We start from the raw sequence: 57,383 nt of genomic DNA, 5'->3' as shown, positions 1-57,383 counted from the left end.
TTTCGTATTCTCATTGTATGGGACAAAAACTAAAATTATAACTTCCTATCCTTTATTCGTTTCAATATTTCGAATTACAAAGTGACAAACTTGACACGTATAAATTACATTTTGATTAGATTGAGCCGTTAATACATGAATAATCTCAGCAGAACTTTGACAATTAGGACAAATCACAACTGGTAAACGTTCCATACGATAACCTCCTAGTTATATTTCTCCCGCTATTTGCAGAACCCAGCAATTGTGAGAAGTTTAGCTTCACATATTCACCCGGTTGACGGGACTACTTATCCACATGGATAAGCAAACTTGCACGGATTAAATTTTCATTTTAATACCATTGTAGGAAAAATAAAAAACTTCTATACATTACGCTGGAAAGTAATAGAACTAAAAAAGGTACTGCCATATGGCAGTACCTTTTTTATATGTATCAAGAAATGATATCGTAAATCTCAATTGCAACCATGTCGATATTATCGAATTGGTACACTTGAGGTTTTTCACCTTGTTGATACACTTCTAACTCATACATTTCACTTTTATCGAAAAATTTCACGCTACATTTGCGCTCACCGTTCACTTCAAAATAGCGTTGTGCTACTTCACCGCTTTCAGCTTGTTCTTGTAGACTAACAAGTCGAGTTAAAATTCCTTGGAGTAGAGACATGAAATCTCTCCTTTCTCTGATCTTCCTACCAATAGGTTTTACAGCTATACTCATTCTATCCGTCATAACAGAAAAAATGTTCCACACTCTAGGATAAAGGTTATTAGCCAGAAACTCAACTAAAATTTGTCGAAATGCGAAGGAAAAAACAGAAAGAACATATTTCCCCTTCTTTATTGCGGTTTTTATACTGGAAGAATATAATAAAAAACAGAAAAAGGGAGGAATTACAATGAAAAAAATTGAGGTTTATACACAACCTGATTGTCCGCCATGTGTTATTGTGAAAGAATTTTTGAAGCATAATAACGTTGCATATGAAGAATTTGACGTAAAAAAAGACGCTGCTGCTCGCAACCGTCTTTTAAACGACTATGATTCCTATTCAACTCCAACAGTCGTAATTGATGGCGAAGTAGTTGCAGGTTTTCAAATTGAAAAGTTACAACAACTACTCAATATAGAATAGGAATAGGTAAATACCTATTCCTATTCTTATCCCGCTGTTTGTAGGTAGTAAAACTCCCACTAATTAAAAGTTTCACTTTATAATTGTTGCAACCTTTTTATTTCAGTTAAAAGTTCCTGACTTTCATGATATCCTGCTAACTTCCATTTATCTTGATCCCTTTTCAATGTTACAATTTGATATTGTCCACTTTTTGTCCGCTCATATACATATAAATTTTTATGCTCTTGATCATACGACATTTTCGTTTCTGAATTAAAAGAAAACGGCGCTTCTTTTGCCGGAAGTAAATATTCACCACTTTGTTTATCACTTCTGCTATTTTCATCTGTAAATACTTGAAGGAAATTATCTGTAAAATACGGTGATAACGTCTCTATCATCTTATTCATCGGCAAATGCTTCCCACGAATTGAAAACTGGGTTTCATAGCCTTTTTGTATCGTTGTAAATACTTCTTTCCGATCCACTTCCACTTCCTCTTTCCCTAAAACAGTCGTAACACTATAACCAACTAGAAAGGCAACACATACAAATAGAACAAGCCATATTCCATATTTCCTCATTTTTTCACCTTCCTTTTAAAAGAACTTGTCTTTGTAGTATTCATTGTAACAATGATTATGCAAAGAAAGGACAGATTTCGTTCGTAAAATCTTTACAACGATAGACAGCATTTTCATCACCATTTTCACTATTACCAATTTATGATAAAAACAAACAAAAAATGCACGAATCTCTTCGTGCATTAAAATAAAACATCTTCTTCATATAAATATTCATATGATAAATCTATAAATAAAAAGTTGTCATCATCTATTGGGAAAGAAAATGTTCGTACCATTTCGCCCGTTTCGATATCTGCATATAAATCTGAAAGCCTTGCCTTATTCTCAAAACGCATTTTCATGATATTCTCGAGAAAATACGGGCGCCAACTCCAGTTCTTCATATAATAATCCGGCATCACAATCCATTCTCCATCTTTTTTCATAACATTTCCTGATTGTTGGAAACCATCTTCATTACAAATAAATATGCGAAAACTATACTGTGATACACTTTGACTAAATTGTAATAACCAATCATTGATATCTTCATTCTTTTTTTGTTTTGATAAAACATCGCCAATGCGATCGCGTAACATCTCTGTTAAATTATAAATTTTTTGTAACTTCTTCTTTTCATGTTGAATAAACTGATGACATTCATTACCAAGTCGCTCTTTCAAAACATTCGTTTCAATAAAATCAGGTAAACATTCTTTCAAATAATTACCTTGATAATATCTTCCGCCGTTCTTCCAAGCATATTGCAGTTGATAAAAAGCATCTATTTCTTCATATAACAAAGTTGCACCAATTCTTCTAGCAAGTAATGATAAAGAATATAAAATATCTTGATAAGATTGTAAAAGTGCTGTTTGCCTTAAGTTCGTTAAATCTACTTTTAAAATATCAGGTGCTAACACGCTAATACGCTCTAAATTACTTGTGCCCGTTCCGACCTTATTAATCGAAATTTGAATACCATATGTACGATAATACATAAGCAAATGATTAAATTGCTCTATATCTTCTTTACATTCATGCTCTGTAATCTCTAAAACAATTTGTTTTAAATTTAAACCTTGTTCTTCATACCTCAATAAAAGTTGAAGCAAGCTTTCTTCATCATCATTCATTAATACATTAGCATTCCGATGTATAAATAATAATAATTTTTGATCGCTTTCTAAATAACGATTTAAAGCTTTTTCTACTATAATATTATCCGCTTCCAGTTGAAATTCACTTGGAATCGAATCATCGTGAAAGAAAGAAGCTAAACTTTGTATGCCCTCTTCTGTTTGAATACGTCCTACTACTTCATATCCAATTACAGTATGCTCATCAGCACTAAAAATAGCTTGATAATAAGGAAGGACTTTATCCAAGTTACTCATTACATCTAATGCATCTATCAACGTGCTTCCCTCCCTTTACTTTTCAAAAATTATAACATGATATTTACGGAAAAATAATAAAAAATCCCTTCAGTTTTCCTGAAGGGATTAGAGGGGTAAAATGCTAAGGGGAATTAGCAATTCTACTATGAAGAAAAAAGAGGTCTTAAATATAACGTATATATGACCTCTTGTAAACACTTTTCTTTCATATGTCACAATTCCGTCACATTTAACCATAAAAAATGAATCAAACATTCATTTTTTATCCCTTTTAAAATGGATATTGATGTAAATGTTGTCCTCCATCCATTGTCATGCAAGTTCCATTTATGTACGCCGCTTCATCTGAGCATAAATAATAAGCTAGACCAGCGATTTCTTCTGGCGTACCCAGCCTTCCAAGCGGAACACTTTGTATCGTACGCTTAGCCATTTCTTCTGAAATCCATAATTTATCAGCACCGCCCGTACGTTCAATTGGTCCTGGCGCGATAGCGTTAACTCGTATTCCATATTTACGCCCCCACTCAACAGCGAGCGTCTTCGTCATCGCTAATACCCCTGCCTTCGCTGCAGCCGAATGAATCACTCCTGGACCTGCATCCCATGCATACGTTGCTACCATGTTAATGATATTCCCTTTTATACCTTTTTCAATCCAATATTTTCCGACAGCATGACTACAGTAAAACGTACCGTTTAACACAATATTAATGACTGAATTCCAGCCATTCACGGATAAATCTTCTGCTGGACAAATAAAGTTTCCAGCTGCATTATTTATTAAAACATCAATTCGACCAAACTTCTCATCAATCTGTTCAATCATTTTCTGAATGTCATCCGTATTTCTTACATCCATTTGTACAGGTAATACTTGCCCTGGAAATTGTTCAATTTCCAACTTTGTTTCCTCTAGTTTTTCTTTTGTACGTCCTGTAATAACAACTCGTGCCCCTTCTTTTGCAAAGCGAGTCGCCATTCCTTTTCCCATTCCACTCGATCCACCTGTTATAATAACTACCTTTTCTTTCACATACATCCCCTCCAAAAAATGAATACACATTCATTTTATCACTTTATTTAATAGAAATCTTTATATTTTTAAACTTTTCTGATATTTTAACGTAAAGAACTTTCTTTTTATTCATTTTTTTTCGTAATCTATACTACTTTTTTATTATGTAAAGTATATTTTAAATAAACTGAAAGGAGATTTGAGTAGCCTATAAATGGAATAAAAACATTGAGGTATACTCATATTTTTATGAAGCACATTACAAGAAGAAATTTTTTAAAAATTGGTATGCGTACTTGTCTCTATTCATTTATAACCAGTAGCATCGGATACTACTATGCTAAATATATAGAGCCCCATTTCATTTCTTTTACACAGCACACATTAAAATCACAACTCATCCCAAAAAGTTTTCATGGTATAAAAATTCTTCAATTCAGCGATTTACATCTCGGATACTATTTCTCGCTTCAACATTTATCTAAAGTTGTTTCTAAAATTAATGCTGTAAATCCAGATATTGTCCTTTTTACCGGAGATCTCATTGATAATTATCAAACGTATACTGACACTCCTTTCGTTGCATCCATTTTAAAAAATATACAAGCCCCCTTCGGTAAATTCGCTATTTATGGTAACCATGATCACGGTGGATATGGAACTGAATACTATGAGCACATCATGCGTGAATCTGGATTTGAACTATTGCTAAATAGTGAAAAAAGAATTCGTTTAATGGATAATAGTGAAATTTCTATTTTCGGTCTCGATGATATACTACTAGGCAGACCAAAAATAGAGAAAACATTAGAGCATGCACGGCAAAGTACTTATAACATTGTTCTTGTTCACGAACCAGATATCGCGCCCAAAGTTTCTAAATATCCAATCAACTTGCAACTTTCTGGTCATAGTCACGGCGGACAAGTACAAATTCCTTTTTTAGGACCTATTATTACACCAGCACTCGCCCAAGACTATATTGAAGGCTTCTATACAATTCAGGATTTAACTCTCTATGTCAATCGAGGCCTCGGAAGAACACGTGTCCCATTCCGTTTTATGTCAAAACCTGAAATTACACTTTTTATACTTCAACATTCGTAATAATTCGCCTATTTTCTTGCATATCCTTTCTTGTACGCGCTCATCCATGTTTCATTTACCATATGATGAAAGTGAGTCCAATAAAGGAGGTATGTTCATGTATCCATATTATCAACCAATCCCAGTCCGTTCAGCACCTATTGGTCCAGTAGGCGACTCACGCTTCTTTCCGTTTTTTGGCGTTCCCTTTCTAGCTGGAATTGCTGGTGGATTGCTCGGCGGAGCATTAGCTTTCGGCCCTCGACCGTTTTATCCACCTTATCCACCACCTTTCCCGCCGCCAGCACCTTATCCTTGTTACGGTGGACCCTGTCAACAACCATACTATTACTAAGTTAAAATAACGATTCTTTCAAATGTTATTCTCTCAACGAACCACCTTATTACACGCTTATAATAAAACTATTGTTTCTACTCATCCTTCCATTTTGGGAGCATATGAGTAGAAAAAAGTAAAAACCTCTTATGGACATAAGAGGTTTTTACTTTTTTCATTATTCAGCGTCTGTATTTTGATATGCCATCTTAAACAACTTCACTTGGCTATCAATTTCTTCTGTACTACCATTAATAACATAATAGTAATCACCATCTTTATTTTGTTCACGTGTTTTCACATTATCAGCTAATGTAAGCTGTAAAATCGCCTTAATTCGTGCCTTCATTTCAATATCTAATATCGGGAAAGATATTTCCACTCGCTTCTCCATATTTCGCGTCATCCAATCAGCTGAAGATAAATATATTTTCTCCTCCCCATTATGATGGAAATAATAAATACGGCTATGTTCTAAATATCTTCCAACAACACTAACTACACGAATATTTTCACTTACATTTGGAATACCAGGTCGTAGGCAACATGTTCCTCGAACAATGAGCTCTACCTTTACTCCAGCTTGTGATGCTTCGTACATTTTTTTAATTAATGGTTTATCTGTTAATGAATTCATCTTAGCGATAATATATCCATTTCCGTATTGCCTATGATAACGGATTTCTTCATCTATTAAATCCATAAATTGCTCTCTTATATCAAATGGAGCAACCGATAAATGATGAAAATGTGGCTTTGTTGTATAACCACTTAAATAATTAAAGAAATTGGTTGCATCAACCCCAAAGTCTTTTCTTGATGTAATATATCCAAAATCAGTATATAACTTCGCTGTTGCATCATTATAGTTTCCAGTTCCAAGATGTACGAACCTTTCAATTTTTCCGTTTTTTCTTCTTACAACTAACGTAATTTTACTATGTGTTTTCAAGTGACTTACACCGTAAATAACATGACAGCCTGCCTGTTCTAATTCTTTAGCCCAATGAACATTGTTTTCTTCATCAAACCTTGCCTTTAATTCAACCAATACCGTCACTTGTTTTCCCTTTTCAGCCGCTATCTTTAACGCCTGAATAATCGGTGAATCACCACTTACACGATATAACGTTTGTTTAATCGCAAGTACATTCGGATCGTCTGCCGCATCACGAACAAAATCAACTACCGGCTGAAAGGATTCAAAAGGATGATGTAATAAAATATCATGCTCAATTGCTTTTTCAAATACATCTTCTTCATCACCTAAATCTTGAGGCGGTTGTGGAATAAGAGCTGGATATACAAGATGTTCATATAAAGGAGCTAGTTTTTTATATAAAGAAAACAAACATGTTAAATCTAATGGACCATCCATTATATATACATCTTCATCTTTTACTTCTAGAACCTCATATAATAACGCTAATACTCTTTCATCAATGTGTTCTTTCCCAACCTCTAAACGAACAGCAGCCCCCCACTTACGCTTTTTTAATTCTTTTTCAATTACCTTTAATAAATCTCTCGCACCTTCTTCATGAATCGTTAAATCTGCATTGCGTGTAATACGGAAACGAGTAACAGATGATACTGTATATCCCGTAAATAATTTATGAGTAAAGCTACTAATTACGTCTTCTAATAAAATAAATTTATGCTTTTGCCCTTCGCTCGGTAAAATTATGAAGCGCTCAAGTAATGAAGGAACTTGCACAATTCCTAATTTCGTCCTGTTTTCTTCTTCCGCTTGCTTCTCATCATATAAAAGAGTAGCCAAATTCAAACTTTTGTTTAATAACATTGGAAATGGGCGATATGCATCAATAGCTACAGGAGTTAACACCGGAAAAATTTGCTCATCAAAATACTCTTCTATAAATTCTCGCTGCTCTTTCGTCAAATCATTGAATGTTAAACGTTCAATTCCCTCTAACTCAAGCGCTGGTAATACATAATTTTTAAATGTATCATATTGTACTGTCATTAGTGCATGGGCTTTTATCGCAATTTTATTTAATTGCTTTTTTGGTGTTAAGCCAGCTTTATTTTCTGGTTGATTAAATCCAGCACTCACTTGATCCTTTAATCCCGCTACACGCACCATAAAAAATTCATCTAAATTCGAACTAAAAATACTAATAAATTTCAATCTTTCCAAAAGTGGATTATTTGCATCTTGCGCTTCTTGTAAGACACGTTCATTAAATGCTAACCAACTTAACTCTCGATTATTGTAATAAGCTGTATCATTTAAATTTACTGCATTCCCCTTCAATAATTCCATTCTCTTCACACTTCCCCTTGAAACTTTTTTACTATAATTTAGTTACTTTTATTTTAGCAAATTACAATATTATAAAGTGTAAATTTTTTGTAAAGACATCCGTACAACCTAATGTTTTAGTTCAAATAACAAGTTAATATTCGTTTTTAATACTCTTTCTAACTGTTTTTTTTGTTTTTCAGCTTGCACTTTTTCCGCTAATGCTGATTGTTCGCATAAAACTTTAAACGTTAACCCTTCTTCGTTTTCTGTTATAGATATGGTATCAACAAGCGATCGTTGCCTTACATTTAAAGTAGCTGAAAATTGTAAAACAGCTCCTAACAGGCGGATTTTTTTTTGTTCGCTTTTATCAAACCAACCTTCAAATGGTGATAAATGTTGTTTAAATAACATTTTTGATTTATACGATGCAATAAGTGCTAGCCTTACTCGATCTTTATGCATCATGCCATCAATTGTCTTATTCGCTAATAAATAAAACGTATGTAAACGGCTCGCTTCTTCGTCTATATATTTGCCTATATTAAATACTTTCGCTGCTTGATGGAACACTTCCCAGTCTTTTACTGACATAGAAATAAGCCCTATTTCCTCAAGTTGTTTGCAAATTAGTCTTCCATGTTTAATAAGTTGAATAACAAATTCCATATCCATTTCGTATTCATGTGATAGTAAATGCAAACTTTCTTCAACTACGTTCGGATAATATGAAATCCCCAAATCTTTTGTCAACTCTTCATAGAAAACACCTTCTCTTAACCCTTTTCTACTTAATACAAATGCCGGTGCCTCTATAACATGAACAAGTGTATGAAATACTTCAACCGCTGGAATAATCGTATCCGCTCGATCTTTTGCCAATCCTTCCAATTTCTGAAGTTCTATGAACGACAATTTTTCTAATTCATCTTTTACATTTTCAATATCTTCTTCTTTCATCTTGTATAAATGTAATCCTGCTATAGGATAACATATTAAATTTTGATGGATTTTTACTAAGTTCCTCGCACTACCACCAATTGCAATAAGAGGCAATTTCTTATTGCTTAACCATGGTAACGTTCGAAATTGAAACTCTAAATACCGTTGCATTCCTTCTAACTCATCTTTAGTAGGAATATCACCTTTAATAAATTGTTGCTTTAAAGAAAGTGCCCCAAAAGGAAAACTATGGTACTCTAAAATCTCTCTATTTCTAAAGTATGTAACTTCCGTACTTCCCCCACCAATATCTACCGTTATTCCTTCTGAAAACGATGTAGAATTCATAACCGCCAAGTATCCGTAACGCGCTTCCTCATACTCTGATAATACTCTAAGAGTAAAGTCCGTTTGTCCTTCAATAAGCTTTTTAATTTCCTCTTGATTCTCAGACTGTCTAATTGTTGCTGTTGCAACACAAAGTACATGATGCAACTGATGGAACCTTGTACTTTCTTGAAATTGAAATAATGTCTGTAATAATACTTCTATTCCCTCTTCATTCAACACACCATCAATTAAGTAATTTCTTAACCTAGCAACCACTTTCGTATTTTCAATCTCTTTATAAAAACCTCCATTTTGCTTTTCATAAATAACTAAACGCATTGTATTAGATCCAATATCTATAATGGCATACTGTTGTTTTAATATTTCTTTCAAACTTCTCACTCTTTCATTATCAAATTTCAAAAGCATATTCTATTACTATTATACAAAATAGTTGTTTTTTGTAACAATATTGCTTTAATATTGAAAATATATACAATCACTTTTTGCATATAATAAAAACCTCTTTATTTATGGTATAATAATGAAAAATTGAAAGGAGATTCAATATGAAACCTTCACAACCACAATCTCAATTACAAAACCAACATTCTATTAATCGACTAGCTCAATCTATTTTCGTTGTGAATCGTCATGCTAAAGCAGCTACTAATCCTAAATATTTATACTGGTTAAAAAAGACAGCTTTAGAACGTTTGATTGCTGAAAAAAAAGCAATTAAAGAAGGATTACATTTTTCTAGAAACCCACGTTTTAGCCAACAACAATCTGATGTCCTTATACGTTTAGGCGATTATTTTTTCCACATCCCTCCTACGAAAGAAGATTTTCGAATTCTACCGCATCTTGGTCATCTTGAATCCTCCTATCGAAATCCGAAAACAACCTTATCTTTAACAGTAGCAAAAAAAACACTTCAAGATTATATTGGTCCTGAAGCATTGAAACAAGAAAAAAAATTAAGTGAACCTGTTCCATGGTATAGTCGTACTTATACAAAAAAATAAAACAGTTTGGCCAAGTGTAGGCCAAACTGTTTTATTTTTTCTCTTCTTTAATTTTAATATTTGCTTGTTTATAAAAAGCTACTTTTTCTGTATTATAAGACTTTGTGAATTCATTAAATTTATCTTTTTCTGACTCAATATCCTTATAAGATTGATTTACTACTTTTACTTTTTCACTAATATCTTTTAATTTAGTACCTTTATCTTGTAACATTGTGTATAACTCTTTTTCTTGTTTTAAAGATTTATTATAGCTGTCATACATTTTATTAAATGAATCGTGTCGTTTCTCATAGGTGCTTTTCACTTTATCAGCTTGATTTTTCAACTTATTATCTTCAATTTTCTTCACATACTTATCAGCTGACTTCACTTCTTCTTGCGCTTTATTTAAAGCCTCTTTTTCTTTTGTAAGTACTTTTTCTCGTTCAGTTGTATTCTTTGCTGCTTGATTCAATTTTTCTTTAACAGTTTGATTATTATCTTTTCCTTCTTGCACAATCTGGTTATATAATTCTTGTCCTTCTTTCTCTAAAGCCTCAAGTTTTTTTGCATCTTCAAACATTGTTTTTTCTTGTTTAGCAGCGTTTTCAAACGCTACATATAATTCTTCTTCTGGTTTCGGTCCAAAACAACCGGCTAATAAAGTCATTGATAATGCAGTTATAATTGCTAATTTACTATATTTCAACATCTCTTCCTCCTATTTATAAACGACCATCGTGTAATATAAAAAAGTTATAAAATATGTAATTGTTCTATACACTCGCATCTTTTTTACGAAGATCATTAATATTGTTTGTACGAATTATTACTTAATATTACATTATTCTTTTTGAAGTATTTAGCAGTTCCATATCCATCTTTAAGTATAGTTCTTCGTGTTTTTTAAAACCTGTTCACACTATGTATTACCTTAATGGCCACAGAATTTCACCTCAGTCTTAATAAGACTATAATAGTTCACCTGATAAAAGGTGATCGTTCCGCTCTCACGTCTATCATTCCCTTTCCAGCTTTCTATCAAATAATCTCTTTGTTCATTTTACACAGTACAATCGATATCTCGCAACAACTTACAAATATTCTTTTCATTTCCTAAAAAGGAAAAGTGTAGAGCTTGCTTTCCTCTACACTTTTAAAATAAAACACATTGTGCAAATTGCATTGGCACTACCATCATAATTATATGCTTATTTCATATATTTTTAAAGACTTTTATTACAAACGCAACGTTTTTTGTAATAAAAGTCAAAAAAATGTTACAAATAAAACTTCTTCCTATCATATATCTTCAAATCGAAGCTTCACTCATTTTCTTGCAAATTTCTATACTGATACAATTGATTTTGCGACTTTCTCAACAGTTCTTCAAACGTTTTTCCTTCTACTGGATAGCTAGCTGCTCCAAATAAAAGAGTGACACTGAGTAAATCACCTTCTATTTCCCTTTCAATATTTTTCATTAATCTGTTTGTTATTGTTGATGTTTCATGACCATTATCAATTGCTACAATAACATACTTATTTTCATCCCACTTTGTAACAACATCTCCCTTCCGAATTGTCTTTACAATGGTACTCTCTAATTTTTGTACTAACACTCCCAATTTTTTTTCTTGCAACGTGTCTTTTAATCCTTCCCATTCTTTTACAGAAAGAATGTAAACTGTAATATTACGGGAATCTCTTTCAGATAAAGCGGCTACTTTCCCAAAAAAATCAACAACAAAATCGTTGCTTGCCATTCCTCCTACTTCCACATTCATACGCTTGTTCGCTCTTTTATCGTACCAATGTCCAAAATAATAACTTAGTATCATTTGCAGTATATAAATAATAAAGACGGTATAAAATGATCGTGAATCCAGTTTTGCAATTACATCCTGAAGTGCAATCCATTCTGTAACTGCCACTGTATTTCCAAGTAATAATCCACTAATTTTCCCTTTATGTTTCATACTTCTCCCCCTTTTATACCAATATATGTTTCTATATCAATAATGTTTTTCTACAAAATAAAAAATGTACATATGCAATGTACATTTCTGCTTAAGCTTGTATACCTTTCCTACTCTATTTCATATATATAATATATAACTTTTATAGAAAGGAGTAATCTATATGCTACAAAAAGAGAATCTATCAGATGCTATGCGTTTACTAGCTGGTTTTCTATTATCATTAAAATTATTATTTACCTCTTTCGGCATACACTTTATTACAAACGATCAAATCGATGCAATTGTAAATGTTGTTTCATTTTTATTTATTCTATACTTTGGCTACAAAAATAACTATGTAGGAAAAAAAGGAATAGAGCAAAAGAAAATACTCAAAAAACACAACCTTCACTAAAAAAGGAACCTTTTGTACAGGTTCCTTTTTATCATTGCCGCACAACAACTTCATTTGTTTGCAGTGGACCATATGATATCTCTTTATCTTGAAATGTATATGTAGCCTGAAAGAATGCTTGTTTAAGAGCTTTATCTTTATTAGCTTTTATTTTGCAACGTAGTTCCACCTTTTCATTTGGTAACAAATCATCAATTCGCCACCTTACAAGCTGGAATAAAAACTCACTTATCCCCTTATCAACTTTTAAAGAATTAGGAATATAAGCAAAGTAATCTCGAATCATATGACTTACAACAACTCTCGAAATCATTTCTACCCCTTTATTTTCCACTTCAATTCGCATAATAAGTATGTCGTTTACATCGTAGGTCAATTCATACGAAAATTGTTCTGTATACATACTACCAATTTGCAATGTAACGGCTACTTGAGGAAATTCATTTTCCTTTTTCGATCCGTCAATCCACAATACTGGTTGTAGCGGTATTGAATACTTTCCTGTATCCGAAATTCGTCCCCATATTTTCATAATATATATTCACCTCATTTCAGATGTACCATACACACAATGAATTCCCCAACTTACTAAAGCTTGCTACAAGTAATGTTTAATATTTCTCTTCCTTTTATCCTATTCGACAATATGAAGAAAAAACCATTTTTCATCTATTAACAGAAGGTGTTCTTTATGAAATTTTTTTACAATTTACTTCATTTCCTTTATAGCAATATTCGTATCGCTCACTCGTTCTCTACTTATATGAAAGAATATTTTGACGGAAGAAAAAATTTGCCTTATAGTCAAATTTGACTATAATATTCTTTATGGCATATTAGTGCACTTATGGAAAAGAAATTAAAATCAACTATACATTTAAATTTTTTATCCACTGCACTCAAAACTTAATATAGTTTACTTATTTCTAAAGGAGGGTTATATTTGGAAACTCAACCATTAAAAAAAGACACCAACAAGACAAAATTTGTTGTTGCTGGTTTGCTACTTGGTATATTAATGGCCGCAATGGATAATACAATCGTTGCAACCGCAATGGCAACAATCGTTGGAGACCTAGGAGGCTTTGATAAGTTTGTTTGGGTCACATCAGCTTATATGGTAGCAACAATGGCAGGGATGCCTATCTTTGGGAAACTTTCTGATATGTACGGGCGGAAACGTTTTTATATTGGGGGCCTCATTCTTTTCTTATTCGGTTCTGCGCTTTGCGGAACAGCTTCAAGTATTGAGCAATTAAGTATTTATAGAGCTATTCAAGGTATCGGTGGTGGTGCCCTTATGCCTATCGCCTTTACAATTATGTATGATATCTTCCCACCAGAAAAACGCGGGAAGATGACAGGGCTATTCGGTGCTGTTTTCGGGACATCTAGTGTATTCGGTCCTTTATTAGGTGCTTATATTACAGACTATATAAGTTGGCATTGGGTCTTCTATATCAATATTCCATTAGGACTTATCTCCTTTTTCTTCATTACTAAATACTACAGTGAGTCTCTAGAATTTAGAAAACAAAAAATTGATTGGGCTGGTGCTATTACACTTGTCATAAGTATCGTTTGCTTAATGTTCGCATTAGAACTTGGTGGTAAGGAATATGCCTGGAATTCCACTGTAATTATTGGCTTATTTACAACAGTAGTTATTGCGCTTATTATTTTCTTCTTTGTAGAAAGAAAAGCAACCGAGCCTATTATTTCGTTCCATCTATTTAAAAAACCTTTATTCGCAGCTAGTCAAGGAGTTGCCTTTTTCTATGGTGCTGCTTTTATTATCTGTACAGTTTATATTCCAATCTTCATTCAAGGCGTTCTTGGAGGTTCGGCCTCTAATGCTGGATTAATTTTAACACCAATGATGGTTGGTTCTGTAATTGGAAGTCAAACAGGAGGACAATTAGCTTCTCGAACAAGCTATCGTAACATTATGATGGTATCTGGTGTCTTCTTCGTTCTTGGTATTTATTCATTAAGTACTTTAACAATGGACACACCTCGTTTACTCGTAACACTATTTATGATTCTCGCTGGGCTTGGTGTTGGCTTCTCATTCTCAGTATTAAGTATGTCTTCTATTCACAAGTTAGAAATGCGAGACCGCGGTTCGGCGACATCAACAAACTCATTCTTCCGATCACTCGGTATGACTCTTGGTGTAACGATTTTCGGTACAATTCAAAATCATATTTTTACAGATAAACTAAACTCTGTGTTCCCCCCTGAACTAGCAAAATTAGCTCCAAAAGGCGGAGACACAAGTTTCTTATTATCACCAGGCGCTACCGCAAAAATTCCTGCTGAAATATTAGCGGGTATTAAAGAAGCTCTCGCTACATCTATTGCGAACACATTCTTCTGGGCACTCATCCCGGCTGTACTAAGTGTTATTTGTATTTTACTAATGGGAAATGAACGCCTCTTTACAGGCCCTAAAAAGAAAGAAAAACAAAAGCAAGTCAGTTAATATAAAAAAGAAGCGGCATATCCCTTTATGAAAAAGGATATGCCGTTTATAATATGTATAAAGTTTTTATATACAGGAGTTGAGACAGCATGAGCATGAAATTAGTCATTCTCGGCTTGCTACTCGAAGGAGATAAACATCCATATGAAGTGCAGCATATTATGAAAGAACGACAAATGGATTGTTATATTAAATATGCTAAAGGATCACTTTATTACGCTTTCGAGCAATTAGAAAAGCAAGGCGCAATTCACATTACAAATGTAATTAGAGACACAAACCGACCTGACAAAACGATTTTTCATATAACAGAAGAAGGCAAAAAACTATTCCACACTTTACTATTAAAACAATTCGAAGCAAAAAACCAAATATATAAACCTATTTATTCAGCCCTATCTTTCGCTCACTTTAGCAATGATCATGAATTAGTTCCTATTTTAGAAAAAAAGAAAAATGATACTCTTCAATATTTACATACTATGCAAACGATATATGCTTGTAATAAAGGAAAGGTTCCACGTGCACAACTATATATCTTGCAAAGTGTAATTGAGCATATTACAGTTGAATTACAATGGCTAAACACCCTCCTTAAAGATGCTATAGCAGGCCGACTTTCAGAAGTTGCTATAGATGAAAATTGAGCTATGAAAGAAGACATCCCTACTTCTTTCATAGCTCAATTTCTCTTTTTATACTGTAATATTATTAGTTACTTCAGAATAAAAAGTCAGAATAATAAGAAATAAAAACTTTGGAATTTTCTTATTTTAAAACAGTAGACAAAATTCCAAAAATTGTGTTAGAATTTGTTTCAATATCATATCGCTTGTTAAATTCCTTTCAAAAGGAAAATAGGTACACGAACATTTCGTTTCGTGTTTAAAAGGGAAGCTTGGTGAAACTCCAACACGGTCCCGCCACTGTAAATGCTGAGATTTCTTTTTGGTGCCACTGTGAAAACGGGAAGGTGAAAGAAATTATATGAAGCATAAGTCAGGAGACCTGCCTGTTTTAACAACACTGATAGATTCACGGATGATGATGAGGTGTTAAAACAAAAAGGAAGGCTTATTTTCTATGTCTTTGCACTTTTTGTTATAAGTATTTCCTAGTAAACGGAAATGCTTACTTTCAATTAGGGAGGAATTTAAAATGGCAATTCAAACAAGTAACTTAGGTTATCCACGTATCGGACTACAACGAGAGTGGAAAAAAACATTGGAAGCTTTTTGGTCCAATAAAATTGATGAAGAACAATTTTTAACAACAATGAAAGAAATTCGCCTTCAACACGTAAAAGTACAGCAAGAAAAAGGGATTGAACTCATTCCAATTGGCGACTTTACATATTATGATCACGTTTTGGATACTGCCTATATGCTAGGATTTATCCCATCACGTTTTTCTGAGTTTACATCTTACCTTGATGTATATTTCGCAATGGCGCGTGGCTCTAAAAATCACGTAGCTTCCGAAATGACAAAATGGTTTAACACAAACTATCACTATATCGTTCCTGAATATGAAGAGGGATTACAAATCTCTTTAAAAGATAATCGTCCACTTCGCTTATACGAAGAGGCAAAACAAGAATTAGGAGTAGATGGAAAGCCTGTTATTTTAGGTCCATATACTTTCTTAAAATTAGCTAAAGGCTATACAAAAGAACAATTCCCTTCCATTTTAAAACAGTTAGTTGCACCTTACGTACAACTGCTTTCAGAACTACATGCAGCTGGTGCACAAGCCATTCAAGTTGATGAACCAATTTTCGCTTCTTTAACGAAAGAAGAAGTTCAACAAGCAAAAGAAATTTATGAAGCTATTCGTAAAGAAGTTCCAAATGCGACTCTTCTTTTACAAACGTATTTTGATAGCGTGGAAGAAAACTATGAAGAAATTATTACATTCCCGGTATCCGGTATTGGATTAGATTTCATTCATGGTAAAGAAGGTAATTTAAATGCTATTTCAAAATATGGATTCCCAGCTGATAAAACTTTAGCTGTCGGTTGTATAGATGGCCGTAACATTTGGAGAGCTGACCTTGATGAAGTTCTTGAGTTATTTACAACGTTACAAAAACAAGTCCAAACGAAAGATTTCATCGTTCAGCCTTCTTGTAGCTTATTGCATACACCGATCGATAAAACAGAAGAAACTCACTTATCGACTGAGCTATTTGATGCATTAGCATTTGCAAATCAAAAATTAGAAGAGTTAGTTCTTATTCATTCCGCTCTCACTCAAGGTACAGAAAGCATTAGTAATGAGCTGGAAACATATCGAAACGTACATCATACAATTCGCTCATCTGCTGCACGTAACCGAGAAGATGTCAAAGCAGCACGAACAGCACTAAAAGAAGAAGATTTTTCACGCCCTCTTCCATTTGAAAAACGATACGAATTACAACAAGTTGCCCTGGAGTTACCGCTATTACCAACAACGACCATTGGTAGCTTCCCGCAAACAACTGAAGTTCGTCAAACGCGAAAAGAATGGCGTAACGGTGTTATTTCAAATGAACAATATGAACAATTTATTGAAAAAGAGACAGAAAAATGGATTCGTTACCAAGAAGAAATTGGGCTTGATGTCCTTGTACATGGTGAATTTGAAAGAACTGACATGGTCGAATATTTTGGTGAGCGCCTTGCTGGTTTCTCATTCACTAAAAACGGTTGGGTACAATCATACGGTTCCCGCTGCGTAAAACCACCTGTTATTTATGGTGATGTAGCCTTTATTAACGGCATGACTATTAAGGAAACAGTTTATGCACAAAGCTTAACGGAGAAAGTTGTAAAAGGAATGTTAACTGGACCTGTTACGATTTTAAATTGGTCCTTCGTTCGAAATGACATTCCAAGAAAAGAAGTTTCGTATCAAATTGCACTAGCTCTTCGTCACGAAATTGAACTACTTGAATCTTCCGGAATTAGAGTAATTCAAGTCGATGAGCCAGCACTTCGTGAAGGAATGCCACTAAAAGAAAAAGATTGGGATGCTTATATTACATGGGCAGTACAATCCTTCCTTTTAGCAACTTCTTCTGTAGCAAATGAAACACAAATTCATACTCATATGTGTTACAGTAACTTCGAAGATATTGTTGACGCGATTCGCGCATTAGATGCAGATGTAATTTCTATCGAAACATCAAGAAGTCACGGAGAATTTATTGATACGTTAAAACATACAACATATGAAAAAGGCATCGGTCTAGGTGTATATGATATTCATAGCCCACGTGTACCGAGTAAAGATGAAATGTATAAAATCGTAGAACAATCTTTAGAAGTATGCGATCCTAAATATTTCTGGATTAATCCTGATTGTGGTTTAAAAACGAGAAGAACAGAAGAAGTTATTCCAGCTTTAGAACATATGGTTCAAGCAGCGAAAGATGCTCGTTCCCTTTTAAAAACAAACGCATAACAAAAATGGGTTATCCTTTTCTCAGGATAACCCATTTTTTATTCTTTACTTTCAAAGAAGAATTCGTATTGTATTTTATATAATTCATCATCCGTTGGCTCTTCAAGAGGAATTGCTTGTAAGACAACTGTATACTCACCATTTGGAATAGATATTTGAAATTTGTTTGAAAGAATGCTCGTTATAACGATACTTTCATTTTCAACCGTAAAAGGAACCGTAATCGTTCTAACCACTTCTTCTTTTTCAATATGTTTCCCTGGGGTCACTTTCACTTCACAAGTATAATCAGAAAGTGCTTCAAAAATAACAGTTCCCTCTGCCTCAGCATAACCTCTTTCAAAATCTTCATCCGTCCAGTCTACATAAGGCTGCTCACCGTCATAGTTCATCAACATTAATTGCGAATAAGAAATTGTTAACTCCATAGTTCCCCTTCTCCTTCATTATGAAATGTACAAATACTACTTCACTTCAAATTTCACACGCGTACCATCTGGATATTTATCTAACTTATTCCCTACCCAAGAGCCTGCTCCCCGGTTATCCGCCGGACTTATATATTCAATATGTGCTCCTTTTCCGCCTTCCTTGCACATCGCCATTGGCCATTCATCACGATCATACCCTTTTTTTGATGGATACGGTGCTAACGACAATTTCCTTCTATCTGCAGCACCACCACGATCGATTGTACAAACTTCTGAATGCCCTTCTTTTATAGCATCCGTAATATGTTTTCCTGTCTCTGGATAACGTTCTTTCGGAAATTCTAACACTTGATCATACGTATTCGTTTTCTTTACACTTGTTTCCTCTGGCACAAGTACTTCATAAACTGCTACTAAAATAGACAGAATTGCAATAATTGAAATGATAATACCTTTTAATTGCTTCATGTATACCTCCATGTTTCTACCAGTTTCTTTTCCTCAGTTATTATAACAAACTTCTCCTGTATATGTTTTCAGACATTATTTTAGTTATTCCTTGCCATTCCGCCAAAAAATTTCATTTTTTCACTAATGCTGTAGAAAACTAATAGCCTTCCGACATTCTTTTTCAAAGGAAGTCCTCATAAAAGATTGAAATGATATATACGATACTTTTTGGGGAGGAAATATCATGGAAGCTACCTATAAAACGAAAGATGTCACGAATAAAACAGGCATCCCAAAACATATAGTCCGCAAATATAGTCAACTGTTAGAGGAACATGGTTATATGATTTCTAAAACAGCTGATGCTCGTATTTATAAACTTGATGATTTAAAACTATTGAAATCTATACATGAAAGAGCTGCCACATTACAAGAAGATATTTCAGAAACGATACCGATTATTTTAAAAGAAAAAGAGGCCCCACCTGTACCAGTTATACAAGATAAGCAAGAGATACAACCGAAAGAAAAAGAAGATGGGCGTAACTTTGAGGAGTTCATGTTGAAACTTGAAATGCTAGCTCAATTAAATGAAGCAATTATTCATCAAAATTCTACTCTAATTACACAAAATCGTTTAAAGGATGAGAAACTAGATGAATTGATGCAACAAGTGTATGTAAAAGAAGGCTCTCAAGAAAAAATGCTTCAAGAGTTAGTCGAGCACGCCGCTCAAACAGATGCATTGCAAAAAGAAAAAATGGACTTATTAATGAATCATATGTATAAACGAGAATCCAAACAAGAAGAAAAAATGAATAAACTTGTTAGTCAAATTTATAACAAGGACAGTAATCGTGATGCACAGCTTATGCAAGTTATTCGAGAAATTCAAGAAACAAAAAGAATGGTCGCTGCCTCAAAAGAGCAAAGCTTCTTTCAATCATTTAAAAGTTTATTTAGCCGAGCAAAACAAGAAAAAACAAATGAATAAACAATATAAAATAAAAAGTTACCTTCCATCGGTAACTTTTATTCCTTATTTTGTACAGCTGGTAATATAATAATTGCTTCAGTGCCTTTTCCACTTTCACTCTTATATTCCAATGTACCATTATGCGCTTGTAAAATACTAAATGTTACCATAAGCCCTAATCCTGTCCCTTTTTCTTTTAAAGAATAATATGGTTGCCCCAGCCTTGCTAACTGTTCTTTCGTCATACCAACACCACTATCTTTAACTCTTATTATGATTGTTTCGTCTTTTTGAATAGCTGTTACTTTTAAATATCCTTTATTTCCTTGAATTGCTTCAATACCATTTTTAACAACATTCATAATAGCTTGCTTCAATTTTGTCTTATCACCAATCGTATAAAGACTTTCTGAAATTTCAACTTGTAAATATACACCTTGCATTGCTGCAAATGACGACATAAGAGTGGTCATTTCTATTAATTGGGCTGATAAACAAATGTGTTCTTTTTTCTCAATTTGCGGCCTTGCTAAATTCAAATAATCTGAAATAATTTGTTCCGCCCGATCCAATTCAGCTAATACGAGACGCATATAATCCTTATTCTTCACATCTTCCGTACTTTCTAGCAATTGGATAAATCCACGAACAACAGTAAGTGGATTTCGAACTTCATGTGCCACACTTGCTGCTAACTCACTTACAATATTAAGCTTTTCTGATTTTTGCATCTCTGTACGTAGCAATGCATTTTCATTTAAATATTCAGTTAAATACACCTGAAATACCATTGTCATGACCATGATAAGCGAGGCAAATATAAATCCGCTATATATTTGCGAAATATACGGTGTAAATCCTGTTTCCAAAAGAACATTAATCATGCCTAATACTAAAGAAACAAGCACATAAAATGATGAAATCATAAATGCTAAAATTAATTTCTTATCTCTTGAAAAAAGAGACCATTTCTTTGATAAAAATAGCGGAACTATCAATAGAAATGTTACTTCTAAAACTGGAAGAAAGCTCATTCCCTTTAGTAACCATTCATATGCAACAAAAATAACCGCCGGGATTAAACCAACAATCCCACCATATAAAAAACCACTGACAATTGGAATTGGGTGAAAGTTATACCCACACACATTGCCAAAACAAATAGAGTATGTCATGGAGAGAACGAGCGTAACGCTAGATAAAAACATAATAAAGTAACGATTTGGCTTCGGAGGCATTTCTTGATAGCGATTTAAACGAATCGCTTCATATAAAAATAGTGGTAAAATTATGATGGCAATTTGAATCAACAAATCACGGATAAGCTCCATAACCTCTCATCCCCTATATGTATTTTGATATGATTATATCATTTTATAGGTTTATTTGTTTTAAAATTTTGATTTTTCTTAACATATTTGTTAATTCTTTGTTAACAACTCATAATAATTGTTACAGATTTTCGAAATGATTGTAAACCCTGTACCAAATTTCCTTCGTGCAGTATACAATGAATACGGATTACAAAGAAAATGTAAAAATACTTTTTTAGACGGACAACTATAGCAAAATACAGCATATAATCCATACTATCTATGTTTACAAATAAGTGATCATTACTTTAGTAGGAGGAAGATAAATATGGCGGGTACTACGCTTGTTTTAAAAGAAGAAAATTTGGTTGTTCTAGAAAATGTTGAAAAATCAGTATATGAAGAGTTACAGCATAAAGCAGGAGATGAAGATTGCACATGTGCTGTGAACGAATCAGTTGTTCACCTTGGCAAGGTATCCTCTGTACTCTGGAATGAAGATGAAATAGATTGGGAATATGGATATTAAAAAGTCGCTTATAGCGGCTTTTTTTCTCTTTTCTCTCTCTTTCTAAATTACATATACAAAGCGCAATCATAGAAAATATGATAAAATGAACTTAATTTTCAAACGGAAGAAAGGGAGATACAATGGAACAATTCATTAACCCTAGAGTGAAGGATATCCAAATTTCTGGAATCCGTCAATTCTCTAACATGATTCAAAACTATGATAATTTGATTTCTTTAACAATCGGACAACCCGATTTCCCTACACCTTCTCTCGTAAAAGAAGCGGCAAAACGGGCTATTACAGAAAACTATACAAGCTATACACATAACGCTGGTTTACTAGAATTACGTAAGGCAGCTTGTAACTTCGTAAAAGATAACTACGATTTACATTACTCACCTGAAAACGAAACCATCGTTACAATTGGTGCTAGCGAAGCGATTGATGTTGCATTCCGAACGATTTTAGAGCCAGGAACAGAAGTAATTTTACCTGCTCCTATTTATCCAGGTTACGAACCTATTATTCGATTATGCGGTGCAACGCCCATTTTTGTAGATGTTCGTGAAACTGGATTCCGTTTAACAGCTGACGCGCTAAAAAATGCTATTACAGAAAAAACAAGATGTATCGTACTACCATATCCTTCTAACCCAACTGGTGTAACTTTATCCACAGAAGAATTAAAAGATATTGTAGATGTTTTAAAAGATAAAAATATTTTCGTCCTTTCAGATGAAATTTATAGCGAGCTTGTGTATGAACAAAAGCATACATCTATCGCTCATTTCCCAGAAATGCGTGAAAAGACAATTGTCATTAACGGTTTATCTAAATCACATTCTATGACTGGCTGGCGTGTTGGACTTTTATTTGCACCAAGCTATTTAGCAGGACACATATTAAAAGTTCATCAATACAATGTAACGTGTGCTACTTCAATCGCTCAATACGCTGCAATTGAAGCATTAACAGCAGCTAAAGACGCACCAAAAATGATGCGCCACCAATATAAAAAACGCCGTGATTACGTATATAATAGACTCACTCAAATGGGATTAACAGTTGAAAAGCCAACAGGTGCATTTTACTTATTCCCATATGTTGGTCATTTGACATCTTCATCATTTGATTTTGCACTTGATCTTGTCAAAGAAGCGGGACTAGCTGTAGTTCCTGGAACAGCATTCTCTGAATACGGTGAAGGCTACCTTCGCTTGTCCTATGCGTATAGTATCGAAACTTTAAAAGAAGGCTGCGACCGATTAGAAGCCTTTCTAATGAAAAAAGCTAAGAGTTAAACTCTTAGCTTTTTTATGCATAATGATCACAAGTTTGACGTTTTAGTAATTTATGAGGAATAATGATACACTTTGCAGTGGATTCTGCATTCTCTACTTTATCAACTAAAGCTTTTGCTGCCTCATATCCTAGCTGATAAATATTCACATCAACTGTCGAAAGTGGAGGGCTCGCAATTTCTGATAATAAAGCATTATTAAAGCTTACAATAGAAACATCTTTCGGTACAACGAATCCTTTTTTAGAAAGAGCACTTAACACACCAAGTCCAATTAAGTCATCCGTTGCCATAATTGCCGTTGGCGGTTGCTGCAGTCCCATTAATTCCTCAACAGCTTGTTGACCACTTTCCCTCGAAAAATCAAAATGTAAAATATATTCTTTTGGTAATACAATGTCTGCTAATTTCAAGGCATCACTCATACCAGCTAAACGATCTCTCGTTACAAGTAAATCTGATCCACCACCAATGAACGCGATTTGCTTATGCCCTAATGAAATTAAATATTCTGCCACTTCTCTTGCAGCTGTATAATTGTCATTATCTACATATGTAATTTCATCTTTTCGATCATATGGTTTTCCTATTAAAACAAACGGGAAATTTTGTTCATGTAAATATTGAATAATCCGATCATTCTCCCTTGAATATAAAAGAATAATGCCACCAATTTGGCGTCCCTGTACCATCTTTACGACACCATTAAAAATTTCTTCTTCCGTTTCACCTGTCGACATGTAAAGCGCATAACCTTCTACGTGTGCAAATGAACTAATCCCTCTTATAACTTCTGGGAAAAATGGATTTTGAAAAGCTTTACTTGCAGAACTTGGCATAACAAGACCAAGTGTTTTCGTCGTTTGGTTCGCAAGATTTCTCGCATTTAAATTGGGATGATACCCTAATTCACTCATCACTTTCCTAACACGGCGCTTTGTCTTTTCACTTATACTTGGATTATCAGCAATTACACGAGAAACTGTTGATGGTGCCACATTCGCTTGCTTCGCCACATCTTTAATTGTAACTGTCATAAAAATCCCCCTCCTCTCATTTCTCTGCCATTTTTCATATATTTTATCTCGCACTCATTGCAAGTCATAAACTTTCATTTCTTATATCTTGCAAAACTAATCCTATTCTCCCTCTTCATGTATTGTAAGGGATATAGCTATTTTTTCCTATACTATAATATACTATTTATTTCACTTCTTTTCACATGTGATGTCAAATCTCTTTTCATCTCCCTATAAACTTATTTATAGGGAGATGAAAAGAAAAATGGGACGTAATGTCCCATTTTTCATCCTTTTGTACCTCCAGCTGTTAAACCGGAAACAAAATATTTTTGTAGTGATAGGAATAAAATTGAAATCGGGATCGCAATTAACACTGAACCCGCTGCAAACGTTGTAAATTCATTACCGAATTTTTTCGCAACCATTTCATATAATCCAACTGCTAAAGTATAATTTTCTGGTGTTCGCAAAATAATACTCGCTAAAATGAAATCTGTAAATGGACCAATGAAAGTAAATAATGCTACAACCGCTACGATTGGCTTTGCAAGTGGCATAATGATTTGCCAGAAAATACGGAAATGCCCTGCTCCATCCATTCGAGCTGATTCATCCAGTTCTTTCGGAATCGTATCAAAATACCCTTTCATAAGCCATGTATTCATCGGAATTGCTCCGCCCACATAAATTAAAATTAATGCAAGGTGTGTATCAAGTAATCCTGTTAACTGAGCTAATATATATAGTGCGATTAACGCTGCAAAATTCGGGATCATTTGCAGAATTAAAAATGTTAATAAACCATTCTTTCTTCCAACAAAACGATATCTCGAAAATGCATAAGCAGTAAAACTAATGGCTAGTACAGAGAAAATCATCGTCATTACGCTAACTTTCAAAGTATTTTTATACCAAAGTAAGTAATTACTTGAATCGAGATCAAGTAGCTTGCGATAATGATCTAATGTGGCGTTTTTTGGAATAATACTTGACCCAGATAAACTATCACCTGGATTAAACGATGAGCCAATTATCCATAGTAATGGATAGAAAACAATCGCACACATTATGAAGATAACTAAATAACTTAATGAAAGACGTAGCATCTTTTGTCGTTTAATATTCATTTACATCATATCCTCTTCTTGGAATGATTTTGTTCTCTTAAATTGCCATAACGCAACTGTAATAACGATTAACGATAAAATCATTGTAAGAGCTGCTGCTTTGCCGTATTGAGCCGAAGTCATCGTTAACTTATAGATCCATGAAATTAAAATATCCGTTCCACCTGCATTTTGTCCAGACACAGCAGGTCCCCCGTTATTAAATAGATAAATAATACTAAAATTATTAAAGTTAAACGTATATTGCGTAATTAATATTGGCGCTGTTGCATATAACACAAGTGGCAATGTAATTTTGCGGAACTGTTGCCAAGCAGTTGCTCCGTCTACTGTAGCCGCTTCATATAATTCTCCTGGAATCGATTGCAGTATACCTGTTGTCATCGCAAAGACGAACGGGAAACCAAGCCACGTTTGAATCATAATTAAAGCAATCTTTGACCAAAACGGGTCTGTCATCCAAGCAATCTTTTCAATCCCGAATAAAGCTAATACTTGGTTATTAATTGCTCCAAATGTTTCATTAAACATACCAGCAAATACAAGAATAGATACGAATGCTGGAACAGCCCACGGTAAAATAAAGATTGTTCGAATAATTGCCTTACCTTTAATACCAGGCTGATTTACGATAATCGCTAAAAAAATACCAAGTGCAACTTGTAATGTTGTTGCAACGAATGTCCAAATGACAGTCCAAGAAAATACACTTAAAAATGTATCTCTCCACATCGGTAATGTGAAAATATCAATAAAGTTTTTAAAGCCCACCCAATCTACTAATTTAGCTGGAGGAGAATGATATAAATCATAGTTTGTAAATCCAATTAAAATTACGAAGATGATTGGAAATACGACAACAAAGATAAGTAGTAGAAAACCTGGTGAAACCATTAAATAAGGAAAGCCTTGATCTAACAAATTACGGTATTGCTCTTTTACAGAATTTAACGGTGTTCCAATATCACGTTTCTTCCCATTTTGATATGCATCATATAAGTTAAATGCATATATGCCAAGCCCAAAAGCGATAACGATAAGTGCCAAGATCCCTTCTACTAATAGAAAGACGGAATGGTCACGTGGAACTTCTGTACCGAGCGTTACAATGCCCCATAATCCCATATTTAATAAATCAGCAAAGGCTACAATAAATGAACCTGTTAATACTAGAAAAATAAGACCTTTTACAAATTGTTTATTATACATTTGGCCCACGCCTGGAATGATTGATAACATGGTTGCCACTTTCCTATGCTTTGAATCATTTAACCCCTTTGCAGGTTCCATAGATGTTTGCATGTTCCTTCCCCCTTTTTTCTTCCTACATGGAAGGGAGAGAATTCGTGCCCCTCATATTAGAGGCACGAATTTCACCTTATTTTTTCTTACTATGATTTGCCTCAATATTACCTTTAATTTGTTTCACTGCACTATCAAGTGCGGATTTTGGTGCTTCTTTATCTGATACAACTAATTGAAGCGCATCTCCAGCTGGTTTCCAAACTTCTTGCATTTCTGGAATATTTGGCATTGGAATTCCATTTTCAGATTGTGTCGCAACCGCTTTTGCAGCCTCATTTTCTTTAATGATTGGATCTTCCATTACTGATTTTACTGGTGGAATTTCTTTCGTTTTCTCAAAGCGAATTTTAGCATTTTCTTCATTTGTAACCCACTCAGTAAATTTTGTAGCTAAATCATTTTGTTTAGAGAAGCTTGTTACATGCCATCCTTTTACGCCAACGAACGTTTTCATCGGTTGACCATTTGGTAATTTCGGCATTGGAGCAACACCATAGTCTATTCCAGCCTTTTCCATCGCTTGGAATGCCCATGGACCATTCATAATAGATGCTGCTTTTCCTTCATTAAATAATCCATCTGCAGCTGAACCACCAGATTCACCGATAATACCTTTCGGGAATAACTTTTCTTTATACCATTTTTGAATATATTCAGCACCTTGTACCGCACCGCTATTATTTAATCCAATATCATTTGCATTTGGCTTTCCATCTTTTTCACCAAATACATAACCACCCATACCTGCCATAAATGCATTAGCAAAGTAGAAGTTATCTCCTAATGCTAAAAATCCGTATTTTCCATCTTTCGTAAAGTCTTTTGAGAAGTTAAACAGTTCATCCATCGTTTCCGGCGCTTTTTGCATCATTTTTTTATTATAAATAAAGATTGGTGTTTCAATCGCTTTTGGTAAACCATATATTTTTCCGTTATATGTTTGTGCTTCTATTGATAAATCTGTAAATTTACTTTTTACTGTATCATCTACTTTCACTTCTGAAAGTAGCCCTTCTGTTACCGCATTACCAATATGATCATGTGGCAATGTTACAACATCTGGCCCTGTGCCAGCTGGACCGTCGAGACGAAGTTTTTCTATTTGTTTCGTCATCTGAACCTCTTCAACTTTTACTTTCACATTATATTTCTTTTCAAAACTTTTCACCGCTGGCTCTAGACCCACACCTTTTTTCTCATCTTCCCAAACAAGAAGATCATAGTCTTTTTTCGCTTTACTTTCCTCTTTTTTCCCTGAATCTTTCGGTCCACATGCAGATAACATACCAATAGATAATGCTGAAACCGTTAATAATGATAATGCTTTCTTCATCCCAAAAACCTCCCTAAATTGTCTATGTACCTCAGTAACTGAAAACGTTTGCATTTAATAGTTTAATTGAAGCGCAAACAATATCTCAAGTCTATGAAAACGTTTGCGCTATTTGTCTATCATTATACATTCTTTTATTCATTTTGCAAATATTAATTTAAAAATTATGTCATTATACTCTTTATACATTGACTTTATATGAAATGAATACTACTCTTATAAGCAATATTAAAGCTATAAGAAAGGCAATCGTTTGCAATACAGGCTTTATTATTACACTTAAGGGAATACTATGTATAGAGATATTGAAGGGGGATTTTCTATATGTTTAAAGAAGCCATTTATCATAGGCCGAAAGATAATTATGCATACGCTTACGATGAACAAACAATTCACATCCGAATACGTACTAAGAGAGATGATGTTCAAAGCGCCGATCTTATTTACGGTGATCCTTACGAATGGAAAGACGGAAAATGGATATCAGCAAGTACACCAATGAAAAAAACGGGTTCTACTGCATTATTTGATTATTGGTCCATTGCAATCGAACCAAAATTTAAGCGCTTACGTTATGGGTTTGAATTAAAATCTGAAACAGACACTCTTATTTATACAGAGCGAGGATTCTTTTCTAACATTCCAAATGATGATGTTGGTAACTTTTTTTGTTTTCCATTTATTCATGCAGATGATGTATTCAAAGCACCATCGTGGATTAAAGACACCATTTGGTATCAGATTTTCCCTGAACGATTCGCTAATGGCGATAGTACGCTGAATCCAGAAAACACCCTTCCTTGGGGAAGTACGAATCCAACTCCAACTAATTTTTTCGGCGGGGATTTTGCTGGTGTTATTCAAAACCTTGATTACCTTGTTAAGCTTGGCATTTCCGGAATATATTTCACACCTATTTTCAAAGCTCATTCAAACCATAAATATGACACAATTGACTATATGGAAATTGATCCACAATTTGGGACGAAAGAAACTTTTAAAGAGCTCATTGAAGAATGTCATAAACACGGTATAAAAGTAATGCTCGATGCTGTGTTTAATCATAGTGGATACTTTTTCGAGAAATTTCAAGACGTTCTAGAGAACGGTGAGAAGTCTGCATATAAAGAGTGGTTCCACATTCATGAATTTCCAATTATAACCGATCCACTTCCCAATTATGATACTTTCGCCTTTACACCGTATATGCCTAAATTAAATACAGCTCATCCAGATGTAAAAGAATACTTACTTGAAGTAGGACGTTATTGGGTACGAGAATTCAATATAGATGGCTGGCGCCTTGATGTCGCAAATGAAGTCGATCACAACTTTTGGAGAGAATTCCGAACTGAAATAAAGACATTAAATCCTGAAGTATATATTTTGGGAGAAATTTGGCACGATGCCCTTCCGTGGCTACAAGGCGATCAATTTGATGCTGTCATGAGCTACCCTGTTACAAACGCTCTACTTTCTTACTTTGCTAACGATTCCATTAAAGCAAGTGAATTTATGAAGCAAATTACAGAATCTCTACATTCCTACTCTATGAATGTAAATGAAGCAGCCTTTCATTTATTAGATAGCCATGATACTCCAAGAATTTTAACAACATGCAATGGAGATAAAAATAAGTTGAAATTGCTCTATGTATTCCATCTTTCTTTCATCGGCTCTCCATGTATTTATTACGGAGATGAAATCGGCATGGATGGTGGTATGGACCCCGATTGCCGTAAATGTATGATTTGGGATACTAAAGAACAAGATCATGCATTATTTACACATATACAAACATTGATTTCATTACGAAAACAACATGCAGCTTTTGGAGGACATGGTACTTTTCAATTCATCGAAGCAAATGATAAACATAATTATATTTCTTATACGAAAACATATGAGGATGAAACTATCTTTTTCGTTTTAAACCCTACTAATAGTGAAGTTACAGTTTCACTCCCTCTTCATGTTACTGGTAAGAAAATAATTAACATTTATACAAATGAAGAATTTTCAGCAGAAGCAAGTGTATTACAAGTTACACTTCCTCCATATGGATTCTCCATATTAAAATGGTAACCAAAAAAATCCTTATGCCAAGGTGGCATAAGGATTTTTCTTATTTCAATTTGAATACCATCGCTTCATACGGACGTAATGTAATGTTATCTATCAATCCGATTTCTACATCGTAATTGTATATGAATAATTCTGATTCACTATAACTAATATCCTCAGGCATTTCAAATACACTTTCATCCGCAGTAAAGTTTGCAATAACAAGTAATTTTTCGTCTCCATATGTTCTTACATAAGCAAAAATAGAAGGATTATTCTCTAATATTAAATCATATGATCCATATACAACTATTTCATTATTTTTGCGTAGCTCAATTAATTTCTTATAGTAATAAAAAATTGAACCTTCATCTTGGATTGCTTGTTTCACATTAATCTCTTTATAGTTAGGATTTACAGTAATCCAAGGTTCACCTGTTGTAAATCCAGCGTGATTCTGATCATCCCACTGCATCGGAGTTCTAGCATTATCACGACCCTTTATATAAATAGATTCCATTACTTTTTCTATATCTTCACCATGGTCTATCACTTTTTCTTTATACATATTTAACGTTTCAATATCTCGATATTCATCAATTGATTGGAATCGAACGTTCGTCATTCCGATTTCTTCACCTTGATAAATATATGGCGTTCCCTTCATCATATGAAGAACTGTCGCTAACATTTTTGCAGATTCAATGCGATACATTCCATCGTTACCAAAACGAGATACAACGCGAGGCTGATCATGGTTATTCCAATAAAGGCTATTCCATCCGGTATGCTCTAATGCTTTTTGCCACTTTGTTAAATTCTCTTTTAAAGTAAGAAGTGAGCATGGTTTTACATCCCACTTTCCACCTTCTCCTGAATCTAAATCCATATGTTCAAATTGGAATACCATTTGCAACTCTTTTCGTTCTTCTCCAGTATACAATTTGGCTTCTTCTGTCGTTACACCTGGCATTTCACCAACCGTCATAATATCATAATTCGATAATACTTCCTCATTCATTTCATGCAAATATTTATGAATGTTTGGACCGTTCATAAAATGTTTATGACCTGAAACATAACCATCTTCATCTGTTTCAACTGTTGGTAACCCTTCTTCTTTAGAAATAAAATTGATAACATCCATGCGGAATCCATCAATTCCTTTTTCTAACCAAAACTTCATCATCTCATAAACATCTTGTCTTACCTTTTCGTTATCCCAGTTTAAATCTGGTTGTTTTTTAGAAAACAGATGTAAATAATATTCATCCGTCATTTCATCATACTTCCATGCAGATCCACTAAAAGCAGCTCCCCAGTTGTTTGGTTCTTTCCCTTCTTTTCCAGGACGCCATATATAGTAATCTCTATATTTATTATCTTTTGATTTACGTGATTCAATAAACCAATTATGTTCATCAGATGTATGATTAACAACTAAATCCATCATCAATTTCATATTACGTTCATGCATTTCATGTAATAGTTCATCCCAATCTTCCATTGTTCCGAACTCGTTCATAATTTTACAATAATCACTTATATCGTAACCATTATCATCATTTGGAGATTCATAGACTGGTGATAACCAAATCACATCAATCCCTAACTCTTTTAAGTAATCTAGCTTTGAAATAATCCCTTGAAGATCTCCTATACCATCACCATTACTATCCATAAAGCTACGAGGATAAATTTGATATACTACACTTTCTTTCCACCATTGTTTTTCCATTATGCTACCCCATTTCATTCATTTTTCTCTTTTTCAAGGCGCAAACGTTTTCATTAATGAATGATAACAGATTCTATCTCAATTTAAAATAGCGCTTACAATTTTTATTGTTCTTTTTCTAAGAAAACATATGAAAACCACTAATAAATCTCCAATAAATGAAAACGTTTTATTTTTTTATTTATTTTTTGAATCTATTCGTTTATAATGAACTCAAAGAAAACGTTTGCATAATTATTTCTAGGGGGAAATACCATGGCAGAACTTAAATTAGAAAACATTTATAAGATATATGATAATAACGTAACAGCTGTAACTGATTTTAATTTACACATTCAAGATAAAGAATTTATTGTATTTGTCGGTCCTTCTGGATGCGGAAAGTCTACAACGTTACGAATGGTAGCTGGACTCGAAGATATTTCAAAAGGCGAGTTTTCAATTGATGGTAAACTAATGAATGATGTTCCTCCAAAAGATCGAGATATCGCAATGGTATTCCAAAACTACGCTCTTTATCCACATATGAGTGTATATGATAATATGGCATTTGGATTAAAACTTCGAAAAATACCAAAAGATGAAATCGATCGTCGTGTAAAAGATGCAGCAAAAATTTTAGGACTTGAACAATATTTAGATAGAAAACCGAAAGCATTATCAGGTGGACAGCGCCAACGTGTTGCGTTAGGTAGAGCAATCGTTCGAGATGCAAAAGTTTTCTTAATGGACGAGCCATTATCAAACTTAGATGCTAAACTCCGTGTTGCAATGCGCTCAGAAATTTCTAAGCTACATCATCGCCTTGGAACAACAACAATTTATGTAACACATGACCAAACAGAAGCAATGACTATGGCTTCGCGTCTTGTCGTTATGAAGGATGGAAAGATTCAACAAATTGGAACACCAAAAGAAGTATATGAAACACCAGAAAACATTTTCGTGGGTGGATTTATCGGGTCACCAGCGATGAACTTCTTCCGTGGTAAATTGACTGAAACCGATTTCGTTATAGACAATACTATAAAAATCAAAGTATCTGAAGGAAAAATGAAGATGCTACGTGAACAAGGCTATGTAAATAAGGAAATTGTTTTAGGTATTCGCCCGGAGGACATTCATGATGAACTACTATTTTTAGAAGCTTCACAATCTACTACTTTCACAACAAAAATTGAAGTTGCTGAATTGTTAGGTGCTGAATCTATTTTATATATGAAACTTGGAAATCAAGATTTTGCAGCACGTGTTGATGCAAGACATATATTCTCACCTGGAGACCAAATTAAATTGGCATTTGATTTAAATAAAGCGCATTTCTTTGACAACCAAACAGAACAACGTATTCGCTAAAAAAATTTCCTTCTATATAACATACAAAAAAACCGTCCACATATATTGAGGGCGGTTTTCATTATTATACTAGGGCTTCTACTGTATGAAATGATTGTCCTTTCGTGCCAATAATACCGAAAATCGGTAAATCACTAAGCACCACTTCTTCTTGCTGTTTCATAAAAGATGACGTTAATTGTTTTATCTCTATCCAAACGTCATTAATACAAAGTACATTGGAATCGTTCTCTTGTTGGCGAGAAAAAATAGAATCTATTTTATATAAACCAGCATTTTGAAAAAGCATGTCAATGCGACTGAATGCATTCAAAGTAATGCTAATAACGCGTTGCCAATCTCCTTGCTTTTCCATATCATAGAATACAAAAAGGGCTTCTCCGCCTAGATTCGTAATTTCCTCCACTGTTGCTTGTCCACTTTCTTGATCAATGTCCGTCACAATTACTTTTGCGCCTTGTTTAGCCAACAAAAGAGCTGTATTACGTCCAATACCGATGCCACCGCCAGTTACGATAGCAACTTTTCCTGCAAGCTTCATTTTCATTACCCCTTCTATAAGTCTTACCGTCATTCAGTATACTCCTTTATGAGATTATTCTGCAAGCAAGAAAAATTGCTATTCAATTTGTAAACGTTTACTTTTTATCCTTCTTTTTTCTTACTCTTACGCTGATCAAGAACTAGACCGATAAAAATGAGAATGCCCCAAAAAATTATGCTACCTCCTGTCATCTCAACTTCCCCCTTATTATATAAAGTAAAACTTTAATCAGCCCCAAATGGTGAGATAAAGATATTATTTTTAATTATTATATCATTATCTTAATTTTCAATCTATTATAAATAGAAATGACACATTTTAGCTTTTCCTTACTGTAAATATTCACAATATACTTATAAAATAAAAAAAGACCCTTTTATATATAAAAGGGTCTTTTTTTATTTTATTATACAAGACTTATTATTTTCGTCTTTGTAATTAAGTCCTGAAAACCGCAATTGTCTTTGCGGAACAACATCATATATACGTTACATATTAATGGAATTCCTAATAGCAATACGTTCGGTAATAACACTACAAAAAATCTTATAATTAATGTTTGCAACGTTAGCTTTTCACTCTTCAATGAAATTAATTTTATTCTCGTTACCTTTTTGCCAAGTGTAACACCGTTCCAAATAAAGGGTAACACAATAAAATATATCGCCATTAATATGAAAACTACTGCGAAATCATATCTAAAATCACCTAAGCTTATATTAAAGCGCTTAAACATAGCACTATAGTTTCCGGTCATAATAGCTACTACTGCACCATACATAACCGAGATTAAAAACATGTCAATTAGGGAAGCACCTATGCGATTCATTACAAGCGCTGGACGATGCATCTTTAACTTCATTTTATGTCGACTCCTTCATATCCTTCTTTACCCGTCTCATCGTACCACTTCTAAAAAACATTGTAAACTAGCGTTTCTCTTACTTTTCTTGTACAATTTGTTACAATAGCATTATAAAGGAGGTTCCCATATTGAAAAAATGGATAATCCTATTCGTCGCCTTCCTATTAACTGGTTGTGCAGGAAACACAAGTCACTTAACTTATACGGTTAACGATGAATACGAACTCATACGTACTTCTGGAAATGCATTTGAACTTTTCCCCTCGCAAGATGCTGTATATGCCACACAATACATCCCTGCAAAAATTACAGACATTGCTTGGGATGATAAATACATTATTGCAAAACAAACTGAGGAAAAATCAGATCCAAATAACCCTGACGCAGCAATTGCAAATAAAAAAAGTGAACATTATTGGATTATTGACGTAAAGCACAATAAACGTTTCGGTCCCTACAATGAAAAGCAATTTAACGAACAAAAAGATGCGTTTAAAATTAAGGTGCCTTTTCAAAATGTAGATTCATACATAAAAGAAATAAAAAAACAGTCAGCATAATATTTGAGTGCTGACTGTTTTTCTTACATTATTTTAAAAACACCTTACTCCGAAAGTGAGATATTAAACGTTTGTGACTCTTTTACAACATCTTGTGTTTCTGAATCTCCTGCAAGTAAATCATCAGTTGTAAACTGAATATCCTTTACTTTGTCTTTTCCATCGTCAAGTATTAAACCAATAATACCATCTCTTGTTTCACCAGGCTTATAGTCTTCTCTTGACACATTTTTTGTACCAACTAACGTATCTTCATCATATAAAAAGTTTTGAGTCGCTACTTTAAAATGTTGCTTACCATTAATCATAACATCATTCATAGAGAAAAATTGCATATTTTTATTCCCGCTATTCTCCACTTTATATGTAATCTCAACATAACGAATTGTATTACTAATCTCTGTTCCACTTAGCGATGCATATAATTCTGCATCTTCTTGGCTTACTTTATCCCCTAATCTACGTTTTACTTCTTCAGGAGTTAGTGCCGTGTATACTTTCAATGTATTTTTTGCTTTTTCACTCATCTGTGATAAAGAGATTACTTTCACATCTTGTACGTGAATTTTCATTGGCGCTACTTCAAATGTTTGATTCACAGAGTGCATCTGCTCTAACTTGAAAGTACCCCATCCTGTTTCTTTCACTTTTTGTCCTACTTTTTTCAGCTCACGCCCACCATATTCTTTCGTTTCAGGAATAGATTCTTTCTTCTTCGGTTCAGCTTTCTTTTCTTCTTGATGGAAGCAACCACTTAACATAAGAAGAAAACTACATAAAACAAAAATACTTTTCCATGCTTTCATCATTTCATTTCTCCTAACACTATCATTCATGAATATAAAATTAGTCCCTTGCCTTGTAAACTATAGAAACAATGAAAAGTCCACAAAATGAACTTGTCAGTCCAGATACTATTATACCTCCAATTTGGAAAATATGAAAATAGGGATCTAGGAACGCATGCACGATAAATATAATAGTTGCCACAACAATTACTGAAATCCAATACTTTCTTTTTTCCGAAGCTAAAATAAGATCTTTACCCATTCCATTTCTATACTTCCATAAAACGTATACTAATAATAGAAAACCAATACATGTACTTCCATGTTGCATATATTTATAAACAGGGATACCGTACCATTCTCTTTGCAATAATGGTATTTTCATAACAAAATAGCCTGTCTTATGAGTGAATGCATCCCAAACAACATGCGTTAACATACCGAATAATGCTGAATAACAAAATACAAAAAGATCCTCCCATGTATGAAGCCCCCATCTCTTGTCTATTGCATATGTATAGTAGCCAGCAAATGGTTTAGGTAAATGTGTTATAAAAGGCTTTTTTAAAACGTAATGATATATACATGCTAATAAGAAGACAAGTGGTAAATTTAAATATAAGAACCCAAGCCACGTATGCCCAATAACACCATACGGTCTAAAGTGTAAAAAATATTCAAAGTCAGGCGCCATACTACCTAATATAAGAGCCGTTACTGACATATATTTAGAATGCTTTTTCGCAAAAGGAAGAACTGCTGCTGGATGTGCAAATGTAAACGGCATACTTTAACTCCTTCTCACATTTTCAGTAGAATACCATATATCATAACGAGAGAATGGATCTTCATGCAATATTTATTTTCACATTGGAATATGATAGTTTAAATGATATAATCCACATAAAATATTCAGAAAATAAGGAAGGGATTCAGGTGTCATTAACACTTGTATTTGCTGCTTTTTTAGAATTAAAATCCGTTATGAATTGAGGTTTATATATTGATTGACGTACCCTTTTTACAAAATGTCACATTAAAAAAAGAAAATATCCCTAGTTTTTCCGCATATCCTTACTGCTTACCCGCTATTCGAACATTACAATCACTAGCTTTCCATCCAAATGTAACATTCATTATTGGAGAAAACGGAACAGGTAAATCAACATTACTTGAAGGAATTGCAATTGCGTTAGGTTTTAATGCAGAAGGTGGAACGAAGAACTTCCGTTTTAGCACAAACGATTCCCATTCACCTTTACATGAATACCTTCGAATTTCAAAAAGTTTCAATACACCAAACGACGGTTTCTTTCTTCGCGCTGAATCTTTTTATAACGTTGCTTCTTATATTGATGAAATGGATGCTGATCCAGAAGCACGCGGAAATCCAGTTATTGATTCATATGGTGGTGTCTCACTTCACAAACAATCACACGGTGAATCATTCTTTTCCTTATTTATGAATCGTTTTTCAGGACAAGGTTTATACATTTTAGATGAGCCTGAGGCCGCTCTATCACCAATGAGACAACTTTCCATGCTCATTCGAATGCATGAACTAGCGGAACAAGGCTCACAATTTGTTATTGCGACGCATTCTCCTATTTTAATGGCTTACCCTGAATCTACTATATACTCTTTAACACAAGAGGGGATTCACGAATCCACATTAGAAGAAACCGAGCATTACCAAACAACGAAACTTTTCTTTGAAAATCGTGATCGATTATTTCATCATCTATTTGAGTCATAAAAAAAGAAGCAGCAATAGCTGCTTCTTTTTTATAGTGCTTCTATAAATAAGGCAACCCCGATACCGCCACCGACGCATAAAGAGGCAATTCCTTTTTCTAACCCACGTCTTTTTAATTCGTGAATTAAACTTACCGTAATACGAGCCCCTGTACAACCAATTGGATGCCCAAGTCCTACGCCACTACCGTTTACGTTCACTTTTTCACGGTCTAAACCTAACTCTTTCTCTACAGCTAAATATTGAGCCGCGAAAGCTTCATTAATTTCAAGTAAATCTGCATCTTCTAATGACCAATCCACTTTTTCTAAACCTTTACGAATTGCTGGTGCTGGTCCAATACCCATAATTTTCGGATCTACCCCAGCTACTGAATATCCAACAATTCTAGCTAACGGTTGTAAACCTTTTTCTTTCGCTTTTTCTTCGCTCATTAATACTAGAACTGCACTCCCGTCATTAAGGCCAGATGCATTACCTGCAGTTACAGACCCATCTTTACGGAATGCTGGTTTTAACCCTGCTAATTTTTCCGCTGTAATATCTGCACGTGGATGCTCATCCTTCGAAAATACTACTTCTTTTCTACGTTCTTTTATTGTAATAGGAACAATTTGATCGTCAAAGTGTCCAGACTCGATTGCCTTCAGTGCCAATGTATGACTGCGAAGAGCAACTTCATCTTGTTCCTCTCTTGTAATTTCATATTGTTCAACTAAATTTTCCGCTGTTTCACCCATCATAATATGGTGAATCGGATCTTCTAACACTTCCCACACCGTATCACGAATTTCTCCGTGCTGTAGACGTTGTCCCCAGCGGTGCTGTTTCAATGCATAAGGGCTCGAACTCATCGCTTCTACTCCACCTGCAACAACAACATCACTTACACCTAATTGGATTTGCATTGCAGCTGACATAATTGCTTGCATACCTGAAGAACATTGACGTTGGATTGTATATCCCGTAACTGTGTCAGGAAATCCTGCCGCTAATGCAGCTGTTCTCGCCGTATTTGCTTCATCAGTTCTTTGAATACAATGACCTAAAATTACTTCATCAACTTCATGTGGTTCTACCCCGCCTCGTTTTACAGCTTCCTGAAGTACAGGAACAGCTAATTCTACTGGCGTTACATTTTTTAGCGCTCCTCCAAAAGTTCCAATTGGCGAACGAACTGCAGCTGTAATAACAACATTATGCATTTTGTACTTGCCCCTCTCTTATGTACCCTAGTCAGTTTTTAGGTGAAATTCCATAAGATGTATATCTACAACTATCATACTATAAACATACTAAAAAATCAAAATATTTCATATAATAAAAATAGAAGGAATTAACCTTCTATTCTGTCAGTGCATATAAAAACTTTTGCAAAATTTTCTCTGTCGTTTCATTCAATTTTGGCAACTTATCTACTGGAAAATATTGAAGTTTCAACCCTTCATGATCGAGCTTTAATTCCCCGCTCACATGATGTGCCTGATACAGATGAATGACATTGAAAATTTCATCGCCATTCGGATAACGGAAATATACTTCTTTTCCTGATAGAACACCAAGAAATTGCATTATTTTTGCAGTTAACCCCGTTTCCTCAAATAACTCTCTACGTGCCGTTTCTTCTGTCGTTTCACCCAGTTCCATCGCCCCGCCAGGTACACCCCAATCATATGTATCTGAACGATATTGAAGCAATACTTCTTGATTATCATTTAATATAATGATTGCTGATCCTACGAGAATAAGCGGTCTTGTACCAACGACTTTTCGTAACTCTTCAATATACCCCATATGTAAATTCCCCTTTCCCTAACCTCCCTTATCATAACAAAATTTCTCTCTTTTTGTTCATGTAATTTTAAAGAAAAAAAGGAAGCTTTCGCCTCCATTTTTTCACCTTTATTTCTTAAAACTTTCATATTTTACAGCTTCAAAAGCTTCCTCAATTTCATCATTACGATAATGGACATATGTAAAACGGCCCAATTCTACTAACCTTGCTATTTCCTGTAACGCTTTATGCTGCTCATATGTTTCTTTCAGCTTAATATGTACATAAAACTTCATTAAAGGATGTTCATATAAAGGTTCTCCCACCTCTACATATACATCTTCAACCCCTTGTACAACTCTTACATAACTCGCAAATTGATAAAGTGCTTCTCTGTCTGAAACGATTTTTAATGTATACATATATTCTCCCCCTTTCCTTTACTATATCAAAAAGACGACCATACCATGTTATAGAACTATGAAATTTTTTCGACTTGTCATCTATATATTCAATAAAGAAGGCGTTTATCCATACATGACATCTTTTTCCCACATATATTATAGGAAGAACTTTTTTTCATTTGAGGTGTTCCTTATGGATCCATACGTCAATATATGTATTTGCATTACTCCCGGCGCCGATATTTCTGATGACCGCATCGCAAAAGATTTAGCTGTTGCAGAATCAATTTGGCACCCCATTACATTTCAAATTCAAGAAGTAATTGTATTAAATGAACTTTTCCGTTTTTTTGACCGTGAAATCAGTTATAAAAATTCCATTCAAAGTCAAGAAAAGTTGGCATCCTTTTTCCAAACATGTGTAAATGAAGCTCCTGAATGCGACCTTTATATTTGTTATATTGGCAGTGATTATTTCAAAGAAACAGCAGTAATTGCCTGCGCTTATTCTTTAGCAAAACAACAGCAACTTACTGGCTATATCGTTTTAACAAATTCGGCTGCCCCTATGAAAAATATATATACGCTCGCTCACGAAATCGGTCATATTTTATTTACAAGACGTATTCATGGAAAACTTACTCATGCAGATCCTCATTCTCCAACCGGCTCGGAGCACCACCCTTCTCCAACAAATCTTATGTATCCGATAGTCCCTCGTCCAGAAAACGTTCATATTCATTCCTTATTAACAACAGAACAAAAAGCGCTCTCTTTACAAAGCTCTTTACTACAAAGAAAAAAACAGTAACCCTCATGTTACTGTTTAAAACAACTTGTTCCAATCAACAAACCAAATCCCGGCTGCTAGAAATAAAAATAGACAACTAAATGTAAATGTAATCCCTCTACAAATCCCTATATAATATTTCTTTGGAAATAATTTTTTGCATATCCAGAGCAGCCGCTTTTTATTGAATTTCTAGTTCCCAATTTTTCTTTCTTCAATTTTTAAAGACCATCTCATTAATCCATATATACTTCCATACATAAGTAAGATCTTTGCAATTCCCCAAAATACATTTCTTTCTTCTAAGTCTTTAAATAAGAACATAATCGCAAGAGGAACAATTAGTACCACAACACCCATCCAACCAAGAACATATACTTCACCAATAAGAAGTAATAAAAATATAGTTACTGCTAATATATATGTCTGTATTGTCGACAATTGTAAAATTGGCGTCCCATACCATTTATTCATAAATATTAATAACACTAATAATAAAATAGGTATCATCACTACTACATAAATAATTCCAAGCTCTACTAATTTACTTTTAAAAGAAGACATTCTAAACGCAACAATCGTTCCAATAATCGTAATGATTAAAACGATAGGATAACCGATTAACTGTACATTCGTTAACGTAAATTGTTGATTCGGATTTCCAAATAAAATATTTGTAAGTAACCAATATCCTCCTATTCCAATTATCATTCCTAAAATAGTCTTTATACTCCCGCTTTTATCCTTCTCCATCTCTTTCGCTAATTCTTCCGCATACTCTTTTGGTGAGTCACCAAATATGTCCCTTACCGTCTTCCCCTTTTTTTCACCTTCTATTAAATGAAACTCTGCATCTTCTAGAAAGGCGTCCACCTCTTCTTCTTTAATCCCTTTTGTTATTAAATATACTTTCGTATCGATTAAAAACTTTTCTCCTTCTTTAGAAACATTCATTATAACCCCTCCCTTATTTAACCATTTCTCTTCTATTCGTCTTCATCATAATTTCAAGGAAAATTAAAATAAACAAACTTCCGTATAAACATATAATTTGAAATAGCATTGGCATGAGATCTTCAGATGTAAATGTTTTAAACAGTAACATAATAGAAAGTGGAATGATTAAATATAAGTTTTTAAACCATCCTTCAAAATATATATTTATCGCTACTGTTATGATAAAAATCCCACCAGCTAATATATAACTTTGGACTTCGGTGAATGTGAGCATTTTTGTAGGATATATCACATCTAATATCGTAACAGCTCCTAATAAAAACAATGGAGCAATCATAACTAAAGACCACATGGAAAACCATGTTTTTGTAAAGCTTGTGACGAAGGTCATTTTGCGAAGTAGAAAATTAGGACCTATAACAACTAAAATCAATGAAAAACTGTAACCGATACACTGAATAAGTGAAATCTGTAACATTCCATTATTCACTATTAAGATAGAAGTAATAATCCAAAAAGATACGATATTCATTACTGTAAAACCAATTTGCTTCCACGTTTCCTGTCTATCTCTTTCCATCACTTTTACAAGTTCATTTGCATATTCTTTCGGTGAGCTTCCGAAAATATCTTCTACACTCTTCCCCTCACTCTCACCTTCTATTAAATGAAGTTCTGCGTCTTCTAAAAAGTTTTCAATATCACTTTCTTTCACACTCTTTGCCGTCAAAAATAATCTCATATCTAACAAAAACTTTCGTGCTTCACTTGATAACATTATTTTCTCCTTCCCTTCCCTTCAAGTAGACGTTCTACACTACTTTGCATCGCTTCCCAGCGATCCATAAATTCATCAAGTGCTTCCTCGCCTTTTTCTGTTAATGTGTAATATTTTCTCTTTGGACCAGATGGAGATTCCTTCATTACGCTTGTTATTAGTCCTTCTTTTTGCATTCGTATTAATAACGGATAAATACTTCCCTCACTCGCCATTGTAAAACCATACTTTGCTAGCTTCTCACTCATTTCATAACCGTATATTTCGCCTTCAGAAATAATAGCAAGTAAGCATCCTTCTAAGATCCCTTTCAGCATTTGACTTGTCGACATAATTCAAATCCTCCTAACGATATTTTTTCCAAATGTTTGCAGGATTTTCATTATAACCTCTCTAAATAGAGCACTATGAAAACTTTATTATGAAGGGATGTTTTTCATCATGGTTACAAATCGAGTTGTCTTTTTAACAGGTGCTGCGAGTGGTATTGGATATGAAATGGGAAGTGCTTTTGCAAAAGAAGGTGCAAAAGTTGTGATTACTGATCGTCTTGAAGAACGTGCGAAAGAAGCTGCTGAGCAATTACAAAGTGAAGGTTTTCAAGCTATCGGTTTAAAATGTGACGTTACATCTGAAGAGGAAATTACAGCATCAATTTCTCAAACAGTTAGTCATTTCGGTTCATTAGATATATTAATTAACAACGCAGGAATGCAACACATTTCACCCATTGAAGACTTTCCAACGGAAAAGTTTGAGCTACTAATTCAAATTATGCAAATTGCTCCGTTTATCGCAATTAAGCATGCCTTTCCGATTATGAAAAAACAAAAATATGGTCGTATTATTAATGTCGCTTCTATTAACGGCCTTGTCGGGTTTGCTGGAAAAGCTGCCTACAATAGTGCAAAACATGGCGTAATTGGATTAACAAAAGTTGCCGCTTTAGAAGGTGCTACGCATGGTATTACTGTTAATGCCCTTTGCCCTGGTTATGTCGATACCCCTCTTGTACGTAATCAACTACAAGACTTAGCTACTACACGAAATGTACCACTTGAAAATGTTTTAGAAGATGTTATTTATCCACTCGTCCCACAAAAGCGCTTATTACAAGTACAAGAAATCGCTGATTATGCTATGTTTTTAGCGAGTGAAAAAGCTAAAGGTATTACTGGTCAAGCTGTCGTTATCGATGGTGGCTATACTGCTCAATAAAAAATAAAGTTTGCTCAAGAAGAGCAAACTTTATTTTTTATTGCGAGGATCTTCGTACTTTAGTAATTGCCGCGGGAGCTTCTCAATTGCAACAATTACCCCCTCTAATTTACTTTCAATACGGTGGAGTAAATATAATGTTACAACAATTGGAAACCCTACATTACCTATCATCTTGATCCACTCTTCCATCCTCTTCTCCTCCTTTCATTATATAAGTAAGAGAAAACAATGCATTTAGGCATAAAAAAACAAGCTATTATGTATTAGCCTGTTTTTCAAATAATGATGCAATTTCTCGTTTATAATCCCCGCTTATAATACCTTTCTCAGTAATAATTCCTGTAATTAATTCGTTCGGTGTTACGTCAAATGCAGGGTTATAAACATTCGTTCCAATTGGTGCTACTTGTTTTCCAAAGATTTTCGTAACTTCTGTTTCATCTCTTTCTTCAATAATTATTTCGGCTCCAGTTTCTTTCGTAACATCAAATGTTGACAGTGGCGCAGCAACATAAAATGGGATATCAAAGTGCTTTGCTAAAATAGCTAAATTCATTGTCCCTATTTTATTTGCCGTATCTCCATTTGCGACAATTCGATCCGCCCCTACAATAATTGCATTTATTTCTTTCGTTTGAATAGCATGAGCTGCAGTATTATCTGTAATAAGGGTCACATCAATATTTGCTTGCTTCAATTCCCAGGTCGTTAAGCGACCACCTTGTAAAACTGGTCTCGTTTCACACGCATATGCATGTAAACGCACACCTTTCTCTTTTCCAATATAAAAGGGAGCTAATGCAGTTCCATATCTGGCAGTTGCGATACTTCCAGCGTTACAGATTGTTAAAATATTATCGCCATCTTTAAAACATGTTAACGCATATTCCCCAATATTTCGGCACACCTCTTCATCTTCCTGCTGAATGCGAAGCGCTTCTTCTTCTAATGTTTTTTGTGCTTCTTTTATTGTAGTAATCTCTCGAATAGATTCTCTCATACGATCAATTGCCCAAAATAAATTTACTGCTGTCGGGCGTGACGTTCCTAAATAATTACAATCTCTATTAAACTTCTTTTGAAATTCTTCAATATGTACAATGTTATATTTTTTTGATGCAAGCGCCAAGCCAAATGCAGCTACAATTCCAATTGCAGGCGCTCCTCGTACTTCTAACATTACGATGCTTTTCCAAACCTCTTCAATAGTCGTCAATGTTTTGTATTCTGTGCTATGCGGCAATTTCGTTTGATTTAATACCGCAATTGCATCACCTTTCCAGCTTACAGATCTCGGAACAGTAACAATTGTACTCACGCTTTTACGCCCCCTGAAACTGTCTGTTGAAATAATGTTCGAAACAGTTGAATATCAGCACTTTTAGATTCATATTTTATTAGTTCTTTACCTAAGGATAGCGCTTGTTTCTTAGCTTGAATTCTTGTTTCTTTATTTTCTATTTCATCTAAATCTGCTACATGAGCTAAACCAATTGTTCTACGAATCAGTTCACATCCGGCAAATCCAACTGCATCAGTAAAGATATTTTGCAAAATAATTGGTAACCATTGTTTTTCTTTCGTATATGCTTCTACACCTTCTCCAATCCATAACTTTGTAAAAGTTTCTACAAAATAACTCCACGTCTTTTCTATATGGAAAAATAGTACACTTCTTTTCTCTTCTTCTCTAGATAAAGCATTTAATAATAGATTTGCAATAAATTGACCTATGTCAAATCCAAATGGGCCATATGTCGCAAATTCTGGATCAATCACTTTCGTTTCAGTAGGTGACGAAAAAATACTACCAGTATGTAAATCACCATGAATAAGAGTTTCTTTTCTTGTTAAGAACTTATATTTATATTGTGCTACTTTTAGTTTTAAAGTTTTATCACTCCAAAGTTCATCAACCACGAGCTGTAAATCTGGCTCATAATCATTTGTATCATAATGTCCAAACGGATCTGTAAACACTAAATCCTCTGTAATTTTACAAAGGTCCGGATTTACAAAGGTACCTTCTAGTACCCTCTTCTCTTCCGACTGTAAACCAAAATCTGAAGTGTAAAATAAAACATGTGCTAGAAAACGGCCGATATGCTGGGATAAAAGCGGATATTCTTCTCCGTCTATTAATCCTTTTCTTGTAATTGTTAGTCTTGATAAGTCTTCTATTACCGTTATCGCTAACTCTTCATCATGACTGTACACTACTGGAACATAATCCGGTACATACTGCGCAAAAATTTGTAATGCCTTGCTTTCAATCGTTGCTCTTTTTATAGACAATGGCCAGCTTTCACCAACTACTTTCGCATAAGGCAGTGCTTGTTTTATTATAATCGATTTCTCTCCATCATCTAATTTGAACACGTAATTTAAGTTTCCGTCTCCAATTTCATGACAAACGACATTTGCCTTCGCTTCAAAGTAGCCATGATCTTTCGCATATTGTACAGCTGTTATTTCTGTTAATGAATAATATCCCATCGTCTTCTCCCCCTTTTTAAATTCAGAGGTTTTTCTAACATAGAAAAACCTCTTTCCACTAAGAAAGAGGTTTGAAGTTTATCTTCTCCCCTCTTATCTGCCAGAAAGTTTTACTTTCTGCTGGAATTAGCACCGTGCCTTTTGGCGTAATAAACGCCCCATTTCACAATGGTATTACGGTCGGTTGCTGGGCTTCATCGGGCCAAATCCCTCCACCTGCTCTTGATAAGAGTTGTATAATTTTTTGAATTTTTAACTTTATGTTGAAGACTATACCAAGAATAAAAATCACTTGTCAACATTTTATTTGTATAATTCTGGACGGCGATCCGCAAAAACTGGAATTCCTTTACGTACTTCTTTAATTTTCTCGAATTCAAGCTCTCCAAATAAAATTGATTCCTCTTCATTCGCCTCTACTACAACTTCACCCCAAGGGTCCACAATTAAAGAATGACCCGCAAATACATTATTTGGATCCTTTCCCGCTCTATTACATGCAACAACATAACACTGATTTTCAACTGCTCTTGCTTGCAATAGCAAACGCCAATGTGCTAAACGAACTAATGGCCATTCTGCTACAACAAATAATACTTTTGCCCCTTTAGCAGTATGGACACGCATCCACTCTGGAAAACGAATATCATAACAAATTGTTCCAGCGCATTCAACATCATCCAGCTTAAATTCGCCCGTACCATTACCGGCTATTAAATATTTATGTTCATCCATAAGCTGAAATAAATGTACTTTACTATATTCGTTGACTAGCTGTCCTTCATTATTTACAACATACATCGTATTTGTAACGCCTTGCTCTGTTTGCTTTGCTATAGAACCACCAACAATATGTACATCATATTGCTTCGCCCATTCTATTAACTTTTCTTTCGTTTCCACTCCATCCCTATCTGCAATTTCAGAAAGTCTCGTTAAATCATATCCTGTTGTCCATAGTTCTGGTAAGACGATAACATCTGGCCTTTCCTTCATAGCTTCGCTTATTTTATTTTTAGCATTCTCAATATTTTTTTCTACATCTCCAAAAACAATATCCATTTGAATACATGCGACTTTCATTTTTTCAGCCCCATTCTTATTTTTTTCTTTACAAAATACTGGAAAGATTATATCATTTGTCACTAGAATTGTAACAACTTTCAAAAGAGGTGGAAAGTATGAAATTATTTCAACCTTCTGAGATAGTAACATCATTGCCAACACAATTTTTCGCTTCACTTGTTGCAAAAGTTAACAAAGTCGTTGCAGCTGGTCACGATGTTATTAATCTAGGTCAAGGTAATCCAGATCAACCAACACCGCAGCATATCGTAAAAGCTTTACAAGATGCTGCCGAAAAGACCATTCATCATAAATATCCGCCATTTCGCGGACATGAAAGCTTAAAGGAAGCCGTGACTACATTCTATAAACGTGAATACGGCGTCGAATTAAACCCAAAAACTGAAGTTGCTATTTTGTTTGGTGGGAAGGCTGGACTAGTAGAATTACCAATTTGTTTTACAAATCCTGGTGATACAATTCTCGTTCCGGATCCAGGCTATCCAGATTATTTATCTGGGGTTGCCTTAGCAAAGGCACACTTTGAAACCATGCCGCTTATTGCAGAAAATCATTTTTTACCGGATTATAAAAAAATTGACGACTCTATCGCTGAACGGGCAAAGTTAATGTTTTTAAACTATCCAAATAACCCTACAGGTGCTACTGCATCAAAAGATTTTTTTGATACAACCATTCATTTTGCTAATAAACATAATATATTAGTTGTTCACGATTTCGCTTACGGTGCTATCGGATTTGATGGTCAAAAACCTGTTAGTTTCTTGCAAGCAGATGGTGCGAAAGATATAGGAATTGAAATTTACACGTTATCAAAAACTTTCAATATGGCTGGCTGGCGTATTGCTTTTGCAGTTGGAAATGAAAGTGTCATCGAAACCATTAACCTATTGCAAGATCATATGTATGTTAGTATTTTTGGTGCAATTCAAGATGCTGCTCGCGAAGCACTATTAAGTTCACAGTCTTGTGTAGTAGATCTTGTAAATAGTTACGAATCTCGGAGAAACGCTCTTATTTCAGCTTGTCACTCAATTGGTTGGAATGTAGACATTCCAACCGGATCATTCTTTGCATGGCTTCCTGTACCAGAAGGTTATACATCCGAGCAATTTTCTGATATTTTACTAGAAAAAGCACACGTTGCAGTTGCTCCTGGTGTTGGATTTGGTGAACATGGCGAAGGGTATGTCCGTGTTGGTCTCTTGCATACAGAAGATAGATTACGAGAAGCCATTAATCGAATTGATAAATTAAATTTTTTCAAAAAGTAATTGACAACATGAAAAATATCTGACAAAATTCAGTTATCTTAAAAATTTAAACATTTCTAAATACTTCTTATCAAGAGCAGGTGGAGGGACGAGCCCGACGAAACCCGGCAACCGATCTACAATAATCGTAGACACGGTGCTAATTCTCGCAGCATTATGCTGACAGATAAGGAGCTGGTTGTAAAAAAACCTCTCCTTAGCTGAGAGGTTTTTTTATTTAACTAGGAGGTTATAACAATGAGCGGAATTATAGCGACGTATTTAATCCATGATGATTCACATAACTTAGAAAAAAAGGCTGAGCAAATTGCACTTGGTTTAACAATTGGCTCTTGGACTCATTTGCCACAATTATTGCAAGAACAATTAAAACAGCATAAAGGCAACGTCATTCATATTGAGGAATTAGCTGAACATGAACATACGAATTCGTATTTACGTAAAAAAGTAAAACGCGGAATTATTAAAATCGAATATCCGTTATTAAACTTCAGTCCAGATTTACCAGCAATTTTAACGACTACATTTGGAAAGCTATCCCTTGATGGCGAAGTAAAATTAATTGACTTAACTTTTTCAGAAGAATTGAAAGAACATTTTCCTGGTCCAAAATTCGGGATAGATGGGATTCGAAACCTTTTACAAGTGCATGATCGTCCCCTTTTAATGAGTATTTTTAAAGGAATGATTGGACGAAATATTGGGTATTTAAAAACGCAATTACGTGATCAAGCAAGTGGTGGCGTAGATATAGTAAAAGATGATGAAATATTATTTGAAAATGCATTAACACCACTTACGAAACGCATTGTATCTGGAAAAGAAGTTTTACAATCCGTATATGAAACATACGGACATAAAACGTTATATGCCGTAAATTTAACAGGACGAACTTTTGATTTAAAAGAAAATGCGAAACGTGCAGTGCAAGCTGGAGCTGATATTCTATTATTTAACGTATTTGCTTACGGACTAGATGTACTGCAATCACTTGCAGAAGATGATGAAATCCCAGTTCCTATTATGGCACACCCTGCTGTAAGTGGTGCTTATTCAGCATCTAAGTTATATGGAATTTCATCTCCATTATTACTCGGAAAGCTACTACGCTATGCTGGGGCTGACTTTTCATTATTCCCATCTCCATACGGAAGTGTTGCGCTAGAAAAAGAGGAAGCTCTTGCTATCTCAAAATATTTAACTGAAGACGATGCATTTTTCAAGAAGAGCTTTTCTGTTCCATCTGCTGGTATTCACCCTGGTTTCGTTCCCTTTATTGTACGAGATTTCGGTAAAGATGTTGTTATTAATGCTGGCGGCGGGATACATGGACATCCAAATGGAGCGCAAGGCGGTGGTAAAGCTTTCCGTACTGCAATTGATGCTACTTTGCAAAATAAACCACTCCATGAAGTAGATGACATAAATTTGCATAGTGCACTACAAATATGGGGAAATCCCTCTCATGAGGTGAAATTATGAGTATTCAAGTATTTTGTGATTTCGATGGCACGATTACAAATAATGATAACATTATGTCCATTATGGAAAAATTCGCACCACCAGAAGCTGAAGAAGTAAAGAATAGAATTTTATCACAAGAGCTATCTATTCAAGAAGGTGTTTCTCAATTATTTCGATTAATACCTACTCATCTGCACGATGAAATTATTCAATTTTTAATAGAAACTGCTGAAATTCGTAATGGTTTTCATGAATTTATACAATTTGTAAATGAAAATAACATTTCTTTTTACGTTATATCAGGTGGAATGGATTTCTTCGTCTATCCACTCTTACAAGGACTCATTCCAAAAGAGCAAATTTACTGTAATGAAACAGATTTTTCAAATGAATACATCACGGTGAATTGGCCTCATCCTTGTGATCATCATTGTCAAAATCATTGCGGATTATGTAAATCATCACTCATCCGAAAATTAAGTGATACGAATGACTTCCATATTGTGATTGGAGATTCAATTACTGATTTACAAGCTGCGAAACAAGCAGATAAAGTATTTGCTCGTGACTTCCTTATTACAAAGTGTGAAGAGAATTATATTGCTTATACACCGTTTGAAACATTCCATGATATTCAAAATGAATTAAAACATTTGTTGGAGGTGAAATCATGAAACAACTTTTTCGTCAATGGTATGACTTAAGCGAGATAAAAAAAGAATTAACAACTCGAAATTGGTTCCCAGCAACAAGTGGTAATATTTCTATAAAAGTTAGTCATGAGCCACTTACTTTTCTCATTACAGCAAGCGGTAAAGATAAAACAAAAACCACTCCAGATGATTTTCTATTAGTAGATCATGTAGGAGTTCCTGTTTTAGAGACTGAATTACGCCCTTCAGCAGAAACAATATTGCATACACATATTTATAACAATACGAATGCCGGGTGCGTACTTCATGTTCATACAACTGATAATAATGTCATCACAAATTTATATAGTGATGCAGTTACCCTTCAAAATCAAGAAATTATTAAAGCTCTCGATATTTGGGAAGAAGGTGCAACAATTCACATTCCTATTATCGAAAACCATGCCCATATCCCAACGCTTGGAGAAAACTTTCGAAAGCATATACAAGGTGATTCGGGAGCGGTATTAATCCGTAACCACGGTATTACCGTATGGGGCCGAGATAGCTTTGATGCAAAGAAGAGATTAGAAGCTTATGAGTTTTTATTCCAATTTCATATAAAACTACTATCAATTCAAGGAGGCGTTTCTAATGGCGCAAATTCGTATTCATGAAGTAAATACTCGTATTGAAAATGAAGTGGAAGTATCTAAATTTCTACAAGAGGAAGGCGTTTTATATGAGAAATGGAATATTTCTAAACTTCCTACTCATTTAAATGAAAATTATTCTTTAACAGATGAAAACAAAGCTGAAATATTAGCTGTTTTTTCAAAAGAAATCGCTGATGTTTCAGCACGTCGAGGTTATAAAGCACATGATGTAATTTCACTTTCAAATAGCACACCTAACCTTGACGAATTATTAATTAATTTCCAAAAAGAACATCATCATACAGACGACGAAGTCCGCTTTATCGTCAGTGGTCATGGCATTTTCGCTATTGAAGGCAAAGATGGGAAATTCTTTGATGTTGAACTTGAGCCAGGCGATCTAATATCTGTTCCAGAAAATGCAAGACATTATTTTACCTTGCAAGATGATCGTCAAGTTGTAGCTATTCGTATTTTTGTGACAACTGAAGGCTGGGTTCCAATCTATTAAGGTAGTTAGTTGAATAAAAGGACTTGGATCCCCTTTTCCAAACTTTTATTCACTCTACATATATACATCCTCCTATGGAACAGGCTTATTTCACTTTTGAAATAAGCCTGATTTTTTATTTACTCAAAAGTACCATTTCATCACAAATTTAACGCCTTGATTTTTCAAGTGTATTTTTTGAACATTTATTGAACATTTATTGAAATTTTTCTGAAAATTCTGTTTTGCATGTGATATACTACAATTAACTAAGAAGGAAAATAATATCGCAAACAGAGGGGGATAATCATGAGCTTACTTATCGCACTTATACTTGGAGTTACATGTGGGGCATTTCCTGTTATTTTAGGAGCTATTATGGAAGAGTTAGAAATTGGTGTTTTAGGATTTGTCGCATCTTGTGTAAGCGCTTTATTATTTGGTTTATTCGGCGCTATTCCTGTTTCAATTCTGTGTGCTTTTTATATAATACGCCATGCTCGTACAAAACAATTTGGTCCTAATCACATCGCACAAATTATCCCATTCCCAGTTGAACGATGTCGCCGAGCTTCTAACTTATAATGACTAAATAAATAAAAGTCCTCAAATGAGGACTTTTATTTATTTTCTTCTAGAAATTGAAACAATTCTTGTAGATGTAGGGCATCTTCACCATAGCTAACAGATACATGAAATATACCGTCAATCTCAGCTTGCATATAAAGATCCACTCCATCACGATCATATTTCAATGCCAAATAAAACTCCATTTCTTCTAACATCTTTTTAGAGGTTCGAATTACATAATGCCCCTTCTCATCTCTTCCATATTCAAAGTCTGGTTCAAAATCATATTTTTGTTTAAAAGCTTCTTTTTGTTTTTCATTAATTTGCATACAAGTAGCTCGCTGTACAGTATCAATCATCTCATCAAACTTTTGAAGGTCCACCTCGTTTACCCCCTTATATATTTTTTATATAATACTTGTGTTCCACTATTTTCTTCGCCATCCTTAACTAACTCTTCATACAATTCTTTCGCCAAACTTAAGCCTGGGACTGGTAATTGTAATTTTTCTGCTTCCTCTAAAGCAATTTTCATATCTTTCATAAAATGCTTTACATAAAATCCTGGCTCAAAGTCTCCTTTTAACATTCGAGGAGCTAAATTACTTAATGACCAACTACCTGCTGCCCCTGTTGAAATACTCTCTAACACTTTATCTGGATTCAGTCCAGCCTTCTTCGCGTAAGCAACAGCCTCACATACTCCAATCATATTGGAAGCAATCGCAATTTGATTGCACATTTTTGTATGTTGTCCACTCCCAGCTGGTCCTTGTAATTGAATGTTTGTTCCTAACTTTTCAAGTAAAGGTAAGCATCTATCATATATTTCTTTCTCTCCACCTACCATAATTGCGAGTTTTGCTTCTTTCGCACCAACATCTCCTCCTGAGACAGGTGCATCTAACGTATATATATTTTTGCTTTTTGCAACTTCATTAATACGTTTTGCTAAAGTAGGTGTAGATGTCGTAAAGTCAATTGCTATCGTACCTTCTTTTGCATGTTCTATAATTCCTTCTATACCAAAATACACTTCTTCTACATCATGTGGATATCCAACCATTGTCATTACAATATCAACTTGCTTCACTAACTCTTTTGGCGTATCACACCATTGTGCACCATCTTGCACTAAAGAATCTGTTTTTGCTTTCGTTCTATTATATACATATACTTTATGACCATCTTGCATTAAGTGATAAACCATACTTTTTCCCATTACGCCAATACCAATGAAACCTATTGATAAAGTTTTATGTTCCATTTTCTCATCCCCTTTGTTCTAATAAATCATTTACCATCTTTCGGAACTCTTTATTAAAGTCATCATCCATACTATTTTTTACATTTGAAAATAACATAACAAAAATTCCTTTTTCTTTATTAAAATTATTGAAAGTGTTCCAACCAGATAATACACCATGATTATGAAAATAATCTGGATATATATAAAAACTAAATGCATATTTCCGTTCTGCTGAAGGCGAAAACATTGCTTGTATACTTTGTTCAGAAAGAAGTTTTCCACTTATAATTGCTTCGTCTAACTTCTTCATATCTCCAACTGTCGTATACATCTCACCACAACCATATAGCCAATCCATGCCTAACTTCTGCGCTGGTACAAGCTCTTGATTTTTTTTCACATAACCCTTTGTAAAATTTTTATCTCCAGGTACCATATTTCCCATACCGGATTCATGCATATCTGCTTTTACAAATATGTTTTCTTTTATGTAATCTCCTAAAGGTTTTTTCGAGATATGTTCTATTATATAAGCAAGAACCATATAATTATAATCTGTATATCTCCAACCTGTTCCTGCAGGAAATTCTAAATTTTGACGTCCAATCCAATTAACTAACTGTAAACGGGAAGCAGCATTCACATTCCCTTTCGCATGTTCAGGTAAACCAGAGGTATGGGTTAACAAATGATATAGTGTAATATTTTTATTCTCCGGAAATGAAGGAATATATTTATTTACATTATCTTGAATATTCAATTTACCTTGTTCTTGCAACTGTAAAATAGATGTGGCAACAACTGTTTTCGTAATAGAACCAATACGATATTTTGTTTGAGGCGTATTTTCTATTCTATTTTGAACATCAGCATACCCATATCCTTTATTCAATATAACACGCTCTTTATCTGTTACCAAAACTGTTCCATTAAATTGCTTTCCGACTAAATATTGATCTAATTTTTGAGATATGCTAGCATAATCAATTTGTTGCTCTTCTTTTTCTTCTATATTCCCTTGTACTTCTGATTCAATAGTAGGATTCACTTTAGTTGTTAATACAGTGTTTTCCTTTATATTGGGGCTAACAAGAAAATAGTATACTCCGCCGCCAACTATAGCAGACAGTGAAGCCATCACCATTACTTTTTTTATCATATTGATCCTCCATAATTCCTTCGCTAAAAATTGTCCCCCTATTCTATTATCAAACAATAAAAAAAAAGCGCAACAATTTGTTGCGAAAAATTACATTTTTTCTTTTCTATACACACATACTTGATTCTTCCCATTTTTTTTCGCTTCATATAATGCAATGTCCGCTCGTTGCATTAATTCTTCTCTTGTAGTTCCTTGTTCATATAACGCAACTCCAAAGCTAGCTGTTAGCTTCGAAATTCCAGTGAATTGCTTTGTTTCAATGAAGAATCGTAATGACTCCGCAACTTGAAATGCTTCCTTTTCTACTGTATTTGTCACTAATATAATGAATTCTTCTCCTCCCCATCTTGCAAATACATGTTGTTGCTCCACTTTAGATTTCATAAGCTCTGCAAGTTGTATTAATGCCAAATCACCAAAATCATGACCATATGTGTCATTAACCGTTTTAAAATTATCTATATCAAATAAAATGATAGCTATTTTCTCATCACTACGTATTACCTTTTCCCACTCTACCTCTAGTATTTGTTGAAACTTTAAACGATTATAAATCTCTGTCAATGAATCTACCATAGCAAGTCTTTCTTGCTCTTGATAGATTTCATCTAATTCTGTAATTTCCGTGCACTTTACAATAAATCTTGATAAATCTTCTGGCAATGGTGTCGCACGTAATAAAAAAGTGGATACTACCCCTTCATAATTTAGCATCTTAATTCTTCTACCACTTGATAAAGTATCGTCTAACCATGTGATATCATGCGTCGTCGAATAGTATCCACTTTCTCTAATAAAATGTTCAGCAAATACTAAATGTTGCTCACGATAGGCAAACAGATTTTCATATCCAAAAAAAGCTAAAAAATTTGTATTACAATCAACAATCTCATCATCTTCTACTATAAATAATAGATCATTTTGAAAATCAAACATCGTTTGAAGCAATTCCTGCTGCAAACCGACTTGCCTTACTAAAGAAAGTTGATACAAACTCTTATTCACTTCCTCTAACACTGCTTGCGGAGTTACAGGAGCTATTACAATATTACGTATTCCTAATGCAAGTACATCTGTGAATTCTTTTGTTATTTGTTGATCCCAAATGACAATGAATGTACTGTGCGGAGTATACATATTCTTTATATATTTTATTTGAGAATAATCTGTTACATACGTAATGATAATGTGTGGTTTCGTTCTTTGAAATAATAGTTCGCCCTCTTCAAAACTATTTGCTATAAACATACATTTTGGATGGATATTTTCTACCGTTTGTTGATGCTTACATCCATTTTCTATATAAAGGACATTTAACTGCAGATCTTGTAACACATTTTGGAAAACCGTATTCTCTAATAAAAAATGTAGTATGTTCATCACTAGTCTTCACTCACTTCATATATCTTGTTCTACTGAATTCCTCACAAACTTTTTTAAAAGACTGTTCTCCAATAAACTTTAATTTGTGAGAGATACATATTAACAAGCTAATTGAGAATGTTATCTTCGCTTTTCACTCTATAAATTCCTTTTTTAGTGTATGATTGTAGGAATTGTATCGTTTGTATGAATGCCCTAGCTTATTTTTAAAACTTGACAATTAAAATAAAGATATTATATTCTTAAATTCGATAACTTACAAAATGTAAGTAGTGTATATTATTTTTTTGAAAATAATTCGATATACAATTTGGAGGATATACAATGACAAACGACAACTTTTTTAACGTTCTATATGAACGCACATCTACACGTGCATTCAACCCAAATAAAGAAATCTCATCTACAGAATTACATGAGATTTTAAAAGCCGCAGCACAAGCACCTTCCGCTTGGAACTTGCAACACTGGAAATTCCTCGTTTTTCAAGGTGAAGATGTACAAAAACGATTACACCCAATAGCTTATAACCAACAACAAATTCTTGATGCTTCTGCAGTAGTCGCTATTTTAGGTGATTTAGAAGCTTATAAAAATGTTGAGCCAGTATATGGTCCAATTGTAGAACAAGGATTTATGAAAGAAGAAGCAAAAGAACGCTTAGCTAAAAATATTGAATCTGCATATGCTCGTGAACAATTCCCAAGAGATGCTGCCTTTTCAAATGCATCTTTAGCAGCAATGCAACTTATGCTTGCAGCTAAAGCAACTGGTTGGGATACTTGTGCTATTGGTGGCTTCAATCCACAAGCACTGACAGACGAATTTAACGTTTCATCTCGTTACGTTCCAATTATGCTTATTACAATTGGTGAATCAACTTTAAAAGGACACCCTGCACCTCGTATGAGCGTAGAGCAAGTGAGTGAGTGGGCAAAATAATAAAAAACGAAGGTAACTACATTGCCTTCGTTTTTTTATTCCCTGTCATACTTTTGTAATATTACTACAAATCATTCGACATTTATACTTATGGAAAAGTATATTCTATTCCCTTATCATAAATAAACTTGACGTTTTGTGTCGAATTTTGTTTAGGTGTTGAAATATACCCGTGTGTTTTTGTTACAATTGTGATACAATGATAACAAATAGATAACAAGAG

Annotated in this window: 61 protein-coding genes, 1 pseudogene and 3 riboswitches; of the genes and pseudogenes, 24 read left to right on the top strand and 38 right to left on the bottom strand. The window is 34.2% G+C overall.

What is annotated here, in order from left to right:
• Positions 1–45: 45 nt before the first annotated feature.
• Together IBT51_RS05620 and IBT51_RS05615 are read right to left on the bottom strand one after the other, a co-directional pair.
• Positions 46–195, bottom strand: a complete 150-nt coding sequence (locus IBT51_RS05620) for a hypothetical protein (protein ID WP_000440540.1) — start codon at positions 193–195, stop codon at positions 46–48.
• A 241-nt stretch (positions 196–436) separates the two neighbouring features.
• A complete protein-coding gene (locus IBT51_RS05615; protein ID WP_000055151.1) occupies positions 437–673 on the bottom strand; it encodes a YkuJ family protein in 237 nt (78 codons plus the stop codon).
• A gap of 232 nt (positions 674–905) precedes the next feature.
• Here IBT51_RS05615 and IBT51_RS05610 point away from each other — a divergent pair, with 232 nt between their 5' ends.
• Positions 906–1,142, top strand: coding sequence for a glutaredoxin family protein (locus tag IBT51_RS05610; protein ID WP_000717873.1), 237 nt, complete (start codon positions 906–908; stop codon positions 1,140–1,142).
• A gap of 77 nt (positions 1,143–1,219) precedes the next feature.
• Here IBT51_RS05610 and IBT51_RS05605 read toward each other — a convergent pair whose 3' ends face one another.
• From IBT51_RS05605 to fadH, 3 genes are all read right to left on the bottom strand, one after another.
• Complete coding sequence (locus IBT51_RS05605; protein WP_001233805.1) at positions 1,220–1,708, bottom strand: DUF3993 domain-containing protein; 489 nt, start codon at positions 1,706–1,708, stop codon at positions 1,220–1,222.
• A gap of 182 nt (positions 1,709–1,890) precedes the next feature.
• A complete protein-coding gene (locus IBT51_RS05600; protein ID WP_098678449.1) occupies positions 1,891–3,108 on the bottom strand; it encodes an EAL domain-containing protein in 1,218 nt (405 codons plus the stop codon).
• Positions 3,109–3,361: 253 nt separating this feature from the next.
• Positions 3,362–4,126, bottom strand: coding sequence for a 2,4-dienoyl-CoA reductase (fadH, locus tag IBT51_RS05595; protein ID WP_000660913.1), 765 nt, complete (start codon positions 4,124–4,126; stop codon positions 3,362–3,364).
• Positions 4,127–4,357: 231 nt separating this feature from the next.
• Between fadH and IBT51_RS05590 the strand changes: the two genes are divergently transcribed.
• Both IBT51_RS05590 and IBT51_RS05585 read left to right on the top strand, forming a co-directional pair.
• Positions 4,358–5,215 (top strand): metallophosphoesterase, encoded by an 858-nt coding sequence (locus IBT51_RS05590; protein ID WP_053565477.1) that lies wholly within the window; start codon positions 4,358–4,360, stop codon positions 5,213–5,215.
• 97 nt (positions 5,216–5,312) lie between these two features.
• Positions 5,313–5,549 carry a hypothetical protein gene (locus tag IBT51_RS05585; RefSeq protein ID WP_000283738.1) on the top strand — a complete coding sequence of 79 codons (237 nt, stop codon included), beginning with the start codon at positions 5,313–5,315 and terminating at the stop codon, positions 5,547–5,549.
• 160 nt (positions 5,550–5,709) lie between these two features.
• Here IBT51_RS05585 and IBT51_RS05580 read toward each other — a convergent pair whose 3' ends face one another.
• Both IBT51_RS05580 and ppx read right to left on the bottom strand, forming a co-directional pair.
• Positions 5,710–7,818, bottom strand: a complete 2,109-nt coding sequence (locus IBT51_RS05580) for a polyphosphate kinase (protein ID WP_053563730.1) — start codon at positions 7,816–7,818, stop codon at positions 5,710–5,712.
• Positions 7,819–7,926: 108 nt separating this feature from the next.
• Complete coding sequence (gene ppx / locus IBT51_RS05575; RefSeq protein ID WP_140155653.1) at positions 7,927–9,501, bottom strand: exopolyphosphatase; 1,575 nt, start codon at positions 9,499–9,501, stop codon at positions 7,927–7,929.
• 140 nt (positions 9,502–9,641) lie between these two features.
• Between ppx and IBT51_RS05570 the strand changes: the two genes are divergently transcribed.
• The gene (locus tag IBT51_RS05570; RefSeq protein ID WP_000804864.1) at positions 9,642–10,100 is read left to right on the top strand and encodes a YkyB family protein; all 459 of its coding nucleotides are present in this window, start codon (positions 9,642–9,644) and stop codon (positions 10,098–10,100) included.
• Between the two features lie 31 nt (positions 10,101–10,131).
• Here IBT51_RS05570 and IBT51_RS05565 read toward each other — a convergent pair whose 3' ends face one another.
• Together IBT51_RS05565 and IBT51_RS05560 are read right to left on the bottom strand one after the other, a co-directional pair.
• Positions 10,132–10,794 (bottom strand): YkyA family protein, encoded by a 663-nt coding sequence (locus IBT51_RS05565; RefSeq protein WP_000922469.1) that lies wholly within the window; start codon positions 10,792–10,794, stop codon positions 10,132–10,134.
• Positions 10,795–11,407: 613 nt separating this feature from the next.
• The gene (locus IBT51_RS05560) at positions 11,408–12,061 is read right to left on the bottom strand and encodes a diguanylate cyclase domain-containing protein (RefSeq protein WP_200458042.1); all 654 of its coding nucleotides are present in this window, start codon (positions 12,059–12,061) and stop codon (positions 11,408–11,410) included.
• A gap of 163 nt (positions 12,062–12,224) precedes the next feature.
• On the opposite strand from IBT51_RS05560, the gene IBT51_RS05555 reads away from it, so the two are divergent.
• Entirely contained in the window at positions 12,225–12,458 is a 234-nt protein-coding gene (locus IBT51_RS05555; RefSeq protein ID WP_000939446.1) for an SPP1 phage holin family protein, read from the top strand.
• A gap of 31 nt (positions 12,459–12,489) precedes the next feature.
• On the opposite strand, the gene IBT51_RS05550 is transcribed toward IBT51_RS05555, so the two are convergent.
• Entirely contained in the window at positions 12,490–12,990 is a 501-nt protein-coding gene (locus IBT51_RS05550) for a hypothetical protein (RefSeq protein ID WP_000708119.1), read from the bottom strand.
• 411 nt (positions 12,991–13,401) lie between these two features.
• Here IBT51_RS05550 and IBT51_RS05545 point away from each other — a divergent pair, with 411 nt between their 5' ends.
• The 3 genes from IBT51_RS05545 (at position 13,402) to metE (ending at position 18,390) form a co-directional block, all read left to right on the top strand.
• Positions 13,402–14,943, top strand: coding sequence for an MDR family MFS transporter (locus IBT51_RS05545; protein ID WP_053563725.1), 1,542 nt, complete (start codon positions 13,402–13,404; stop codon positions 14,941–14,943).
• A gap of 89 nt (positions 14,944–15,032) precedes the next feature.
• A complete protein-coding gene (locus tag IBT51_RS05540) occupies positions 15,033–15,590 on the top strand; it encodes a PadR family transcriptional regulator (RefSeq protein ID WP_200458043.1) in 558 nt (185 codons plus the stop codon).
• Between the two features lie 195 nt (positions 15,591–15,785).
• Positions 15,786–15,973: riboswitch (cobalamin riboswitch) on the top strand.
• A 128-nt stretch (positions 15,974–16,101) separates the two neighbouring features.
• On the top strand, positions 16,102–18,390 hold the full coding sequence (gene metE / locus IBT51_RS05535) for a 5-methyltetrahydropteroyltriglutamate--homocysteine S-methyltransferase (RefSeq protein ID WP_078400477.1): 2,289 nt from the start codon (positions 16,102–16,104) through the stop codon (positions 18,388–18,390).
• A gap of 38 nt (positions 18,391–18,428) precedes the next feature.
• On the opposite strand, the gene IBT51_RS05530 is transcribed toward metE, so the two are convergent.
• Entirely contained in the window at positions 18,429–18,818 is a 390-nt protein-coding gene (locus tag IBT51_RS05530) for a competence protein ComJ (protein WP_000424024.1), read from the bottom strand.
• A 36-nt stretch (positions 18,819–18,854) separates the two neighbouring features.
• On the bottom strand, positions 18,855–19,289 hold the full coding sequence (nucA, locus tag IBT51_RS05525; protein ID WP_000811494.1) for a DNA-entry nuclease: 435 nt from the start codon (positions 19,287–19,289) through the stop codon (positions 18,855–18,857).
• Positions 19,290–19,515: 226 nt separating this feature from the next.
• Here nucA and IBT51_RS05520 point away from each other — a divergent pair, with 226 nt between their 5' ends.
• The gene (locus IBT51_RS05520) at positions 19,516–20,265 is read left to right on the top strand and encodes a DUF3967 domain-containing protein (RefSeq protein WP_000388467.1); all 750 of its coding nucleotides are present in this window, start codon (positions 19,516–19,518) and stop codon (positions 20,263–20,265) included.
• Between the two features lie 38 nt (positions 20,266–20,303).
• Here the strand turns inward: IBT51_RS05520 and kinB are convergent, their stop codons facing one another.
• Entirely contained in the window at positions 20,304–21,578 is a 1,275-nt protein-coding gene (gene kinB, locus IBT51_RS05515; RefSeq protein WP_000420372.1) for a sporulation sensor histidine kinase KinB, read from the bottom strand.
• Positions 21,579–21,888: 310 nt separating this feature from the next.
• On the opposite strand from kinB, the gene IBT51_RS05510 reads away from it, so the two are divergent.
• Together IBT51_RS05510 and IBT51_RS05505 are read left to right on the top strand one after the other, a co-directional pair.
• Entirely contained in the window at positions 21,889–22,089 is a 201-nt protein-coding gene (locus IBT51_RS05510; protein ID WP_000929276.1) for a hypothetical protein, read from the top strand.
• A gap of 122 nt (positions 22,090–22,211) precedes the next feature.
• On the top strand, positions 22,212–23,375 hold the full coding sequence (locus IBT51_RS05505) for an aminotransferase A (protein ID WP_000434575.1): 1,164 nt from the start codon (positions 22,212–22,214) through the stop codon (positions 23,373–23,375).
• Positions 23,376–23,388: 13 nt separating this feature from the next.
• On the opposite strand, the gene malR is transcribed toward IBT51_RS05505, so the two are convergent.
• From malR to IBT51_RS05485, 4 genes are all read right to left on the bottom strand, one after another.
• Positions 23,389–24,411 (bottom strand): maltose operon transcriptional repressor MalR, encoded by a 1,023-nt coding sequence (malR, locus tag IBT51_RS05500; RefSeq protein WP_000219053.1) that lies wholly within the window; start codon positions 24,409–24,411, stop codon positions 23,389–23,391.
• A 269-nt stretch (positions 24,412–24,680) separates the two neighbouring features.
• A complete protein-coding gene (malD, locus tag IBT51_RS05495) occupies positions 24,681–25,523 on the bottom strand; it encodes a maltosaccharide ABC transporter permease MalD (protein ID WP_001022603.1) in 843 nt (280 codons plus the stop codon).
• Complete coding sequence (gene malC, locus IBT51_RS05490; RefSeq protein ID WP_001194982.1) at positions 25,524–26,825, bottom strand: maltosaccharide ABC transporter permease MalC; 1,302 nt, start codon at positions 26,823–26,825, stop codon at positions 25,524–25,526. It abuts the gene before it with no gap.
• A gap of 76 nt (positions 26,826–26,901) precedes the next feature.
• Positions 26,902–28,161, bottom strand: a complete 1,260-nt coding sequence (locus IBT51_RS05485; RefSeq protein ID WP_000709931.1) for an extracellular solute-binding protein — start codon at positions 28,159–28,161, stop codon at positions 26,902–26,904.
• A gap of 324 nt (positions 28,162–28,485) precedes the next feature.
• Between IBT51_RS05485 and IBT51_RS05480 the strand changes: the two genes are divergently transcribed.
• Positions 28,486–30,246, top strand: a complete 1,761-nt coding sequence (locus IBT51_RS05480; protein ID WP_200458044.1) for an alpha-glycosidase — start codon at positions 28,486–28,488, stop codon at positions 30,244–30,246.
• A gap of 40 nt (positions 30,247–30,286) precedes the next feature.
• Here the strand turns inward: IBT51_RS05480 and malL are convergent, their stop codons facing one another.
• Positions 30,287–31,963, bottom strand: a complete 1,677-nt coding sequence (gene malL / locus IBT51_RS05475; protein ID WP_088022705.1) for an oligo-1,6-glucosidase — start codon at positions 31,961–31,963, stop codon at positions 30,287–30,289.
• A 255-nt stretch (positions 31,964–32,218) separates the two neighbouring features.
• On the opposite strand from malL, the gene IBT51_RS05470 reads away from it, so the two are divergent.
• Positions 32,219–33,319 carry an ABC transporter ATP-binding protein gene (locus IBT51_RS05470; RefSeq protein ID WP_069356149.1) on the top strand — a complete coding sequence of 367 codons (1,101 nt, stop codon included), beginning with the start codon at positions 32,219–32,221 and terminating at the stop codon, positions 33,317–33,319.
• 64 nt (positions 33,320–33,383) lie between these two features.
• Here IBT51_RS05470 and IBT51_RS05465 read toward each other — a convergent pair whose 3' ends face one another.
• The 3 genes from IBT51_RS05465 to IBT51_RS05455 all read right to left on the bottom strand — a co-directional run bounded on the left by IBT51_RS05465 (position 33,384) and on the right by IBT51_RS05455 (position 34,725).
• The gene (locus IBT51_RS05465; RefSeq protein WP_000218413.1) at positions 33,384–33,893 is read right to left on the bottom strand and encodes an SDR family NAD(P)-dependent oxidoreductase; all 510 of its coding nucleotides are present in this window, start codon (positions 33,891–33,893) and stop codon (positions 33,384–33,386) included.
• 71 nt (positions 33,894–33,964) lie between these two features.
• The gene (locus IBT51_RS05460; RefSeq protein WP_000145638.1) at positions 33,965–34,054 is read right to left on the bottom strand and encodes a hypothetical protein; all 90 of its coding nucleotides are present in this window, start codon (positions 34,052–34,054) and stop codon (positions 33,965–33,967) included.
• Positions 34,055–34,269: 215 nt separating this feature from the next.
• Complete coding sequence (locus tag IBT51_RS05455) at positions 34,270–34,725, bottom strand: RDD family protein (RefSeq protein WP_000769080.1); 456 nt, start codon at positions 34,723–34,725, stop codon at positions 34,270–34,272.
• Between the two features lie 131 nt (positions 34,726–34,856).
• Here IBT51_RS05455 and IBT51_RS05450 point away from each other — a divergent pair, with 131 nt between their 5' ends.
• Entirely contained in the window at positions 34,857–35,288 is a 432-nt protein-coding gene (locus IBT51_RS05450; protein WP_000758789.1) for a DUF3997 domain-containing protein, read from the top strand.
• Positions 35,289–35,332: 44 nt separating this feature from the next.
• On the opposite strand, the gene IBT51_RS05445 is transcribed toward IBT51_RS05450, so the two are convergent.
• Together IBT51_RS05445 and IBT51_RS05440 are read right to left on the bottom strand one after the other, a co-directional pair.
• A complete protein-coding gene (locus IBT51_RS05445) occupies positions 35,333–36,097 on the bottom strand; it encodes a hypothetical protein (protein WP_000973900.1) in 765 nt (254 codons plus the stop codon).
• Positions 36,098–36,134: 37 nt separating this feature from the next.
• Entirely contained in the window at positions 36,135–36,863 is a 729-nt protein-coding gene (locus tag IBT51_RS05440) for a DUF4184 family protein (RefSeq protein WP_053563719.1), read from the bottom strand.
• Positions 36,864–37,079: 216 nt separating this feature from the next.
• Here IBT51_RS05440 and IBT51_RS05435 point away from each other — a divergent pair, with 216 nt between their 5' ends.
• Entirely contained in the window at positions 37,080–37,832 is a 753-nt protein-coding gene (locus tag IBT51_RS05435) for an AAA family ATPase (RefSeq protein WP_053563718.1), read from the top strand.
• Between the two features lie 29 nt (positions 37,833–37,861).
• Here IBT51_RS05435 and IBT51_RS05430 read toward each other — a convergent pair whose 3' ends face one another.
• The 3 genes from IBT51_RS05430 to IBT51_RS05420 all read right to left on the bottom strand — a co-directional run bounded on the left by IBT51_RS05430 (position 37,862) and on the right by IBT51_RS05420 (position 40,028).
• Positions 37,862–39,037, bottom strand: a complete 1,176-nt coding sequence (locus IBT51_RS05430; protein ID WP_000552075.1) for an acetyl-CoA C-acetyltransferase — start codon at positions 39,035–39,037, stop codon at positions 37,862–37,864.
• Positions 39,038–39,176: 139 nt separating this feature from the next.
• Positions 39,177–39,626 carry an NUDIX hydrolase gene (locus IBT51_RS05425; RefSeq protein WP_000540529.1) on the bottom strand — a complete coding sequence of 150 codons (450 nt, stop codon included), beginning with the start codon at positions 39,624–39,626 and terminating at the stop codon, positions 39,177–39,179.
• Positions 39,627–39,734: 108 nt separating this feature from the next.
• Positions 39,735–40,028: a DUF3928 family protein gene (locus tag IBT51_RS05420; protein ID WP_000288330.1), complete on the bottom strand. Its 294-nt coding sequence runs from the start codon at positions 40,026–40,028 to the stop codon at positions 39,735–39,737.
• Positions 40,029–40,203: 175 nt separating this feature from the next.
• On the opposite strand from IBT51_RS05420, the gene IBT51_RS05415 reads away from it, so the two are divergent.
• The gene (locus tag IBT51_RS05415) at positions 40,204–40,821 is read left to right on the top strand and encodes an ImmA/IrrE family metallo-endopeptidase (RefSeq protein WP_000371606.1); all 618 of its coding nucleotides are present in this window, start codon (positions 40,204–40,206) and stop codon (positions 40,819–40,821) included.
• Positions 40,822–40,836: 15 nt separating this feature from the next.
• On the opposite strand, the pseudogene IBT51_RS05410 reads toward IBT51_RS05415, so the two are convergent.
• From IBT51_RS05410 to IBT51_RS05395, 4 genes and pseudogenes are all read right to left on the bottom strand, one after another.
• Positions 40,837–40,980 (bottom strand): annotated as a pseudogene (locus IBT51_RS05410) (DNA-binding protein); the annotation flags it as partial.
• Positions 40,981–40,992: 12 nt separating this feature from the next.
• Positions 40,993–41,754 (bottom strand): DUF1129 domain-containing protein, encoded by a 762-nt coding sequence (locus IBT51_RS05405; RefSeq protein WP_088022642.1) that lies wholly within the window; start codon positions 41,752–41,754, stop codon positions 40,993–40,995.
• A gap of 13 nt (positions 41,755–41,767) precedes the next feature.
• A complete protein-coding gene (locus IBT51_RS05400) occupies positions 41,768–42,535 on the bottom strand; it encodes a DUF1129 domain-containing protein (RefSeq protein ID WP_200458045.1) in 768 nt (255 codons plus the stop codon).
• Complete coding sequence (locus IBT51_RS05395; RefSeq protein WP_000107977.1) at positions 42,535–42,867, bottom strand: PadR family transcriptional regulator; 333 nt, start codon at positions 42,865–42,867, stop codon at positions 42,535–42,537. Before IBT51_RS05395 ends, IBT51_RS05400 begins: the two co-directional genes overlap by 1 nt.
• Positions 42,868–42,976: 109 nt before the next feature.
• On the opposite strand from IBT51_RS05395, the gene IBT51_RS05390 reads away from it, so the two are divergent.
• Positions 42,977–43,753 (top strand): 3-hydroxybutyrate dehydrogenase, encoded by a 777-nt coding sequence (locus tag IBT51_RS05390; protein ID WP_098126057.1) that lies wholly within the window; start codon positions 42,977–42,979, stop codon positions 43,751–43,753.
• 30 nt (positions 43,754–43,783) lie between these two features.
• Here the strand turns inward: IBT51_RS05390 and IBT51_RS05385 are convergent, their stop codons facing one another.
• From IBT51_RS05385 to IBT51_RS05370, 4 genes are all read right to left on the bottom strand, one after another.
• A complete protein-coding gene (locus IBT51_RS05385) occupies positions 43,784–43,945 on the bottom strand; it encodes a YvrJ family protein (protein WP_000393338.1) in 162 nt (53 codons plus the stop codon).
• Between the two features lie 67 nt (positions 43,946–44,012).
• Positions 44,013–45,074: an S-methyl-5-thioribose-1-phosphate isomerase gene (mtnA, locus tag IBT51_RS05380; protein ID WP_071713530.1), complete on the bottom strand. Its 1,062-nt coding sequence runs from the start codon at positions 45,072–45,074 to the stop codon at positions 44,013–44,015.
• A complete protein-coding gene (gene mtnK / locus IBT51_RS05375; protein ID WP_200458046.1) occupies positions 45,071–46,252 on the bottom strand; it encodes an S-methyl-5-thioribose kinase in 1,182 nt (393 codons plus the stop codon). The genes mtnA and mtnK overlap by 4 nt, the downstream gene beginning before the upstream one ends.
• A 90-nt stretch (positions 46,253–46,342) precedes the next feature.
• Positions 46,343–46,484: riboswitch (SAM riboswitch) on the bottom strand.
• Between the two features lie 71 nt (positions 46,485–46,555).
• Complete coding sequence (locus IBT51_RS05370; protein ID WP_016512349.1) at positions 46,556–47,419, bottom strand: carbon-nitrogen family hydrolase; 864 nt, start codon at positions 47,417–47,419, stop codon at positions 46,556–46,558.
• 14 nt (positions 47,420–47,433) lie between these two features.
• Here IBT51_RS05370 and IBT51_RS05365 point away from each other — a divergent pair, with 14 nt between their 5' ends.
• The 6 genes from IBT51_RS05365 (at position 47,434) to IBT51_RS05340 (ending at position 52,439) form a co-directional block, all read left to right on the top strand.
• On the top strand, positions 47,434–48,612 hold the full coding sequence (locus IBT51_RS05365; RefSeq protein ID WP_053563713.1) for a pyridoxal phosphate-dependent aminotransferase: 1,179 nt from the start codon (positions 47,434–47,436) through the stop codon (positions 48,610–48,612).
• Between the two features lie 64 nt (positions 48,613–48,676).
• Positions 48,677–48,785, top strand: a riboswitch (SAM riboswitch).
• 64 nt (positions 48,786–48,849) lie between these two features.
• Entirely contained in the window at positions 48,850–50,094 is a 1,245-nt protein-coding gene (gene mtnW, locus IBT51_RS05360) for a 2,3-diketo-5-methylthiopentyl-1-phosphate enolase (protein WP_000014203.1), read from the top strand.
• Positions 50,091–50,750 carry a 2-hydroxy-3-keto-5-methylthiopentenyl-1-phosphate phosphatase gene (gene mtnX, locus IBT51_RS05355; RefSeq protein WP_000027487.1) on the top strand — a complete coding sequence of 220 codons (660 nt, stop codon included), beginning with the start codon at positions 50,091–50,093 and terminating at the stop codon, positions 50,748–50,750. The genes mtnW and mtnX overlap by 4 nt, the downstream gene beginning before the upstream one ends.
• Positions 50,747–51,385 carry a methylthioribulose 1-phosphate dehydratase gene (locus IBT51_RS05350; protein ID WP_000811341.1) on the top strand — a complete coding sequence of 213 codons (639 nt, stop codon included), beginning with the start codon at positions 50,747–50,749 and terminating at the stop codon, positions 51,383–51,385. The genes mtnX and IBT51_RS05350 overlap by 4 nt, the downstream gene beginning before the upstream one ends.
• Positions 51,363–51,875: a 1,2-dihydroxy-3-keto-5-methylthiopentene dioxygenase gene (locus IBT51_RS05345; RefSeq protein WP_000057317.1), complete on the top strand. Its 513-nt coding sequence runs from the start codon at positions 51,363–51,365 to the stop codon at positions 51,873–51,875. The genes IBT51_RS05350 and IBT51_RS05345 overlap by 23 nt, the downstream gene beginning before the upstream one ends.
• Before the next feature lie 288 nt (positions 51,876–52,163).
• Complete coding sequence (locus IBT51_RS05340; protein WP_000054659.1) at positions 52,164–52,439, top strand: hypothetical protein; 276 nt, start codon at positions 52,164–52,166, stop codon at positions 52,437–52,439.
• A gap of 35 nt (positions 52,440–52,474) precedes the next feature.
• On the opposite strand, the gene IBT51_RS05335 is transcribed toward IBT51_RS05340, so the two are convergent.
• From IBT51_RS05335 to IBT51_RS05320, 4 genes are all read right to left on the bottom strand, one after another.
• Positions 52,475–52,807: a DUF3909 family protein gene (locus tag IBT51_RS05335; protein WP_000365617.1), complete on the bottom strand. Its 333-nt coding sequence runs from the start codon at positions 52,805–52,807 to the stop codon at positions 52,475–52,477.
• Between the two features lie 5 nt (positions 52,808–52,812).
• Positions 52,813–53,691, bottom strand: coding sequence for an NAD(P)-dependent oxidoreductase (locus tag IBT51_RS05330; RefSeq protein ID WP_053563711.1), 879 nt, complete (start codon positions 53,689–53,691; stop codon positions 52,813–52,815).
• Between the two features lie 4 nt (positions 53,692–53,695).
• Entirely contained in the window at positions 53,696–54,832 is a 1,137-nt protein-coding gene (locus IBT51_RS05325; protein WP_140155654.1) for a serine hydrolase, read from the bottom strand.
• Positions 54,833–54,922: 90 nt separating this feature from the next.
• Positions 54,923–56,215 (bottom strand): GGDEF domain-containing protein, encoded by a 1,293-nt coding sequence (locus IBT51_RS05320; RefSeq protein WP_001023187.1) that lies wholly within the window; start codon positions 56,213–56,215, stop codon positions 54,923–54,925.
• A 327-nt stretch (positions 56,216–56,542) separates the two neighbouring features.
• Here IBT51_RS05320 and IBT51_RS05315 point away from each other — a divergent pair, with 327 nt between their 5' ends.
• A complete protein-coding gene (locus tag IBT51_RS05315; protein ID WP_000180387.1) occupies positions 56,543–57,160 on the top strand; it encodes a nitroreductase family protein in 618 nt (205 codons plus the stop codon).
• Positions 57,161–57,383 lie beyond the last annotated feature (223 nt).

Source organism: Bacillus sp. S71, assembly GCF_016625265.1.
GTDB classification, from domain to species: Bacteria; Bacillota; Bacilli; order Bacillales; family Bacillaceae_G; genus Bacillus_A; species Bacillus_A cereus.
The sequence above is the reverse complement of the archived record's forward strand: the minus strand, read 5'-3'. Positions and strand labels throughout refer to the sequence as shown.

What these genes read in the sequence shown, in the direction of transcription:
- IBT51_RS05620 (WP_000440540.1), bottom strand. Translation starts at nt 195, where the DNA reads ATGGAACGTTTACCAGTTGTGATTTGTCCTAATTGTCAAAGTTCTGCT.
- IBT51_RS05615 (WP_000055151.1), bottom strand. Translation starts at nt 673, where the DNA reads ATGTCTCTACTCCAAGGAATTTTAACTCGACTTGTTAGTCTACAAGAA.
- IBT51_RS05610 (WP_000717873.1), top strand. Translation starts at nt 906, where the DNA reads ATGAAAAAAATTGAGGTTTATACACAACCTGATTGTCCGCCATGTGTT.
- IBT51_RS05605 (WP_001233805.1), bottom strand. Translation starts at nt 1,708, where the DNA reads ATGAGGAAATATGGAATATGGCTTGTTCTATTTGTATGTGTTGCCTTT.
- IBT51_RS05590 (WP_053565477.1), top strand. Translation starts at nt 4,358, where the DNA reads ATGAAGCACATTACAAGAAGAAATTTTTTAAAAATTGGTATGCGTACT.
- IBT51_RS05585 (WP_000283738.1), top strand. Translation starts at nt 5,313, where the DNA reads ATGTATCCATATTATCAACCAATCCCAGTCCGTTCAGCACCTATTGGT.
- IBT51_RS05580 (WP_053563730.1), bottom strand. Translation starts at nt 7,818, where the DNA reads ATGGAATTATTGAAGGGGAATGCAGTAAATTTAAATGATACAGCTTAT.
- ppx (WP_140155653.1), bottom strand. Translation starts at nt 9,501, where the DNA reads ATGCTTTTGAAATTTGATAATGAAAGAGTGAGAAGTTTGAAAGAAATA.
- IBT51_RS05570 (WP_000804864.1), top strand. Translation starts at nt 9,642, where the DNA reads ATGAAACCTTCACAACCACAATCTCAATTACAAAACCAACATTCTATT.
- IBT51_RS05565 (WP_000922469.1), bottom strand. Translation starts at nt 10,794, where the DNA reads ATGTTGAAATATAGTAAATTAGCAATTATAACTGCATTATCAATGACT.
- IBT51_RS05560 (WP_200458042.1), bottom strand. Translation starts at nt 12,061, where the DNA reads ATGAAACATAAAGGGAAAATTAGTGGATTATTACTTGGAAATACAGTG.
- IBT51_RS05555 (WP_000939446.1), top strand. Translation starts at nt 12,225, where the DNA reads ATGCTACAAAAAGAGAATCTATCAGATGCTATGCGTTTACTAGCTGGT.
- IBT51_RS05550 (WP_000708119.1), bottom strand. Translation starts at nt 12,990, where the DNA reads ATGAAAATATGGGGACGAATTTCGGATACAGGAAAGTATTCAATACCG.
- IBT51_RS05540 (WP_200458043.1), top strand. Translation starts at nt 15,033, where the DNA reads ATGAGCATGAAATTAGTCATTCTCGGCTTGCTACTCGAAGGAGATAAA.
- metE (WP_078400477.1), top strand. Translation starts at nt 16,102, where the DNA reads ATGGCAATTCAAACAAGTAACTTAGGTTATCCACGTATCGGACTACAA.
- IBT51_RS05530 (WP_000424024.1), bottom strand. Translation starts at nt 18,818, where the DNA reads ATGGAGTTAACAATTTCTTATTCGCAATTAATGTTGATGAACTATGAC.
- nucA (WP_000811494.1), bottom strand. Translation starts at nt 19,289, where the DNA reads ATGAAGCAATTAAAAGGTATTATCATTTCAATTATTGCAATTCTGTCT.
- IBT51_RS05520 (WP_000388467.1), top strand. Translation starts at nt 19,516, where the DNA reads ATGGAAGCTACCTATAAAACGAAAGATGTCACGAATAAAACAGGCATC.
- kinB (WP_000420372.1), bottom strand. Translation starts at nt 21,578, where the DNA reads ATGGAGCTTATCCGTGATTTGTTGATTCAAATTGCCATCATAATTTTA.
- IBT51_RS05510 (WP_000929276.1), top strand. Translation starts at nt 21,889, where the DNA reads ATGGCGGGTACTACGCTTGTTTTAAAAGAAGAAAATTTGGTTGTTCTA.
- IBT51_RS05505 (WP_000434575.1), top strand. Translation starts at nt 22,212, where the DNA reads ATGGAACAATTCATTAACCCTAGAGTGAAGGATATCCAAATTTCTGGA.
- malR (WP_000219053.1), bottom strand. Translation starts at nt 24,411, where the DNA reads ATGACAGTTACAATTAAAGATGTGGCGAAGCAAGCGAATGTGGCACCA.
- malD (WP_001022603.1), bottom strand. Translation starts at nt 25,523, where the DNA reads ATGAATATTAAACGACAAAAGATGCTACGTCTTTCATTAAGTTATTTA.
- malC (WP_001194982.1), bottom strand. Translation starts at nt 26,825, where the DNA reads ATGCAAACATCTATGGAACCTGCAAAGGGGTTAAATGATTCAAAGCAT.
- IBT51_RS05485 (WP_000709931.1), bottom strand. Translation starts at nt 28,161, where the DNA reads ATGAAGAAAGCATTATCATTATTAACGGTTTCAGCATTATCTATTGGT.
- IBT51_RS05480 (WP_200458044.1), top strand. Translation starts at nt 28,486, where the DNA reads ATGTTTAAAGAAGCCATTTATCATAGGCCGAAAGATAATTATGCATAC.
- malL (WP_088022705.1), bottom strand. Translation starts at nt 31,963, where the DNA reads ATGGAAAAACAATGGTGGAAAGAAAGTGTAGTATATCAAATTTATCCT.
- IBT51_RS05470 (WP_069356149.1), top strand. Translation starts at nt 32,219, where the DNA reads ATGGCAGAACTTAAATTAGAAAACATTTATAAGATATATGATAATAAC.
- IBT51_RS05465 (WP_000218413.1), bottom strand. Translation starts at nt 33,893, where the DNA reads ATGACGGTAAGACTTATAGAAGGGGTAATGAAAATGAAGCTTGCAGGA.
- IBT51_RS05460 (WP_000145638.1), bottom strand. Translation starts at nt 34,054, where the DNA reads ATGACAGGAGGTAGCATAATTTTTTGGGGCATTCTCATTTTTATCGGT.
- IBT51_RS05455 (WP_000769080.1), bottom strand. Translation starts at nt 34,725, where the DNA reads ATGAAGTTAAAGATGCATCGTCCAGCGCTTGTAATGAATCGCATAGGT.
- IBT51_RS05445 (WP_000973900.1), bottom strand. Translation starts at nt 36,097, where the DNA reads ATGATGAAAGCATGGAAAAGTATTTTTGTTTTATGTAGTTTTCTTCTT.
- IBT51_RS05440 (WP_053563719.1), bottom strand. Translation starts at nt 36,863, where the DNA reads ATGCCGTTTACATTTGCACATCCAGCAGCAGTTCTTCCTTTTGCGAAA.
- IBT51_RS05430 (WP_000552075.1), bottom strand. Translation starts at nt 39,037, where the DNA reads ATGCATAATGTTGTTATTACAGCTGCAGTTCGTTCGCCAATTGGAACT.
- IBT51_RS05425 (WP_000540529.1), bottom strand. Translation starts at nt 39,626, where the DNA reads ATGGGGTATATTGAAGAGTTACGAAAAGTCGTTGGTACAAGACCGCTT.
- IBT51_RS05420 (WP_000288330.1), bottom strand. Translation starts at nt 40,028, where the DNA reads ATGTATACATTAAAAATCGTTTCAGACAGAGAAGCACTTTATCAATTT.
- IBT51_RS05415 (WP_000371606.1), top strand. Translation starts at nt 40,204, where the DNA reads ATGGATCCATACGTCAATATATGTATTTGCATTACTCCCGGCGCCGAT.
- IBT51_RS05405 (WP_088022642.1), bottom strand. Translation starts at nt 41,754, where the DNA reads ATGAATGTTTCTAAAGAAGGAGAAAAGTTTTTAATCGATACGAAAGTA.
- IBT51_RS05400 (WP_200458045.1), bottom strand. Translation starts at nt 42,535, where the DNA reads ATGTTATCAAGTGAAGCACGAAAGTTTTTGTTAGATATGAGATTATTT.
- IBT51_RS05395 (WP_000107977.1), bottom strand. Translation starts at nt 42,867, where the DNA reads ATGTCGACAAGTCAAATGCTGAAAGGGATCTTAGAAGGATGCTTACTT.
- IBT51_RS05390 (WP_098126057.1), top strand. Translation starts at nt 42,977, where the DNA reads ATGGTTACAAATCGAGTTGTCTTTTTAACAGGTGCTGCGAGTGGTATT.
- IBT51_RS05385 (WP_000393338.1), bottom strand. Translation starts at nt 43,945, where the DNA reads ATGGAAGAGTGGATCAAGATGATAGGTAATGTAGGGTTTCCAATTGTT.
- mtnK (WP_200458046.1), bottom strand. Translation starts at nt 46,252, where the DNA reads ATGGGATATTATTCATTAACAGAAATAACAGCTGTACAATATGCGAAA.
- IBT51_RS05365 (WP_053563713.1), top strand. Translation starts at nt 47,434, where the DNA reads ATGAAATTATTTCAACCTTCTGAGATAGTAACATCATTGCCAACACAA.
- mtnW (WP_000014203.1), top strand. Translation starts at nt 48,850, where the DNA reads ATGAGCGGAATTATAGCGACGTATTTAATCCATGATGATTCACATAAC.
- mtnX (WP_000027487.1), top strand. Translation starts at nt 50,091, where the DNA reads ATGAGTATTCAAGTATTTTGTGATTTCGATGGCACGATTACAAATAAT.
- IBT51_RS05350 (WP_000811341.1), top strand. Translation starts at nt 50,747, where the DNA reads ATGAAACAACTTTTTCGTCAATGGTATGACTTAAGCGAGATAAAAAAA.
- IBT51_RS05345 (WP_000057317.1), top strand. Translation starts at nt 51,363, where the DNA reads ATGGCGCAAATTCGTATTCATGAAGTAAATACTCGTATTGAAAATGAA.
- IBT51_RS05340 (WP_000054659.1), top strand. Translation starts at nt 52,164, where the DNA reads ATGAGCTTACTTATCGCACTTATACTTGGAGTTACATGTGGGGCATTT.
- IBT51_RS05330 (WP_053563711.1), bottom strand. Translation starts at nt 53,691, where the DNA reads ATGGAACATAAAACTTTATCAATAGGTTTCATTGGTATTGGCGTAATG.
- IBT51_RS05325 (WP_140155654.1), bottom strand. Translation starts at nt 54,832, where the DNA reads ATGATAAAAAAAGTAATGGTGATGGCTTCACTGTCTGCTATAGTTGGC.
- IBT51_RS05320 (WP_001023187.1), bottom strand. Translation starts at nt 56,215, where the DNA reads ATGAACATACTACATTTTTTATTAGAGAATACGGTTTTCCAAAATGTG.
- IBT51_RS05315 (WP_000180387.1), top strand. Translation starts at nt 56,543, where the DNA reads ATGACAAACGACAACTTTTTTAACGTTCTATATGAACGCACATCTACA.